At 72.1% G+C, this 56,510-nt stretch carries 52 protein-coding genes (2 of these 52 running past the window's edge); 22 read left to right on the top strand and 30 right to left on the bottom strand.

The annotated features are described in order from the left end of the window. Both ACZ63F_RS04905 and ACZ63F_RS04900 read right to left on the bottom strand, forming a co-directional pair. A protein-coding gene (locus ACZ63F_RS04905; RefSeq protein WP_469708750.1) for an HAD-IB family phosphatase crosses the window boundary here: on the bottom strand, positions 1–1,640 show its 5' portion. The gene continues 676 nt to the left of window position 1, outside the view; 1,640 of the gene's 2,316 nt are visible here — the first part of the coding sequence; the start codon lies at positions 1,638–1,640; the stop codon falls past the left edge of the window. Further along, positions 1,637–2,464: a hypothetical protein gene (locus tag ACZ63F_RS04900; RefSeq protein WP_469708748.1), complete on the bottom strand. Its 828-nt coding sequence runs from the start codon at positions 2,462–2,464 to the stop codon at positions 1,637–1,639. Before ACZ63F_RS04900 ends, ACZ63F_RS04905 begins: the two co-directional genes overlap by 4 nt. A 316-nt stretch (positions 2,465–2,780) precedes the next feature. Between ACZ63F_RS04900 and ACZ63F_RS04895 the strand changes: the two genes are divergently transcribed. From ACZ63F_RS04895 to ACZ63F_RS04860, 8 genes are all read left to right on the top strand, one after another. Beyond that, entirely contained in the window at positions 2,781–3,572 is a 792-nt protein-coding gene (locus ACZ63F_RS04895) for an SDR family NAD(P)-dependent oxidoreductase (RefSeq protein ID WP_469708746.1), read from the top strand. 39 nt (positions 3,573–3,611) lie between these two features. Next, positions 3,612–4,349, top strand: a complete 738-nt coding sequence (locus ACZ63F_RS04890) for a lysophospholipid acyltransferase family protein (protein ID WP_469708743.1) — start codon at positions 3,612–3,614, stop codon at positions 4,347–4,349. Then, complete coding sequence (locus ACZ63F_RS04885; RefSeq protein WP_469708741.1) at positions 4,346–6,049, top strand: FAD-binding oxidoreductase; 1,704 nt, start codon at positions 4,346–4,348, stop codon at positions 6,047–6,049. Before ACZ63F_RS04890 ends, ACZ63F_RS04885 begins: the two co-directional genes overlap by 4 nt. 77 nt (positions 6,050–6,126) lie before the next feature. Beyond that, positions 6,127–6,459: a WhiB family transcriptional regulator gene (locus ACZ63F_RS04880; RefSeq protein WP_469708738.1), complete on the top strand. Its 333-nt coding sequence runs from the start codon at positions 6,127–6,129 to the stop codon at positions 6,457–6,459. Between the two features lie 159 nt (positions 6,460–6,618). Next, positions 6,619–8,244 carry a cytochrome bc1 complex cytochrome b subunit gene (qcrB, locus tag ACZ63F_RS04875; protein WP_469708736.1) on the top strand — a complete coding sequence of 542 codons (1,626 nt, stop codon included), beginning with the start codon at positions 6,619–6,621 and terminating at the stop codon, positions 8,242–8,244. Between the two features lie 72 nt (positions 8,245–8,316). After that, on the top strand, positions 8,317–8,946 hold the full coding sequence (locus ACZ63F_RS04870) for an HAD family hydrolase (RefSeq protein WP_469708733.1): 630 nt from the start codon (positions 8,317–8,319) through the stop codon (positions 8,944–8,946). 91 nt (positions 8,947–9,037) lie between these two features. Then, positions 9,038–9,661 (top strand): DUF5134 domain-containing protein, encoded by a 624-nt coding sequence (locus ACZ63F_RS04865; protein ID WP_469708731.1) that lies wholly within the window; start codon positions 9,038–9,040, stop codon positions 9,659–9,661. A gap of 29 nt (positions 9,662–9,690) precedes the next feature. Next, positions 9,691–10,896: an acyl-CoA dehydrogenase family protein gene (locus tag ACZ63F_RS04860; protein WP_469708728.1), complete on the top strand. Its 1,206-nt coding sequence runs from the start codon at positions 9,691–9,693 to the stop codon at positions 10,894–10,896. A 49-nt stretch (positions 10,897–10,945) separates the two neighbouring features. Here ACZ63F_RS04860 and ACZ63F_RS04855 read toward each other — a convergent pair whose 3' ends face one another. The 3 genes from ACZ63F_RS04855 to ACZ63F_RS04845 all read right to left on the bottom strand — a co-directional run bounded on the left by ACZ63F_RS04855 (position 10,946) and on the right by ACZ63F_RS04845 (position 17,002). Continuing rightward, on the bottom strand, positions 10,946–13,798 hold the full coding sequence (locus ACZ63F_RS04855; RefSeq protein ID WP_469708726.1) for a helix-turn-helix transcriptional regulator: 2,853 nt from the start codon (positions 13,796–13,798) through the stop codon (positions 10,946–10,948). 88 nt (positions 13,799–13,886) lie between these two features. After that, positions 13,887–14,324 (bottom strand): cupin domain-containing protein, encoded by a 438-nt coding sequence (locus ACZ63F_RS04850; protein WP_469708724.1) that lies wholly within the window; start codon positions 14,322–14,324, stop codon positions 13,887–13,889. Positions 14,325–14,440: 116 nt separating this feature from the next. After that, positions 14,441–17,002, bottom strand: coding sequence for a SpoIIE family protein phosphatase (locus ACZ63F_RS04845; protein WP_469708721.1), 2,562 nt, complete (start codon positions 17,000–17,002; stop codon positions 14,441–14,443). A gap of 340 nt (positions 17,003–17,342) precedes the next feature. On the opposite strand from ACZ63F_RS04845, the gene ACZ63F_RS04840 reads away from it, so the two are divergent. Further along, positions 17,343–18,611: a PAS domain-containing protein gene (locus tag ACZ63F_RS04840; protein ID WP_469708719.1), complete on the top strand. Its 1,269-nt coding sequence runs from the start codon at positions 17,343–17,345 to the stop codon at positions 18,609–18,611. Here ACZ63F_RS04840 and ACZ63F_RS04835 read toward each other — a convergent pair. From ACZ63F_RS04835 to ACZ63F_RS04825, 3 genes are all read right to left on the bottom strand, one after another. After that, a complete protein-coding gene (locus ACZ63F_RS04835) occupies positions 18,529–19,464 on the bottom strand; it encodes an RNA polymerase sigma-70 factor (protein WP_469708717.1) in 936 nt (311 codons plus the stop codon). The genes ACZ63F_RS04840 and ACZ63F_RS04835 overlap by 83 nt on opposite strands. Positions 19,465–20,060: 596 nt before the next feature. After that, positions 20,061–20,402, bottom strand: a complete 342-nt coding sequence (locus ACZ63F_RS04830; protein ID WP_469708715.1) for a hypothetical protein — start codon at positions 20,400–20,402, stop codon at positions 20,061–20,063. Between the two features lie 14 nt (positions 20,403–20,416). Then, the gene (locus ACZ63F_RS04825) at positions 20,417–21,772 is read right to left on the bottom strand and encodes an NAD(P)/FAD-dependent oxidoreductase (RefSeq protein ID WP_469708713.1); all 1,356 of its coding nucleotides are present in this window, start codon (positions 21,770–21,772) and stop codon (positions 20,417–20,419) included. 283 nt (positions 21,773–22,055) lie between these two features. Here ACZ63F_RS04825 and ACZ63F_RS04820 point away from each other — a divergent pair, with 283 nt between their 5' ends. From ACZ63F_RS04820 to ACZ63F_RS04785, 8 genes are all read left to right on the top strand, one after another. Next, positions 22,056–22,664, top strand: coding sequence for a flavin reductase family protein (locus ACZ63F_RS04820; protein ID WP_469708711.1), 609 nt, complete (start codon positions 22,056–22,058; stop codon positions 22,662–22,664). A gap of 148 nt (positions 22,665–22,812) precedes the next feature. Continuing rightward, on the top strand, positions 22,813–23,244 hold the full coding sequence (locus ACZ63F_RS04815; protein ID WP_469708709.1) for a GntR family transcriptional regulator: 432 nt from the start codon (positions 22,813–22,815) through the stop codon (positions 23,242–23,244). Continuing rightward, positions 23,241–24,155 (top strand): ATP-binding cassette domain-containing protein, encoded by a 915-nt coding sequence (locus tag ACZ63F_RS04810; RefSeq protein WP_469708707.1) that lies wholly within the window; start codon positions 23,241–23,243, stop codon positions 24,153–24,155. The genes ACZ63F_RS04815 and ACZ63F_RS04810 overlap by 4 nt, the downstream gene beginning before the upstream one ends. Further along, on the top strand, positions 24,152–25,108 hold the full coding sequence (locus ACZ63F_RS04805) for a transporter (protein ID WP_469708705.1): 957 nt from the start codon (positions 24,152–24,154) through the stop codon (positions 25,106–25,108). The genes ACZ63F_RS04810 and ACZ63F_RS04805 overlap by 4 nt, the downstream gene beginning before the upstream one ends. A gap of 196 nt (positions 25,109–25,304) precedes the next feature. After that, positions 25,305–26,441, top strand: coding sequence for an acyltransferase family protein (locus ACZ63F_RS04800; RefSeq protein ID WP_469708704.1), 1,137 nt, complete (start codon positions 25,305–25,307; stop codon positions 26,439–26,441). A 30-nt stretch (positions 26,442–26,471) separates the two neighbouring features. Next, the gene (locus tag ACZ63F_RS04795; protein WP_469708702.1) at positions 26,472–27,251 is read left to right on the top strand and encodes a polysaccharide deacetylase family protein; all 780 of its coding nucleotides are present in this window, start codon (positions 26,472–26,474) and stop codon (positions 27,249–27,251) included. A gap of 130 nt (positions 27,252–27,381) precedes the next feature. Continuing rightward, a complete protein-coding gene (locus ACZ63F_RS04790; RefSeq protein ID WP_469708700.1) occupies positions 27,382–28,170 on the top strand; it encodes an SDR family NAD(P)-dependent oxidoreductase in 789 nt (262 codons plus the stop codon). A gap of 21 nt (positions 28,171–28,191) precedes the next feature. Beyond that, positions 28,192–28,944 carry an SDR family NAD(P)-dependent oxidoreductase gene (locus ACZ63F_RS04785; protein WP_469708697.1) on the top strand — a complete coding sequence of 251 codons (753 nt, stop codon included), beginning with the start codon at positions 28,192–28,194 and terminating at the stop codon, positions 28,942–28,944. A 110-nt stretch (positions 28,945–29,054) separates the two neighbouring features. Here ACZ63F_RS04785 and ACZ63F_RS04780 read toward each other — a convergent pair whose 3' ends face one another. From ACZ63F_RS04780 to ACZ63F_RS04700, 17 genes are all read right to left on the bottom strand, one after another. Next, positions 29,055–30,134, bottom strand: coding sequence for an MBL fold metallo-hydrolase (locus ACZ63F_RS04780; protein WP_469708695.1), 1,080 nt, complete (start codon positions 30,132–30,134; stop codon positions 29,055–29,057). Continuing rightward, the gene (locus ACZ63F_RS04775) at positions 30,131–31,705 is read right to left on the bottom strand and encodes a class I adenylate-forming enzyme family protein (protein WP_469708693.1); all 1,575 of its coding nucleotides are present in this window, start codon (positions 31,703–31,705) and stop codon (positions 30,131–30,133) included. Before ACZ63F_RS04775 ends, ACZ63F_RS04780 begins: the two co-directional genes overlap by 4 nt. A gap of 63 nt (positions 31,706–31,768) precedes the next feature. Continuing rightward, positions 31,769–32,089 (bottom strand): EthD family reductase, encoded by a 321-nt coding sequence (locus ACZ63F_RS04770; protein WP_469708692.1) that lies wholly within the window; start codon positions 32,087–32,089, stop codon positions 31,769–31,771. 18 nt (positions 32,090–32,107) lie between these two features. Beyond that, positions 32,108–32,491, bottom strand: coding sequence for a nuclear transport factor 2 family protein (locus ACZ63F_RS04765; RefSeq protein WP_469708690.1), 384 nt, complete (start codon positions 32,489–32,491; stop codon positions 32,108–32,110). After that, positions 32,488–32,820 (bottom strand): nuclear transport factor 2 family protein, encoded by a 333-nt coding sequence (locus tag ACZ63F_RS04760; protein WP_469708688.1) that lies wholly within the window; start codon positions 32,818–32,820, stop codon positions 32,488–32,490. The genes ACZ63F_RS04765 and ACZ63F_RS04760 overlap by 4 nt, the downstream gene beginning before the upstream one ends. 132 nt (positions 32,821–32,952) lie before the next feature. Continuing rightward, positions 32,953–33,579, bottom strand: a complete 627-nt coding sequence (locus tag ACZ63F_RS04755; protein ID WP_469708686.1) for a TetR/AcrR family transcriptional regulator — start codon at positions 33,577–33,579, stop codon at positions 32,953–32,955. A gap of 116 nt (positions 33,580–33,695) precedes the next feature. Beyond that, on the bottom strand, positions 33,696–34,484 hold the full coding sequence (locus ACZ63F_RS04750) for an enoyl-CoA hydratase/isomerase family protein (RefSeq protein ID WP_469708683.1): 789 nt from the start codon (positions 34,482–34,484) through the stop codon (positions 33,696–33,698). Beyond that, complete coding sequence (locus tag ACZ63F_RS04745) at positions 34,481–35,251, bottom strand: SDR family NAD(P)-dependent oxidoreductase (protein ID WP_469708681.1); 771 nt, start codon at positions 35,249–35,251, stop codon at positions 34,481–34,483. The genes ACZ63F_RS04750 and ACZ63F_RS04745 overlap by 4 nt, the downstream gene beginning before the upstream one ends. Then, positions 35,248–36,024 (bottom strand): SDR family oxidoreductase, encoded by a 777-nt coding sequence (locus ACZ63F_RS04740; protein ID WP_469708679.1) that lies wholly within the window; start codon positions 36,022–36,024, stop codon positions 35,248–35,250. Before ACZ63F_RS04740 ends, ACZ63F_RS04745 begins: the two co-directional genes overlap by 4 nt. Then, on the bottom strand, positions 36,021–37,235 hold the full coding sequence (locus tag ACZ63F_RS04735; protein WP_469708676.1) for an acyl-CoA dehydrogenase family protein: 1,215 nt from the start codon (positions 37,233–37,235) through the stop codon (positions 36,021–36,023). Before ACZ63F_RS04735 ends, ACZ63F_RS04740 begins: the two co-directional genes overlap by 4 nt. A 12-nt stretch (positions 37,236–37,247) precedes the next feature. Beyond that, positions 37,248–38,228 (bottom strand): phosphotransferase family protein, encoded by a 981-nt coding sequence (locus ACZ63F_RS04730; protein WP_469708674.1) that lies wholly within the window; start codon positions 38,226–38,228, stop codon positions 37,248–37,250. After that, positions 38,225–39,436, bottom strand: a complete 1,212-nt coding sequence (locus ACZ63F_RS04725) for an acyl-CoA dehydrogenase family protein (RefSeq protein ID WP_469708672.1) — start codon at positions 39,434–39,436, stop codon at positions 38,225–38,227. Before ACZ63F_RS04725 ends, ACZ63F_RS04730 begins: the two co-directional genes overlap by 4 nt. Before the next feature lie 34 nt (positions 39,437–39,470). Further along, entirely contained in the window at positions 39,471–40,619 is a 1,149-nt protein-coding gene (locus ACZ63F_RS04720) for a thiolase family protein (RefSeq protein WP_469708669.1), read from the bottom strand. Beyond that, positions 40,616–40,987: a Zn-ribbon domain-containing OB-fold protein gene (locus tag ACZ63F_RS04715; protein WP_469708667.1), complete on the bottom strand. Its 372-nt coding sequence runs from the start codon at positions 40,985–40,987 to the stop codon at positions 40,616–40,618. The genes ACZ63F_RS04720 and ACZ63F_RS04715 overlap by 4 nt, the downstream gene beginning before the upstream one ends. Beyond that, the gene (locus ACZ63F_RS04710; RefSeq protein ID WP_469708665.1) at positions 40,972–41,760 is read right to left on the bottom strand and encodes an enoyl-CoA hydratase/isomerase family protein; all 789 of its coding nucleotides are present in this window, start codon (positions 41,758–41,760) and stop codon (positions 40,972–40,974) included. Before ACZ63F_RS04710 ends, ACZ63F_RS04715 begins: the two co-directional genes overlap by 16 nt. Positions 41,761–41,851: 91 nt before the next feature. Next, positions 41,852–42,985, bottom strand: a complete 1,134-nt coding sequence (locus ACZ63F_RS04705; RefSeq protein ID WP_469708662.1) for an acyl-CoA dehydrogenase family protein — start codon at positions 42,983–42,985, stop codon at positions 41,852–41,854. Positions 42,986–42,996: 11 nt separating this feature from the next. Beyond that, positions 42,997–43,803, bottom strand: coding sequence for an SDR family NAD(P)-dependent oxidoreductase (locus ACZ63F_RS04700; RefSeq protein ID WP_469708660.1), 807 nt, complete (start codon positions 43,801–43,803; stop codon positions 42,997–42,999). Between the two features lie 69 nt (positions 43,804–43,872). On the opposite strand from ACZ63F_RS04700, the gene ACZ63F_RS04695 reads away from it, so the two are divergent. The 5 genes from ACZ63F_RS04695 to ACZ63F_RS04675 all read left to right on the top strand — a co-directional run bounded on the left by ACZ63F_RS04695 (position 43,873) and on the right by ACZ63F_RS04675 (position 51,400). Then, entirely contained in the window at positions 43,873–44,940 is a 1,068-nt protein-coding gene (locus ACZ63F_RS04695) for an alcohol dehydrogenase catalytic domain-containing protein (protein ID WP_469708657.1), read from the top strand. A 154-nt stretch (positions 44,941–45,094) separates the two neighbouring features. Further along, positions 45,095–46,519, top strand: coding sequence for an FAD-dependent oxidoreductase (locus tag ACZ63F_RS04690; RefSeq protein WP_469708655.1), 1,425 nt, complete (start codon positions 45,095–45,097; stop codon positions 46,517–46,519). Positions 46,520–46,631: 112 nt separating this feature from the next. Next, the gene (locus ACZ63F_RS04685; RefSeq protein WP_469708653.1) at positions 46,632–47,501 is read left to right on the top strand and encodes a branched-chain amino acid ABC transporter permease; all 870 of its coding nucleotides are present in this window, start codon (positions 46,632–46,634) and stop codon (positions 47,499–47,501) included. Between the two features lie 12 nt (positions 47,502–47,513). Then, a complete protein-coding gene (locus ACZ63F_RS04680; protein ID WP_469708650.1) occupies positions 47,514–50,105 on the top strand; it encodes an ATP-binding cassette domain-containing protein in 2,592 nt (863 codons plus the stop codon). Positions 50,106–50,191: 86 nt separating this feature from the next. Next, positions 50,192–51,400, top strand: coding sequence for an ABC transporter substrate-binding protein (locus tag ACZ63F_RS04675; protein WP_469708647.1), 1,209 nt, complete (start codon positions 50,192–50,194; stop codon positions 51,398–51,400). 79 nt (positions 51,401–51,479) lie between these two features. Here ACZ63F_RS04675 and ACZ63F_RS04670 read toward each other — a convergent pair whose 3' ends face one another. From ACZ63F_RS04670 to ACZ63F_RS04650, 5 genes are all read right to left on the bottom strand, one after another. Then, on the bottom strand, positions 51,480–53,033 hold the full coding sequence (locus ACZ63F_RS04670; RefSeq protein WP_469708645.1) for a carboxylesterase/lipase family protein: 1,554 nt from the start codon (positions 53,031–53,033) through the stop codon (positions 51,480–51,482). 212 nt (positions 53,034–53,245) lie between these two features. Continuing rightward, on the bottom strand, positions 53,246–53,884 hold the full coding sequence (locus ACZ63F_RS04665; RefSeq protein WP_469708643.1) for a GOLPH3/VPS74 family protein: 639 nt from the start codon (positions 53,882–53,884) through the stop codon (positions 53,246–53,248). A gap of 123 nt (positions 53,885–54,007) precedes the next feature. Next, a complete protein-coding gene (locus ACZ63F_RS04660; protein WP_469708641.1) occupies positions 54,008–54,667 on the bottom strand; it encodes a response regulator in 660 nt (219 codons plus the stop codon). Continuing rightward, the gene (locus tag ACZ63F_RS04655; protein WP_469708638.1) at positions 54,664–55,833 is read right to left on the bottom strand and encodes a sensor histidine kinase; all 1,170 of its coding nucleotides are present in this window, start codon (positions 55,831–55,833) and stop codon (positions 54,664–54,666) included. Before ACZ63F_RS04655 ends, ACZ63F_RS04660 begins: the two co-directional genes overlap by 4 nt. A 194-nt stretch (positions 55,834–56,027) precedes the next feature. Then, on the bottom strand, positions 56,028–56,510 hold the end of the coding sequence (locus ACZ63F_RS04650; RefSeq protein ID WP_469708636.1) for a 2-dehydropantoate 2-reductase. The gene runs 522 nt beyond the window's last position; the window shows 483 of its 1,005 coding nt (coding positions 523–1,005); its start codon lies off the right edge, out of view; the stop codon is at positions 56,028–56,030.

Genomic DNA, 56,510 nt, shown 5'->3' with positions numbered 1-56,510 from the left:
TCGACGATGTTGGAGTCGACGACGGTCCGTTCGAGGTCGAAGACGGCGAGTACGTCGGTACGCCGCGGCAGTTCGCGTCTCGGACGGGCGCCCGACGGCCGGACGGCCGCGGCTCTCCGACGACGGTGGGCGGCCGTCAGCTCGGTGACGGCGGGGAGGTGCACCTTCTGCAGGTACTCCTCCCAGTCGATCCGCTCCACACCGAAGCCACGGTCCTCGCGCACCTCGGCCGGGAGGGCGTCGTTCAGCGCGCGGGCGTTGCGGTCGTCGAAGACGATCTCGGTCTGCGCATAGGCGCGGTAGAGGTCGACGAAGTTGCCGAGGGTGGCGATACCGGCGCGCACCTTGGCGTTCCCGGTCGCGAGAGCGCGCTTGCGCTCGTTGTTCGGCATCAGTCGCAGGGCAGCGTCCCACAGGTCGGCCTTCGTCCTCGCCAGCCGGAGTGCGCGGTTGAACCTGCGCTCGCCCGAGAACTTCCAGTCCGGCACTGCGACGAATCCGTCGTCCTTCGGAAGCGGGTGCTGCGTGTAGTAGTCGCGTACGTTCTCGTACATGCGGTGGAAGGGCAGCGGATTCGACGCGCCCGAGGCGATGTGGAAGTACCGCGGCTCGTCGACGGGCGCCGGGTTGGCCGCCACGGCCAGGATGGCGTTGACGACGAGGTCGACGGGGATGACGTCGAGGATCGAGTCGGGCAGCCCGGGGAAGTCGGGCAGCTGGCCGCGGCCGTAGGCGAAGATCAGCGGGTCGGCGACCTTGAAGCCGTCGATCCAGCCGGGGAACGGGTGCCGGAGCGCGCTCTCGATGATCGCGGGCCGGACCACCGAAAGCCGGTGTCCGGCCTCTCCCCAGAGGTCTTCCGCGGCACGTTCGGCGAGTGCCTTCGTCAGCGTGTACACGTCGGTCCACCCCAGGCTCTGGGCGCGCCGCCGACCGGCGGCGACGAGCTGGGAACGCACCCACTCGCGCCGCGCGTTCTCGCTCGCGCGGGCCGCCGCGATCGGGCCCTCCTTGCCGTGGTCGCCGCGGGCGCGGGACATGAACCGCTCGAGCATCGCCGGCTGCCGCGAGGTGAGTTCGGTCTGCTCGTGGGTCCGGGTCGCCAGGGTCCACTCGGTGTGCCAGAGGACATCGTGTTCGAGCCTGGCCTCGGGCACCACACCACGGCGGAGCCCTCCGACGTAACAGGTCGACACGTGGACGACGTGCGGGTCGGATCCGGAGGCCAGCAGGGCCTCGTAGAGGCCCACGGCGCCGTTGACGTTCGTGTCGAACGCCTCGTGGATGGGCGGGTCGAACGAGACGGTCGACGCCGAGTGGATGACGACGTCGAGGTCGGCGGGCAGCTCGGGGACCCGGGTCATGCTGCCGTCGAGCACGGTGATCCGTGCCCGGACGATGCGCTCGGCCTCTTCGGCGCCCACGGTGTCCCGCCAGCGCCGGAAGACGGGTTTGCGCAGCAGCTGCCGGAGCCGGTCCTGCCCTGTCTGACTGCCCTTGCGGCGCACGAGGAGCGAGATACGGGTGGCGGGGTGGTCGCTGAGCAGCCGCTCCAGCACGGCCTGCCCGACGAAGCCGGTGGCGCCGGTCAGCAGGACGTGCGCGTCGCCGAGTTCGGTGTTCGCGTAGTGCGGTGTCACGGAAGGAGCCTCGATTCCACGGTGGATGCGACACCGGGACGGATGCCGGGGAGCGCGGCGACCATCCCGCGGATACGGCGCGCCTCGGCCCGTCCACGCTGGTCGCCGAAGACATGGCGTTCGAAGAAGGTGCGCTCGTGCCCGGAGCGGTCGACCGAGCCGAGCGGCCAGGCGGCGTGCCGGAGAGCACGGCAGGTGATGCGCTGGGCGCGGGCGGAGCCGCGTAGCCGGCGCTCGGCCTCCTCGGCGAGGAAGCGGATGTGACGGTTCTTGATCTCCACCACCGGGTTGATGATCGATGCCGTGGCGGAGGACACGCCGGCCAGGCGCCGGTAGGCCGCCTGCGTGATCCATTCGTCCACGAGGCCCGTCGTCACATGTTCGGCGACGATCTGCGTACCGGTGATGCCGGCGACGAGGGAGCGACGGATCGGGCCACGGCGTGCGCGGCGCTCCGCGGGTACCCGCCGTGCCGGACCGGCGCTCGAAGGCAGGTCGCGGGCGGCAGGGGAGGCATCGAGGACGGCGTCGAGAGCGTCGGCTGTCCAGAACCTCTCGAACATCCACGTGGTGAGGAACGCGGTGACCCGGGCGTCCTTGTGTGTCGCCGTGACGAGGAGGTCACGTACGCGGTGCAGCGTCGTACGTTCCATGTCGCGCAGCGCGCGGACGAGTCGGACCGAGTCGGCGTCGAGCGGCTCTTCGGCGAGCGGCCCGAGGTCGAGCGTTCCGCGGTGGCTGCCATGTGCAGTGCGGGCGAACTCACGCACGTCGAAGCCCGCTGTCTCGGGCGGCAGGGTCGTCGTCTCGTTGTTCGAGTTCATGCACGGGCTTTCTGGGCGGGAGCGGGGGAAACTCTGCGGCACTCCCGAAGCCTGCGAGAAGCCGCCGGGGACCGACACGTGAGACCGCGCACCCGGCACATGTGTGACACCACGCGCCTCGGTCATGTGCGGAAGCTCGTGTCACAAGGCGGAGGCGTGCCCGGTCTAACGCGATGACCCCGGAAAGGAAGGGTGTGTCAGGCGCGTGGACTCAGCCATCTGCCGTTGTACGAGGCAAGTCACCCGGTGCGGCTCGTCGGAGCCGGTCGTCGGCCGAGCGGGGATCCCGGATGTCGAGTAGAGGGCGGGTGAGACCGTGCTGAGCCGTACCCGGGTCGCCCTGGTCACCGGTGCCACCTCCGGGATCGGGGCGGCGTTCGCGCGTGCCCTGGCAGACCGCGGATGGGACCTGGTCCTGGTGGCGCGCGACAGGGAGCGGCTCGCCCGGGTGGCCGCCCGGCTCGAATCCCGGGGCCGTGCCGTCGAGGTGCTGCCCGCCGACCTGGCCGAGCGTGCGGACGTCGCACGGGTCGCCGCCCGGCTGGCGGACCCCGCCCGTCCGGTGGACATGCTCGTGAACAACGCCGGTTTCGGCGTGCACGCACCGATGACCTCGGCCGACACCGCTCCGCACGACCGGGCGATCGAGGTCATGGGGCGTGCGGCGCTGGTGCTCGCCGGCGCCGCCGGGCGGGCCATGCGCGAACGCGGGCACGGCGCGGTCGTCAATGTGTCGAGCACGGCCGGGTTCGTCACGATGGGAAGTTATTCGGCGATCAAGGCCTTCGTGACCTCGCTCTCGGAGGGACTGGCGAACGAGCTCCACGGAACGGGCGTCACGGTGACGGCACTCTGCCCGGGCTGGGTCCGCACCGAATTCCACACGCGGGCCGGAATCCGCTCGTCGAGCATTCCGGACTTCCTCTGGCTCGACGCCCGGCGAGTCGTCGAGACGACTCTGCGCGACGTCCGCCGCGGACGGGTGATCTCCGTGCCGAGCTTCCGGTACCGGTTGCTCATCTGGTGCGCACGTCATCTGCCACGTCACACGGTGCGGTGGATCTCGCGACGGATCTCGTCCAGCCGCACGGACATTCTCACTGACTGAAGGAATCAGTGCGGGCGAACCCGCACGGGAAGGAAGCGGATGCCTGCGACGGTACGCGACCGTTTCACCTCACGCTCGCACGCCGCGGCGCGTTTCATCGCACAGCGGGGGCTGCTGAAGCCCCTCGTCTGGAGCGTGACCAGCGTCACGGTGCTCGGGCGCGAGCGGTTGGCGAACGTCGAGGACTCGTATGTCGTCGTCGCCAATCACACCTCGCATCTGGACACACCGCTCATCATGGGCGCGCTGCCGCGCCGGCTGGCGCGCTACCTCGCGGTGGGAGCCGCCGCCGACTACTTCTTCGACGTGTGGCGGCGGCGCGGCCTGACCGCCCTCTTCTTCAACGCCTTCCCGGTCGACCGCACCGGGGCGTACGCGCGCGCAGTGAGCACCCGCGCCGTGAGCGCCAAGGCCCTGCTGAACCGGGGAGTGCCGCTCCTGATCTTTCCTGAGGGCACCCGGTCGCGCGACGGTTCGCTCGGAACGTTCAAGCCGGGGGCGGCGGCACTCGCCTCGTCGGCCGAGGTGCCGGTGCTCCCCGTCGCGGTCATCGGCGCGCATGCGGCGCATCCTCGCGGCTCGAACTGGCCGAAACCCGGCCGGCTGCCGGTCGGGGTCGTCTTCGGCGAACCACTCACCGCTCTTCCCGGGGAGTTGAGGAGCGAGTTCACCGCACGTATCCGCTCGGCGATCCTCACCCTCACCGAGGAGAACTCCGAACGCATCCTCGGCGTGAGTGCGATCTCACGTCGTGTTCCCGAAGGAGACCGCTCGTGACCGAACCTGCCGGCCGCACCGACGCGACGCGCACCGCTGATGTGAAACACATGAAGTGGTGGGGCTGGGGCGTGGAAGGTGTCGGCTTCCGACACGAGGACAAGCCTGGTTTCGCGCCGTTCGTACAGCGGGCCATCGGCCTCGATCTCCGGGCGGGCGAACACACCACCGACGGGCCGGACTTCGCGCAGTTGAAGGTGCCGCCCTCGACGGCGCCGGAGGCATTCGTCACGCTGCTGACGGACATCGTCGGAGCCGGCAACGCGGCCGTGGACGACCTGTCCCGCGTCGTCCACACCTACGGCAAGAGCCTGCGTGACCTGGTCCGCATCCGGGCCGGCGAGGTGGGGCGCAGTCCCGATGTGGTCGTCTACCCGGCCGACGAGGCGGAGGTGCGGAGAGTCGTCGACGCGGCCGTCGAAGCGGACGCCGTGATCATTCCCTTCGGGGGTGGCAGCAATATCGCGGGCAGCCTGGAGCCGCACGTGGACGAGGACCGGGTGGTCGTCTCGCTCGACCTCGGCCGCCTCGACCGGGTGCTGGAGATCGACCCCGACTCCGGCCTGGCACGCGTCCAGGCCGGGGCGCCGGGTCCTGATCTCGAGGCCCAACTCAACCGGCACGGCTGGACGATGGGGCACTTCCCCGACTCGTTCACCCACTCGACGCTGGGCGGGTGGGTCGCCACGCGCTCGTCCGGCATGCAGTCGGACAAGTACGGCGACATAGCGGACATCGTCAAGGGGCTGCGCGTCGTGCGGGCCGACGGGGTCCTCGTGATCCGTGCCGTGCCGAGCGCGTCGACCGGGCCGAGCGTCCGGGAGATGGTGCTGGGCTCCGAGGGGCGGCTCGGCGTCATCACCGAGGTCACGGTGCAGGTGCACCGGCTCCCCGCGAAGCGGGCGATCCACGCCTACTTCTTCAGGAATCTCGACCACGGCCTCGCGGCGATGCAGGAGATCGCGGAGAGCGACGTGTCGCCCTCGGTCACCCGTGTCTCGGACGCGCACGAGACGGGCTTCTCCCTGGCGACGAGCAAGGAGGCGAAGGGCATTCGGAAGGCGGCCCAGGCCGGCCTCATGGCGTACCTCAGGCGGCGTGGCTGGAACCTGGACGAGATGTGCCTCTCCTTCATCGGCTTCGAGGGCGACACGGCACACGTGAAACGGCAGAAGTCGCTCGTCGACCGGATCGTGCGCAGGCATCACGGCATCGGCGTCGGCAGGGGACCCGGTGCGCTCTACGACCAGAAGAAGTTCGACACGCCCTACATCCGCGACTTCCTGCTCGACCGCGGTGCCGCCGGCGACGTGAGCGAGACCGCCGGCCCGTGGTCGAAGCTCCGCGGCATCCACGCGGCGGTCTACGAGGCGGCCGACGTCGCCTACGAGAGGATCGGCCGCACCGGCTGGACCATGTCGCACATGTCGCACTCCTATCACTCCGGAGCCTGCCTCTACTTCACGTTCGCCTTCGTCTTCGGCGACGACCCGCTCGGCGAGTACGACACCGTCAAGCGCGCGATCCAGCAGGCGTTCGTCGACGCCGGCGGCACGATCTCGCACCACCACGGGGTGGGTCTGGAGCACGCGCCCTGGCTGGCGGAGGACATCTCCCCCCAGGGGGTCGCGATCATGTCGGGCCTCTTCGGCGCCGCCGACCCGGGGGGCAACTTCAACCCGCGCAAGATCGTGGTCTGAGCGGGTGCGCGCCGCCTTGTCACACACCGGGCAGGTGCCCCGTCTCAGATGACAACCCCTTGGAGGTCTTCTCTGTCATGGCTACAGCACAACAACGCGACCACGCAACGCACTGGCGTGAACGGGGATCCTGCCTGCGCGTCGACCCCGATCTGTTCTTCCCCATCGGCGACGGCGGCCTGACCCAGGTTCAGGTCACCGAGGCCAAGGCCGTCTGCCGTCGATGTCCGGTCATGGAGCAGTGTCTCGGCTGGGCCATGCGGGTCGAGCGGGTGGAAGGCATCTGGGGCGGGACGACGGAAGGCGAGCGCCGCCTGATGAGGCGGCGCGACGACGCTGACGACCGCCTCGGGCCGAGCCGTGTCACATCCACGCGTCCTGCACGGTCATATGGGTGGAAGCAGTCATGAGCTGCTCGCCCAGGGAACGCGGACCAGGTGGCCCGCTGACTCGGTTCCGCCCACGACAAGCGACCGACCTGCCGTATCCGTTCCCTGTCCGGCACCGAGACGGGCTCATGGCATCGCGAGCGTCCCTTTTCGGGCCGGGTGAGGAATGGTTGCCGGGGCATGGATGATCCGAGCCAGAAGGAAGAAGCGGCCGAAGGAGGCGACGGGGAGCGCATCGCCCGCTGGGCGGACGGACGCCTCGGCCCGTACAGCGTGCTGCGGGCCAAAGCACGCAAGGCGTTCCCCGACCACTGGTCCTTCTTGTTGGGCGAGATCTGTCTCTACAGTTTCCTCGTCATTGTCGTGACCGGGGTCTATCTGAGTCTGTACTTCCATCCGTCGATGAAAGAGGTGCGGTACAACGGCAGTTACCTGCCGTTGCGGGGACAGACGGTGTCGGAGGCGTACGACTCCACCCTGCACGTCTCCTTCGACGTCCGGGGCGGCCTGCTGATCCGGCAGGCGCATCACTGGGCGGCCCTGGTGTTCATCGGGGCCATGCTCGTCCACATGCTGCGCGTGTTCTTCACCGGGGCCTTCCGCAAACCCCGTGAATTCCAGTGGCTGTTCGGCTTCCTGTTGCTGGTCCTCGGTATGTTCGGAGGACTGACCGGATACGACCTGCCGGACGACCTTCTTTCGGGCACCGGGCTCGCCGTCGTGAACGGGACAATACTTTCCATACCCGTCGCCGGAACCTACCTTTCGATGTTTCTCTTCGGAGGCGGGTTCCCGGGCGGTGAACTGGTGGCGCGTTTCAACGCGATCCATGTCCTGGTCATCCCGGCCATCATGGTGGGACTGCTGGTGGCCCATCTGATCCTGCTGCTCCACCACAGGCACACGCAGTATCCGGGCCCGGGCCGCAGCAACAGGAACCTGGTGGGCCTGCCGCTCAAGGTGCGGGCGGTGAAGTCCGCGGGTGTCCTCTTCCTGGTCTGCGGTGTCATCTTCGCGATCGCGGCCCTCGCGCAGATCAACCCCATCTGGCTGTACGGCCCCTACCGCGTCGACCAGGTCTCGGCCGGCTCGCAGCCCGACTGGTACATGGGCGTGGCGGACGGACTGCTGCGCGTCATGCCGGGCTGGGAGATCGCCCTGTGGGGCCACACCCTGGCTCTGGACAACCTGATCCCGCTGGTGGCGGGCGTCGGCTTCTTCCTGGCCATGGGCGCATATCCGTTCATCGAGTCCTGGGTGACCGGGGACGACCGTGAGCAGCACCTTCTCGACAGACCGCGCAACCGCCCCGTGCGCACGGCCCTCGGTGTGGCCTGGATCGGCTTCTATCTGGTGTCGCTCATCGGCGCCGCGAACGACATCATCGCCACCCGGTTCCACCTCTCGGTCGAATCAGTCACGTGGGCGGTCCGCATCGGCCTGTTCGTCGTGCCTGTCGCGGCCTACGCCGTGGCGAAGCGGTGGGCCCTCGGTCTGCAACGCGGGGATCGCGACAAGGTGCTGCACGGTCGCGAGACGGGCGTCGTCAAGCGCCTGCCGCACGGCGAGTTCGTCGAGGTGCACGAGCCTCTCGGCCAGGCGGAACTCCACCTTTTGACACAGCATGAGCAGTACACACCGATCGCACCCGGCGCGAACGGCGGCACGGGCGAACGGGGTGCCGGCACCCGCCTCGCCCGGCGCCTGCGGGTCGGGGCCAGCCGTGCCCTCTACGGCGAAGGCTCGCAGATCCCCAAGCCGACCGTGCCGGAGTACCGGGAGATCACCGACAACCACCGTGCGTGACAGTGCGGCCCGGGTGCCGGCCGACGGTGTGGGAGAGAGGTTCGGAAAACTGTGCCGAGAACATGTCTCATAGTGGACTTCGGCGGTGTTCTCACGACATCGCTCGACGACGCGGTGCGCGGCTTCGAGGCCCGCGAAGGCCTGCCCGAGGGGGCGGTGGAGCACGGCTGGTACCGGAACCCGGCGATGGTCGCGCTCACTCACGACCTCGAACGCGGCAGGGCCACTCAGTCCGACTGGAACCGCCGCATGGGCAGGGCGCTGGGCATCGACAGCACCGACCTGCTGGGCCGGATCTTCGCGGACTCCCGTCTCGACGATGCCATGGTGGCGGTGCTGGCCCGGGCCCGCGCCTGCGGCCTGAAGACGGGTCTGCTGTCCAACAGCATGGGCTTGGCGCCGTGGAACATGTACCGGGGCTTCGACATCGACACGGCCTTCGACGCGGCGTTCGTCTCCGGGCGGCACGGACTGCGCAAACCGGAGCCGGCTGCGTATCGGCTGCTCCTCACGATGCTCGAAGTGCCCGGCGGGGACTGCGTCTTCGTCGACGACAACGCGGAGAACCTGCCGCCCGCCGGGGCCCTGGGAATGGCCACGGTTCTGCATCGCGGCGCAGAGCAGTCCACGACGCGGCTCGGGGAACTGCTGGGCGTCGCCCTCACGCCGGAGCCCGGTCCGGCGTTCGCGCCGGTGTTGTGACATCCCGGCGCAGCCTGCTGTGTCACGGAGGCACCGTGCGTCCGGTCATCACTGCGGATCCCGACCGCTCCATGGGAGGGTGCGACTCGGCATGAGTGCCACCGACGTTGTCCACTCCATGCTGACCGCCCTGTTCGCGGCGGCCGCAGTCCGAGCGCTCCGGCAGAGTGTCGTGGCCCGGACCGGTGGCTGCCGCAGCCGCGTCGACCATCTGCTGCACGCCGCCATGGCGCTGACCATGGCAGTGATGCCGTGGAGCCGGGGCGGCGCCCTGCCCGCGCTGCCGCAGTCGGTCTTCTTCGCCGCCGCCGCACTGTGGTTCCCGCTGACCGCCGTCAGGAACGGCCAGGAGGGACAGCTGTCGGCAACGGTGCGGAGACTGCCCTACGCGGTGGGCATGGCGGCGATGACCTGGATGTCGTACCGCACGGTGGGGCATGGGCACCGGACCATGGCCGACGGCGTTCCGACGGCACACCAGGCCATGCAGGTCAGCCACTCCATGGGCGAGTCGAAGGCCGACAGCGTCGTCACCGGAGTGTTGGCGCTGTACCTGCTCACCTGTGCTCTGCAGGCGCTGACCCGCGACATGCCCGCGCTGCGCGCAACCACCGGCGCGGTGGCCGACTCGACCAGCCTGAGCGGTGTGTGCAACCGCTTCTGGGACGGAGCGACGGCCATGGGAACGCTGGTCATGCTTCTGATGCCCCATTGACCGAAACGAAGACCTTCCAGGAGAACGACATGACCACCACTCCCCCCGCGCTGTCGAACGACCTGCTCGCCGCCGACTTCTACCTCTACGAGGCGCTTCTCCCGGACGAGGAACGCGCAATACTGCGCAAGGCCCGCGCCTTCCTGCGTGACGAGGTGAAGCCGTTGGTCAACGGGTACTGGGACAAGGGCGAGTTCCCCGTGGAGCTGATCGAGAGGTTCCGCGGGAGCGGCCTGACCGCCCTGTCGTACGAGGGTTACGGTGACCACCTGCCCGCCGCGAGCCACCTGCTCGGCGGCATGCTCGCGATGGAGATGAGCCGGGTCGACGCCTCGGTCGCCACCTTCTTCGGTGTCCACAACGGCCTCAGCTTCTACTCCATCCTCACCGGTGGCGACCAGGAGCAGCGGGAGAGATGGCTGCCCGCCATGGCCTCCATGGAGAAGATCGGCGCCTTCGCCATGACCGAACCGCTGGGTGGCTCCGACGTCTCCGGCGGCATGCGCACCACCGCCGAGCGCCGGGGCGGCACCTGGGTGCTCAACGGCGCGAAGAGGTGGATCGGCAACGCCACCTTCGCCGACCACGTCGTGGTGTGGGCGCGGGACGTGGACGACAACCAGGTCAAGGGCTTCGTCGTCGAGAAGGGCACCCCCGGGTTCGTGCCGGTGAAGATCGAGGGCAAGATCGCGCTCCGGATCGTGGAGAACGCCGAGATCACCCTGACCGACGTACGGGTCCCGGAGGCCGACCGGCTCCACAACATCAACTCCTTCAGGGACGTCGCGGAGATCCTGCGCTTCACCCGCAGCGGTGTCGCCTGGCAGGCTCTGGGCGTCATGATCGGCGCCTACGAGCTCGCACTCGGCTACGCCAAGGAGCGGCGGCAGTTCGGGCGTCCGATCGCCGGATTCCAGATGGTGCAGGACCTGCTGGTGAAGAGCCTGGGCGACATCACCGCGTCCTGGGGCATGCTGGTGCAGCTCGCCCGGCTGCAGGACCAGGGCGTCTTCCGCGACGACCACTCGGCGCTGGCCAAGGGGTTCACCACGTCCCGGATGCGCGAGGTCGTCGCGGCCGGCCGCGAGATCTTCGGCGGCAACGGCATCGTCCTCGACCACGACATCGCACGCTTCTTCGCCGACGCCGAGGCCCTCTACTCCTACGAGGGCACCCGCCAGATGCAGACCCTGATCGTCGGCAAGTCCATCACCGGGCAGAGCGCCTTCGTCTGAGGTGCGGCCTTCGGCGCCGCAGCCCGCGCCTCCTGAGCCGGGGCACCGCTCACCCGGTCCCGTCGGCGACATCGCCCCGCTCGACGGCCAGCCGGGTCAGTTCGACACGGGTGTTGATGTCGAGCTTGGTGAAGATGTGTCTCATGTGCGTGTTGACGGTGTGCACGGACACGTGGAGCCGGTCGGCGATCGCCCGGTTGGTGAGCCCGGCCACGACGAGCGGGATCAGTTTCCGCTCGGACTCGGTCAGACTCCCCCACCCCGGGGAGCCGACCGTGTCCAGCCGGGGGGCGCCCGCGCGCACGCCCAGCTGCCGTAGCCGGCGCCTCAGCCGTTCGGCGTCGCCCCGGGCACCCGAGGCCGACACCAGCTCACCCGCTTCTTCGAAGTACGCGACCGCCTGCGCCGTCTCGGCCGAGGCGGCCATGAGCTCGCCGAGGTCCTCGCACGCCGCGGCCAGAGCCAGTCGCCTGCCGGTGCTCCGGTAGCCGGCGACGGCGGACATGAGGGCACGCGGGTCGCTGTTGAGCAGGCCGTCCACATGGGCACGGACGGCCGCGCCGATCCGCTGACTGTCGTCCCGCGCGGTCAGGGTGCCCAGTGCGCCGGACACGGCCCGCGCGACCGACGGCTCGGCGCCGCGCAACGCGATCCGCACGATCGAGGGCCAGTGGGACGGCGGAAGGGTGAGCAGCCGCGCCGGCTCGCTGTCCTCGAAGCTGCCCGTGAGTGCCGCCGCCGCTGCCTGGTGCCTGCCCTCCGCGTCCGCCAGGCAGGCGCGCGCGAGCGACACCCACAGGGCGTACCGCCGCGCGTTCGTGCCGGGACCGGCTTCGGCCGCGCGGAGCTGGTCCCTCGCCCCGGCGAGGGCACCGCGCCTGGTCTCCACCAGTGCCAGCACGGCGCGGGCCTGCGGATTCGGCTGGGTGATCTCGAGTTCGTCCGCCACGGCCAGGCCGGCCTCGGCCTCCACGGCCGCGTCGTCCAGCGCGCCCTGTTCGAGCAGGGCGCAGGCACGCCGGGCATGCCAGTGCGGCAGTGACCAGCCGAGGCCCAGCGCCTCCGCTTCGTGCCGGCCCTCACGCAGCACCCGCTCGGTGTCCCCGAGCCGGTCGGTGCTGGTCAGTACCGTGGCCAGCCACAGCGCCGGAATTCTGGGGGGCCGCAGGTAGGGCACGATCGGCTCGGCGTAGGCACGGGCGGTGGCGGCCTCGGCGAGCTCCAGCGCTCGGCCGAGGCGGCCACGGTAGAAGGACGTCTGCGACTGGAACACCATGACGCTGACGGCGACGGCTGGATCGTGGCTCCGGTAGGCGTCGGCGACCAGGCCGGTGTCCGTCTGCTCGGCAGCGGTGATGTTCCCGAGGTACACGTGGCCCGTCCCCTGGGTCTTCAGCAGCAGGACCCGCAGGTCGTGCGGCAGCGCGGGGAGGTCCAGGGCCTGCTGCAGGTGGGTCATGGCCGCGTCGTCGTCGCCCGCGGCCTGGTGAATCTCGGCGGCCACCAGGCGCAGGTTCGCCTCCTGCGTCGGCTCCAGACCGTCCGACAGGGTCGCGTCGACCAGGTCGAGCGCCTCGTGAACGCGGCGGGTCCGGCCGAGGTACTCGGCGGCGTCGGTCAGCAGTCCGACGCGGCGCCGGTCGCGCGGGGGCAGCAGGCCGGCGATCCGCTGGGCCAGGTCCGCGGCCGCGTCGGGGGCCGTCGACGACAGTTCCCGTACGGCGGTGTGCAGCATGGTCACGGCGTCGTCGTCGAGCGGGCCGCCCGCCATGACGACATGCCAGGCCACCTCCGCCGACCGTGCCCCGTCGGCGCGCAGGTTCTCGGCGGCCTCCCGGTGCAGCGCGGTCCGTACGGCCGGCGGCAGGTTCTCGTGGACGGCCTGGCGCAGGAGGTCGTGGCGGAAGGCGAGCCGTGGGCCGTCCGCCGAGAGCAGATCGCTGTTCAGGGCGGCTTCCACGCCGGACAGCAGGCTGCCGACCTGCCTCCCGAGCATGCGGGCCGCCGTGCCGAGGTCGAATTCGCGGCCGAGGACGGAGCCGATCTGGAGAAGACGTGCGGCGTCCTCCGGGAGCCGGCGCAGACGCGCGGCGACACCCTGCCGGAAGCCGACGGGTATGTCGCGGTACAAGCGGCCCGCCGCGCCCGTCCCTGCTGCGCCGGCCTCGGTGTCAGGGAAAGAGCGCACCAGTTCGATCGCAAGGAACGGGTTGCCCGCGGCGCCTCGCAGCATCCTGGCCAGACCGGGTGAGGGTTCCGCCCCGAGCACGTCGGCCGCGATGTGCTCCAGTTCCCCCTGGGGCAGCGGGCCGAGGGTCAGCCATCGGGCGCCGAGGCGTTCGAGGTCCTCCCGCACCCTGGCCACGGTCGGGCGCTCGGTCTCCGACCGTACCGCCAGCACCCACAGGATCCGCGAGGCGGCCAGTCGTCCGGGCAGCGTGCGCAGCGCGAAGAGCGTGGCCGGATCCGACCATTGCGCGTCGTCCACGAGCACGAGTACCGGCGCGCGCTGAGCCCGGTCCTCCAGGGCGTCCGAGATGCTGTCCAGCAACCGGAGCCGCTGGTCGTCCAGGCCCGCGGCGGCTCGGGCGGAACCGCCGTGGGCCCGCAGGACGGACTGCAGGGCGGCTCCTGCGGCATATTGATCGAACTCGTCGGCCCGTACGGAGACCACGTCGAACCCGCACCGCCGCGCGCGGCCGTCCAGCTCCGCGAGGAGCCGGCTCTTGCCGACGCCGGGTGCGCCTTCCACGACGACGCAGGCGCCTCGTCCGCCATGCACCGCCACCAGAGCCTCGCGGACGGCCGCGATCTCACGGTCCCGTCCTCGCAGGCGCAGTCCGGTCCCGGCCTGGCCTTCGCGCCCGGGGTCCAGGTGGCCCGTGGAGTCTGTGCTGCGCATGGGGCCAGCATGCCGCAGGCCATATGCGCCCTCAAACGCCGGTCGCCCTGCCCCTGTCGGCCGGAGCCCTTCTCGCGAGCCCGGCGGATCACCCGCCGGGGCGTGGGGCGCGCAAGTGGGCCCGTTTCTCCAGCTCCTCGTCGTCGACCAGGGTGAGCATCGGCTGGCCCGGCGCGCACATCATGAACACGATGTACCTGGCCGGCAGCTCCGACGAGGCGTTGCCGTTCTGGTAGTGGATCACCTCACCGCCCGGCTCCCAGAACGTCTCACCGGCCTTGATCACACGTTCTGGCTCGCCCTCGAGCTCCCACCGGACCGCACCTTCGAGGACGTAGCCGAAACACGGCCCGGAGTGGCGGTGCGGAGGAGTCCCGGGGTCGCCGGGCGGCCAGTCGACGAGAACGGTCATGCCCGAGGCACCCTCGGGAACGAAGGGCGGCTTGACGTCCGCCAGCATCCTGGGGCCGAACGCCGACCCGTTGTCCTGTCCGGCGGTCTCGGCCGCCGGGTCCTTTACCGACATCGCTGCACCTCCGTCGGGTTGCGCGGAGCGGCTGGTCCGGCACTGCCGCTCCAGGAACCACCCTGCCTCCGGACGGCGGCCCTCACAAACCAGGAGCGCGGGGCATGGCGAACCCGCTACCAGGGCAAGAGGCCGCTTACCGCGACGACACCGGAGTCCGCGGCCGTCGCGGAGACGAGGACGGGTCGTTCCACGGGCTCGGGAGGAGCCCCGGGGGCCGGCGGGTGTGCCGATGCGGGGCCAAGATCCTCTTCGGCCCAGACCACTTTGCCGCCCGGCACGGTGCGGGCGCCCCATCGGCGGGACAACTGGGCGACCAGAAAGAGGCCGCGGCCGTTCTCGTCATGGGTGCAGGCGCTGCGCAGACGTGGGGCGCAGGCGCTCGAGTCGAACACTTCGCAGGTCAGGACCTGGTGCCGGATCAGGCGCAGGCAGATCCGGCCGCTGCCGTGGCGGACGGCGTTGGTGACCAGTTCGCTGACGATCAGTTTCGTGGCGTCCGCAACGCCGTCCAGGCCCCATTCGGTCAGCTGACGGGCCGCCATGTTCCGGGCGCTGCGGGCCGCGGTCTGGTCGCTGGGCAGCGTCCAGGAAGCCACCTGGGTGGGGCTGAGCGTACGGGTGCGGACGAGGAGCAGCGTGGCGTCGTCGGAGGGCGCCTGCCCCGGGAAGGTCTCCATCGCGCTGCCGCAGAGTTCTTCGAGGGGGCGGCCCGGTTGGGCCAGGGCGCTGCCGAGGCGGTGCATTCCCACGTCGATGTCCTGGTCGCGGGTCTCGACGAGTCCGTCGGTGTACAGGCCGAGGAGACTTCCCTCGGGCAGTTCCAGCTCCGCGGCCTCGAAGGGGACGCCCAGGCCCATGCCCAGCGGGGTTCCGACGGGCAGGTCGGGGAAGGCGACCCGCCCCTGCGGGTCGACGATCACGGGCGGCGGGTGCCCGGCCCGCGCCATGGCACACCGGCGGGTGACCGGGTCGTAGACCGCGTACAGACAGGTGGCACCGACGGCCGGGGAGTACTGCTCCGGAGCGTCGGCATCGTCCTCGGCCAGACGCTGGACGGTGTCGTCGAGGTGCGTGAGGAGTTCGTCGGGGGGCAGCTCCATGTCGGCGAGGGTGCGTACGGCGGTGCGGAGCCGGCCCATGGTCGCGGCGGCGTCGATCCCGTGTCCGACCACGTCGCCCACGACGAGGGCCACCCGCGCGCCGGACAGCGGGATCACGTCGAACCAGTCACCCCCGACGCCGTGATCCATGTCGGCGGGGAGGTAACGCGACGCCGTGTCGACCGCCGAGCCGCCCTTCAGACGGTGCGGGAGCAGGTTCCGCTGGAGGGCGAGGGCGGCGGTGTGCTCGCGGACGTACTGGCGGGCGTTGTCCAACGCCAGCGCGGCGCGGCCCACGAGTTCCTCGGCGAGGAGCACGTCGACCTCCTGGAACGGCCCCGGGTCCGAGGTGCGGATGAACAGCACCACGCCCAGCAGGACGCGCCGCGCACGGATGGGTATGAGCATCAGCGAGTGGATACCGTTCTCGTGGATCGTCCGCGCCCGTTCCGGGTCCTCGTCGATCCAGGTGCCCGAAGCGGTGTCCAGGACCGGTTCCAGGTGGGGCAGCCCGGTGCGCAGGACGTCGGTGAAGGGTGAGGCGGGCGGCCAGGGGACCACCTCGCCGTGCGCCCACGGGGACTCCGGGACCCCGTCGTGGATCGACGCCAGACCGGCGCGCCGGAAAACGGGGAGGCGCCGGCCCGTGGCGCCGATGTGGACCGGGGGTCCTTCGCCGAACGGGACCGACTGTTCGAGGTCCACGGCGACGTAGTCGGCGAGCAGCGGCACGGCCAGGTCGGCCAGTTCCTGGCTGGTCCGCATCACGTCCAGGCTGCCGCCGAGGCGGGTACTGCCCTCGCTGAGGATGGCCAGGCGATCGCGTGCCCGCCGGCTCTCGGTGAGGTCGACGCTGATGACGCACACGCCGAGCACCTGACCGTCGGCGTCCTGGAGGCAGAAGACCGAAGCCGCGTACCTGTGCTCCCGGTGCGGGCTCGACGGCAGCCACGTCCGGTGGTCGTGGACCTTCACGGGCCCGCCCCGCATCACCTCTCGCATCGCCGCCTCGAGTCTCTCGGCCTCGGCACCCGGCCGCACGTCACTGAACCGCCGTCCGAGCCGACGGTCGCGGCAGATGCCGTCGTGGCTCTCCATCGTGTCGTTCACCCAGGTGCACCGCAGGTGCGGGTCCCGCACGACGACGCCCATGGGGACGCGTGCGAGCAGCGATTCCCGCACCAGTTCGTTCGTCGTTTCCCCGGAGGCCTCGCCGATGTCGGTCACGGAGACGAGCCACCGGACCGTTTCGCCGCGCCCCCACAGCATCGAGACCCGCAGGCTCACGTCGAGCAGGTGCCCGTCGCGGTGCCGTACCGTCGTCGTGCCCGACCAACCGCGCCGGGCCCGGCACCGGTCGACGAACTCCGCGGTCGTCGGCGCTTCTTCGGAGTACGGCAGTACGGCCGACGCCGACCGGCCCACCACGTCGCCGGCGGAGTACCCCACCAGCCGCTCGGCGGCCCGCGTCCATCCGACCACCGTCCCCTGCTCGTCGAGCATCGCGATCGCCGACTCCGAGGGCTCGCGGATGTCCGGCTGCCTGCGGGTGGTTGCTGTGTCTGTGCTGATCATCGAATCGTCGTCCTCGGATAGGCGGCGGCGAGGCAGGCACCTGTGGCACGCCGTGCTTCGTCACCGTGCTCGATTCCGCTGTCGGACATGAGCGCGACTGCGCCCCTACTTGTCCCTTTTCAGGGCATTGACCGGACGGCGCTTGGATCTGTGACAGGGGCCACTGCCGCGACGGCGGTCCCGGTGGCTCTCCCGCGCGGGGCCGGCCGGTGCGGACGTACGGTGCTGGTATGTGCGCCACGTGGGAAGACGGCGCGGTACAGCCCTACCGGACTCGGCCGTCCTCCGCCGCCTCCGGGTCGACGCGCCGAGCGGCGCTGGACGGCTGCTGGAGTTCGCCGTGCGCGACACGGGGGTGCTCGTGGGTGCGGTCTTCCTGCTGGCGTCCGACGGGCAGACGCTGCGGCTGGAGGTGACCACGGGGCTGCCGGCGGAGTACCTGACGCCCCGGTCCCGGGTGGCGCTGTCGAGCCCTGCCGCGGTGGCGGAGGCGCTCCGCCTGCGACGGCCGGTCCGGCTGAGCGATCCCGAGGAGTTCACCCGGCGCCATCCGCGTACGGCGATCGCACGTCGCCACCACTGCGCGGCAGCCGCGGCACCGATCGTCACCGGCACAACGGCCTGGCGCACGCTGCTGCTCCTGTGGCCCGGGGCCGACACCGCCAGGCCCGCCGGGCCCGGCGGGGCCGCCGGTCCGGGACCCGACCGGGTTGCCGCCGCCTGCCGCCGCCTGGGGCGGTTCCTGCGCGAGACCGCCGACGCCGGTGACGCCATACGTCCGGGACCGGCACCGCGCACCCTGATGCGGCCGCCGGCCCGCAGCCGGGACCCGGCCGAGGCGCTGGCCGCGGTGGGCCTCGTCGAACGGATGCCGGAGGGCGACTGCTCACTCGACCTCAAGGGCACGTTCACCTACGTCAGCCACACCGCCGCGACTCTGCTGGGAGGCAGCGTCCCCGAGCCGACCGGCACACGTCCCTGGCAGTCCCTGCCCTGGTGCGCCGGCTCACCCCTCGAGGACCGCTTCCGCGACGCCCTGGTCAGTGGCGGCCGGGCCCTGGCCGTCCAGGCCCGGTGGACGCCCCCCCGCACCGCACCCGGATGCTTCGCCCGGATCGTGCTGCGCCGGGCCGGTCTCGATCCCGACCGCGACCTGCACACCGTCGTCCGTGCGCCCGGCGACTCCGGCCCGGACCTGCGCGGGCTGCGCGAGGGCGGCATCGACGCCGCCTACGTGGGCAGCACCATGGCGCCGGAGGCGGTGGCCGCCGAGCACGGCCGGCAGGTGCCGGCCTGGGTGGGCGACCCCTTCCAGATCCCCACCTGGGCGTGGCCGTGGACCCCACCCACCTCCCGCGAGGTTCGTCGAGCCGTACTTCACCGACGACGGCCGGGCCGATCTCGAGGTCGGCGAGAACGCGATCAGGGCGGTCGCGGCCGAACTCGGCGTGCCCGCCTCCGGCACCGCAGCCGAGACGTACCGCGCCGCGACTGCCGAGCCCGGCCGAAGAAGCCGGGAGTGCGGCTCATCCGTCAACCGCCGCAGGGCCGGGCACGGTTGCGCCTCGGGTGCCGGATTCCAGAAACGCGGCGATCTTGCCGGGGTTGAACACCCACATCACCCTGCGGATGCCTGCACGGGAAGCGGCGATCGTCAGGATCGTGGTGGGGGAACCGTCGCGGTAGATCATCAGGCCCGTACGGCCGTTGGCCTCGACCGGTCGCAGGTCCGTGCCCTGCCAGAACCGGCGGGTCGCGGTGGCCAGGTTGGCCACGCGCGCAGGCCCCACCACAGGTACCCGGGCGGCCCCCCGCAGACCGTTGCCGTCGGACAGGCTGACGACGTCCGGGGCGAGGACGGCTTCCAGCGAGGCCACGTCGCCGGTGCGAGCCGCTGACACGAAGGCGTCCAGCAGGCGCCGATGCTCCAGCGCGTCCACACTCGAGCGCGGCTCGCCGGCCAGGCGTTTGCGCGAACGGCTCACGATCTGGCGGACGTTGACGACGCTGAGCTGCAGGATCTCGGCAATCTCCGGATAGGAGTAGTCGAAGGCCTCCCGCAGGACGTACGCGGCCCGCTCGGTGGGACTCAGCTTCTCCAGCACGAGCAACAGGGCCAGCTCAAGAGCCTCCGCCCGCTGCGCGCCCACCTCCGGATCACAACCGGTGTCGACGGGCTCGGGCAACCAGGGCCCGATGTAGGTCTCCCGGCGCACCCGCGCCGACTGCGCCACGTTGATGGCCAGGCGCGTCGTCGCGCTGGACAGGAAGGCCACGGGGCTCAGCACCACGGAGCGGTCGGTCTTCTGCCAGCGCAGCCACACCTCCTGGACCACGTCCTCGGCCTCGGCGACGCTGCCGAGCACACGGTAGGCGATCCCGAAGAGGCGCGCCCGGTACTGCACGAAGGCAGAGACAGCCTCGTCAAGGTCACTCGTCGCAGGGGACGACTCTAGATACATGATCGTGTGGTCCTCGTTCCTCCGGATACGGCAGTCGCGTGGCGGGACCACATCGCTACCGCGGACAGGCGGACGGCTTCGGCAAGCGGTCCAGGGGAAAAGCGGCAACCGGACGTCACGACTGGTCCCCTCGCAGCTGAACCAGAGACCCGGATCGGCCCCGCTCCTCTGGCGGAGCAACGGCGGTCGGGCGGAGACATCGTGGTCTCCCGACCCGGCCCTCGGCTGACCTCAGGACTCTGTTCAGGTAGTGCATGCATTCTTCGCCAACCACGCCAGACTGGGTCATAGCGACGTCCGGGCGCATCGCATGATCGAGTGATTCGGCCGGCCCTGGGACGGGCGGCGGATCGCGCGGCCCGCGGGCATCTCCCTCCGCCTGACGTGTCTCACCATTGACCGGCGGGGATCGGAAAATGTGACACCGTGCCCGACACACCATGAGCGGCCGTCACAGCAGCACGCGGCCCCGCGTCAGAGCAGCTCCGGGCGGCCGCAGTGGCTCGGTGCACTCCCGGGGCGCATCGCATGATCTAGTGATTCGGCCCGGCCGGCCGCCGGCAGCGGAAGCATCGACGCGGTTCGAAACCGGTGTTTCAGCTCAACGATTTCAGGAGCACGGCGAAGCACAGGGCCATGGCCACGCTGGTCAGGATCATCGCGGTGAGCGTTCCTCGCAGCCAGCGCGTGAAGCGGACCCGGTGCCGCTGCTGAACCTCGGTGACGTGTGCCGCGATGTGTTCCGTCACCATGCGCGCGACGTATGTCTGTTCCTTGAGGTACCAGGTCTCGATGTCCACCTTCTGCTCCCGGGTCAGCCCCGGTACCCGCTTGGTGAAGACCGTGACGCGCTGCCGCGCCGCTTCCAGATGGGCGTGCCGGTACAGGAAGGTCTCGATGTCGGTCAGGCCGCGCGCGGCCTCCTTGCTCGTGTTCATGGTGTGCTCCACGGTCATGCGGCCGTACGACCGCTCGTCGCACTCTCGCCGGCGCGCTGCGGATCGCCGCTCGTGACGAACGCGTCGCGTGGATGCTGGACGGAGGCGAGGGAGACGAGATCCCGGCCGAAGACCGCGGCCGTGAGCCAGACCGTGAGGACGCGGATCTTGCGCTCCCACGAGGGCACGGCCAGCACGTGGTAACCCCGGTGCATCAGCCAGGCAGGAAGCCCCTTGATGACGATCCTCTTGTACTGGAAGATCCCCCGTCCCAGCCCGAGCGTGGCCACCACCCCCAGGCTGCTGTGCCGGTAGTTCTTGATGCGCCTCCCGCGCAGGTCGGCCACGATGTTCTTCGCGAGGCGTCTGCCCTGCCGTACGGCGTGCTGGGCGTTCGGCACCGTGTGAGCCCCCGGCACCGTGGAGGCCAGGTCGGGCACGGCCGCGTCGTCCCCGGCCGCCCATGCGTCCGGGACGGGTTCGCTGCCGGTGCCCACGCGCAGGTCGGGGCGGACCACGAGCAGGCCCCGCTCGTCGATCGGAAGATCCGAGTGGTTGTGCACGACCGGATTGGAGGCGTTGCCGGCGGTCCACACGACCAGCGCGGAATCGAACTCCTCCCCGTCGGAGAGCACTACACGGCCGTCGGCGAGGGAGCGGATCTGTGTGTCGAGGTGAACGTGCGCGCCACGGCGCTCCAGGGAGCGCACCACCCAGGCGCCCGGCTTGTCCCCCACCTCGGGGAGGATGCGGCCCCTGGCCTCGACCAGGTGGAAGGAGAGTTCGTCAGCGCTCAGCTCCGGGTACGACTTGAGCATCGCCGTCGCGAGCGACAGCAGCTCCCCGAAGCCCTCGACCCCGGAGAACCCGCCGCCCACGAACGTGACGGTCAACAGCCGTCGCCGCTCGGCGCCGGGAGGCAGGGAGGCCGCCTGGTCGAACGCGGTCATCAGCCGGTCGCGGATGGCCACCGCCTCTTCGACGTGCTTCAGACCGATCGCGTGCTGGGCGAGCCCCGGGATGGGGAAGGTACGGGTCACGGCACCGGCGGTCACGACGAGGGTGTCGTACCGCAGTTCGTACTCCGCTCCGTCGGCGGGTCGTACCGTGACCGTCCGGTCCGCGTGGCTGATCGCGGTCACGGCTCCCGCGATCAGCCGGGCGCGGCGCAGGTGCCGCCGCAGCGACACGGCGGCGTGCCGGGCCTCGACCGATCCGGCCGTCACTTCCGGCAGAAACGGTTGGTACGTCATGTACGGGCGGGGGTCGACGACCGTGACCCGCGCCTCTGCCGCACTGAGCCTCTTCTCCAGGCCCCATGCGGCGTAGAAGCCTGCATAGCCGCCACCGACGATCACAATTTCGCGCATCAGACCCTCTGTTTGTTGTTCGACACCCCTTAGACAAGACAGGGCCGGACCGTGTGACAGGGGGCCGAACGACGCGTGGAAGACCGACAGGCCGCGGCTGTCCCCGGACGCAAGGGGAAGGAGGCCGGTCACGGGCATCTTGTGACCCGCCGCCCGGCAGCCGGAGCCGCACAGCGTACCGAGGGGTGCCGGGCCGCACCGACGAGACGCACGGCGCGTGAGCCGGCACGACACACCCGACGGGCTGCGGAGGACCCAGGTGTGCCGGTCCGATACTCGGTCCATGCGTGTGGAATACGCCCCCGAGGCGATGAGCAGCACGGACTTCTACAGGTTTCTGACGTCGGTGGTCATTCCCCGGCCGATCGCATGGGTCTCCACGATCACCCCCGACGGAGGGACCGAGAACCTCGCCCCGCATTCCTTCTTCAGCATCGCCAGTACCGATCCCCCGATCGTCCAGTTCACCTCGATCGGCCGGAAGGACTCGCTGCGGAACGTCGAGGCGACCGGGGAGTTCGTCGTCAACTTCTCGTCCGAACCGCTCCTGCGGCTTATCAACGCCACGGCCACCGACTTCCCGCGCTCGGTGAGCGAGTTCGACACCGCGGGCATCGAGCGGGAGGCCAGCCGTAGCGTCCGCCCGCCCAGGGTGGCGGCCGCCCATGTGGCTCTGGAGTGCCGTTCGCACACCACCCTGCGCATGGGCAACTGCACCCTGGTCTTCGGGCGGGTGCTGCATGCCGCGGTCGACGAGGACTGTCTCGCGGACGGCCGCCCCAGCAGCAAGCTGCTGCGCCCCCTGACCAAGCTCGGCGGCGACGAATGGGGCACCCTGGGCGAGGTGCTGCACCTGAACCGCATCCCGTACGAGGAACCCGGCACCGCCTGATGCGCCGCCGGTCCCGCCCGGGCGACGCGGCCCCCGGCGGCACCCCTCCCCCGCTCACGCGCTCACAGGAATTTGACAGTGCGGGCGGACATCCACCATGCTTCCATTAATTCATTAACACAAGCATGGTGGAACCGAGGAAGGCGACGTGATCGACTACCGGATCGACCGCGGCAGCGGCGTACCGGCCTATGTACAGATCGTCGAGCAGACCGAACGAGCGCTCCGGATGGGGTTCCTCACGGTCGGGGACAAGCTGCCCACGGCCAGGGAGGTGGTGGCGGCGACCGCCATCAACCCCAACACCGTGCTCCGCGCCTACCGCGACCTGGAGCAGGCCGGCCTGGTCGAACTCCGCCGCGGCCTCGGAACCTTCGTGACGCGATCACTCGCCCGGCCCGCCGCGGAGGGCGACTCCCCGCTGCGCCGGGAGGTCACCGACTGGGTCGCCCGCGCCCGGGCCGAAGGCCTGGAGCGGGCCGATGTCCTCGCCATGGTCACAGCGGCCCTGGACGCACACGACGACGAACGCGACAGCCATACCCCGGGCGACCGGGAACGTACGAAGGAGGACGCATGACCGGGCCTGACGCGCCGGCCGCGGTGCGCGCCACGGGACTCGGATTCCGGTACCGAAGGCGGGGCGGCTGGGCCCTGCGGGACTGCGAGTTCACCGTGCCCGGCGGCCGGATAGCCGCCCTCGTCGGGCGCAACGGCGCCGGCAAGAGCACCTTGCTGCACCTGGCCGGCGGCCTCCTGCGAGCCGGTACCGGGGAGCTGCGGGTGCTGGGCGCCGCGCCCGGCACCGCCGAGGCCCGCACCCGGGTCGCCCTGCTCACCCAGGACAAGCCGCTCTACCCGCGCTTCACCGTGGCGGACACCCTGCTGATGGGCGAGAAGCTGAACTCCTCGTGGGACCGGACGGCCGCCGAGCGGATCGTCCACGAGGGCGGCATCCCGCTCCATGCCCGCGTCGGCGAACTCTCGCCCGGCCGGCGCACCCGCGTCGCGCTCGCCCTTGCCCTCGGCAAGCGGCCCGAACTCCTGCTGCTCGACGAGCCGTTGGCCGACCTCGACCCGGTGGCGCGGGGCGAGATCATGGCGGCGCTGATGTCCGAGGCCGCCGAGCGCGGCACGAGCATCGTGCTCTCCTCGCACGTCCTGCCCGAACTGGAGGAGACCTGCGACTGGGTGCTGATGCTCCGCGACGGCCGCGCCGAGCTGAGCGAGGACGCCGGGGCGCTGCGCGAGAGCCACGCCGTACTGACCGGCCCCGCCGAGCGGGCCGACGCCCTGGCCGCACAGCACACCGTCCTACAGCGCCGCATCGCCGGCCGGCAACTGACCGCCCTGGTAAGGCAGCGCGGACCGCTGCGCGGCGACTGGCACACGGCACGGCCGCGACTGGAGGACATCCTGATCGGCTATCTCCAGGCCGGCGAGGAGCCGGACCGGACCGCCGCGGGCGAGCGGACGGAGGCGGCGGCGTGAAAGGCTCCCTCTGGCTGGCCTGGCGCCAGCAGCGCGTCCCGGCCGGCATCGGCGCGGCCGCCCTGCTCCTCATCGCGGTGATCGCCGCGTACTACCGCTCGGGCATGCTGGACGCCCTGCACAGCGGGCTGTTCGACCACTGCGCCACCGGACCTCTGTACTGCACGCAGTCCGGCACCGGCCTGCCGCTCCTGCTGGACGTCGTGCCGCTGAAGTACCTCGGGGCGCTGAACATCCTGCTGCCCGTCGTCATCGGCGTCTTCTGGGGCGCCCCGCTGCTGGGCCGCGACCGGGAACTGGGCACACATCGCATGGTCCTCGCCCAGGGCCCGAGCCGCGGGCAGTGGTTCGCCTCCCGGTTCGCCCTGGCCGCGGTGACCACGACCGCCCTCTCCGGCCTGCTCGCGGGGGTGTTCGCCTGGTGGTGGCATCCGGCCGCCGACCGCAGCTACGGCCTGTTCTGGTACGACACCACAGCGCTGAGCGGCTCGGGCCCCCGCGTCGTCGCGGCCGCCCTGTTCGGCCTGGCGGCCGGCACCCTGCTGGGTTTGCTGGCCCGCCGGGTCCTGGCGGCGATGGGCCTGACCCTGCTGGTGACGGGGGCGACGACCCTCCTGCTGGAGTGGACGCACTGGACCCGGCTCCTGGTACCGCCGCACACCTATGTCAGCGCCGGCAGCGCCCCCAAGGCGCCGATGGGCGAGAAGTGGTCGACCGGGAACTACGGCCTGATCACGGCCTCCGGACGCCACGACTCCGTGTTCAACTGTGCCTTCCCGTCAGGGGCCCAGCTGAAGGAGTGCATGACGGCACACGGGTACGTGGCCCGTTTCTACGAGGCCAACCCGGCCGGTGACTACTGGACCTTCCAGTGGACCGACACCGCGGTCCTCGGCGGCCTGGCCGTCCTGCTCACGGTCGTCACCGTGCTCCTGCTGCGCCGCCGCGTCTGAGTCGCCGCCGCACCCGCACCACCCGCCCCGCACCACCCACCCCTGACCGGGACTCCCCCAACTTTCCCCGCACGGAGGTCGCTTCGCCATGCCCGCCGACGCCAAGTCGCCCACATATCCGCTCCCGCACGTACGGTCCGGGATACGCGTCAGCCGCTCGCCGGCCACCGTCTGCTGACCCGGCCCCGGTTCCGACATGCCGTCTTCCGAACCGTACGGCGGGCCGTCGCGCCTCGTCGCGATCGACGGGCTTCGCCTGGTGGCCGCGCTGATGGTCGCCGCGTACCACTTCCTGGGCACGCCCACCCCGCACTTCTGGGGCAGAACCGAACTCCGGGACTCCGCCCCGCTCCTGCACGAGATCAGTGGCTACGGCTGGCTCGGCGTCGAGTTCTTCTTCCTCATCAGCGGCTTCGTGATCTGCATGAGCTGCTGGGGGCGGACCCCGGCGCAGTTCACCGTCTCCCGCGTCGCGCGGCTCTTCCCGGCCTACTGGTGCGCGGTGCTCCTGGTCGTCCTGCTCGTCCTGGTCTCCCGGCTGGTCCGGTGGCCCGCCGCCACCCGCATCGACCCGCGTACGGTGCTGGGGAACCTGACGATGGCGCCGGGGCCGCTGGGACTCGATCCGGTCGACGGAGTCAGCTGGACCCTCTGGGTGGAGGCACGCTTCTACCTGCTGATGGCCGCGCTCCTCGTCCTCGGGCTGACCTACCGGCGGGTGGTGGCCTGCTGCGGAGCCTGGCTGCTGGCCGGTGTCATCGCCCGTGAACTGCACTCACCGCTGCTCGACGAATTCGTCCTGACCCGGTACACCGGGCTGTTCGTCGCCGGGATCGTGCTCTACCTCATGCACAGGTTCGGGCAGAGCCTGCTGCTCTGGCTGCTGCTCGGCTTCGCCTGGTGCTACCAGCTCACCGTGCTCGACCTGAGGGTGACCGACCACGCCGCCCTCCCCCCTGGCGAGGGCCGGCCCTCCTGGGCCGTCTGCGCGGTGGTGCTCACTCTCTGCCTCGGGCTGCTGGCCCTCGCCGGAACCGGCCCGCTGACCGGACTGCGATGGCGCTGGCCGGTCACCGCCGGGGCGCTCACCTACCCCTTCTACCTCGTCCACCAGAGCCTCGGAGTCCCCCTGGCCAAGGGCCTGGTCCGGGCGTTCCCGGGGCTGGGGCCGCTGCCCGCGACGGCGCTGTCGGTCGTCTGCATGCTCGGGCTCTCCCTGCTGGTCCACAGGCTGGTGGAACGCCGGCTCGGAGGCCGGCTGAGACAACGCCTGACGCTCGACATGCGGCCGCGGGACCTCTCCGCGCGGCCCGCCCTCACCCGCACGCGCTGACCGCGCAACTCCACCGAAGAAAGGGCTCCCATGCTCTTCAGAGCACGCACCAGACGGTCCCGCATACTCATCGCCGTCGCGACGGCGGCCGCCGTCGTCGTGGCCGTCGCCGTGACCCTGGCCCTCACGGTGACGACCTACGAGCACACCTCGCCGCGCGCCGCCCGGGACAAGGCATCGGGATCGGTGACCGGAGACGTCGACTGCCGCAGGGCGAAGTGCGTGGCCCTCAGCTTCGACGGCGGCCCCAGCCCCACGACCCCGAAGCTGCTGGACATCCTCAAGCAGCACCATCTGCACGCCACGTTCTTCGTGCAGGGCAGGGGCCACATCTCGAAGTACCCCGACATCCTGCGCCGGATCGCGCAGGAAGGGGACGAGATCGGCAACCACACCTGGACCCACCCGAGGCTTACGGATCTCGACGAGGCCGGCGCCCGTGCGGAGCTGACCCGGACCCAGAACGCCATCCAGAGGATCACCGGCACCAGGCCCGTCCTGATGCGTCCGCCGGAGGGCCGTACGGACCGCAAGGTGGCCAAGGTCTGCCGGGAGCTCGGGCTGGCGCAGGTGCTGTGGAGCGTCACCGCCAAGGACTACGAGACGACGGACTCGGCGCTGATCACCAAGCGGGTTCTCGAACAGACCCACCGCGACGGCATCATCCTGCTGCACGACCTGCACAAGGGGACCGTGCCCGCCGTCCCCGGGATTCTCAAGGCGCTCAAAGAGCGTGGCTACACCGTCGTCACGGTGTCGCAACTGCTCGCCCCCGCCAAGCCCGAGCCCGGGATGGTCTACCGGCCCTGAGGCGCCTCGACGGCGGTCCCACCCCTTGTCGCTCTGTCCCGCAGGAACCTAGACTCCCCGAGTGAACTGAAGTTGGTTCAGTTCTGGATCCGCCGCGGACGGAAGGGAGCCGACGATGGATGGTGCCCTCTTGGACAGGGTCGCTCTCGTCACCGGCGCCGGCCAGGGCATCGGCCGGGCCGTCGCGGTGGAGCTGGCCCGGCAGGGCGCGTCGGCCGTGGCCGTCGCCGACCTTGCCGGGACGGCCGTCGGCGAGACCGCCGAAATGGTGCGGGCCGAGGGGGCGAAGGCCGAGGCGATCGTGTGCGATCTGCGGGTGCGCGACGACATCGAGGCCATGGTGACGCGGTGTGCCGAGCGCTTCGGGGGCCTCGACGTGCTGGTCAACAACGCCGGAGTGATCGACACCGCGTTCACGACCGGCCAGGACCACGGTGTCGCCTCGCTCCCCGAGGAGGTCTGGGATGTCGTCTACGAGGTCAATCTCAAGGCCGTCTGGCTGACGACCAAGTTCGCGGCACCCCATCTGCGGCGGTCCATGCGCGGCCCGGCCGTCGTCAACACCGCCTCCGTCTCGGGCCTCGTCGGCTTCCCCAACTGCCCCGCCTACGGCGTCACCAAGGCCGGTGTCATCCACCTGACCAAGGTCACCGCGGTCGACCTGGCCCCGGTGCGCTGCAACTGCCTCTGCCCCGGCGTCATCGACACACGGCTGACGCAGGACCACTTCGCCGCCGCCGGGGATCGCGAGGCGACGGAACGGGCGCTGCTGGCCCCGCAGTTGGTAAACCGGCTGGGGCGACCGGCGGAAGTGGCCCGGCTGGCCTGCTTCCTGGCCTCGGACAGCGCGGCGTTCATCACGGGCGCCTCCTATGTGATCGACGGCGGCGCGCTGGCCTGGCGCGGTGTCAGGGACTGACGGACCGAGGAAGGGACGGGCGTGAAGGAGACGAGGCTGGGCGGCCGGGTTGCCGTGGTGACCGGCGCGACCGGAGGCATCGGCGACGCCGTCGTACGGCGGTTCGCGGCCGAAGGCGCCACCGTGGTGGTGACGGACGTAGACGCGGAGCGCTGCGAGAAGCTCGCCGAGGAGGTCGGGGGCGGTGCCGTCGGACTCGCGCTGGACGTGACCGACGAGTCGGCCTGGGAGGACCTCGTGGACCGGGTGACCGGCCGGCTCGGGTCCCTGTCCGTGCTGGTGAACAACGCGGGGATCGCGGCGATGCGCACCGTCGAGACGGAGACCCTGGAGTCCTGGGACCAGGTCATCGCGGTCACCCAGACCGGTGTCTGGCTGGGCATGAAGCACGCCGGCGCGGCCATCGAGCGGTCGGGGGGCGGCTCGGTCGTCAACGTCGCGTCGATCTTCGGTACGGTCGGCGGCTTCGGCTCCCAGTTCTCGTACCACGCGGCCAAGGGCGCCGTACGGCTCATGACGAAGAACGCCGCGCTGCACTGGGCGCGGCGCGGCGTCCGGGTCAACTCCCTGCATCCCGGTTTCATCGAGACGCCCCGGTCCCGTGATCTGTGGCGGGGCACACCGCGGTTGGCCGCGATGCTCGACGGCACGCCCCTCGGCCGGCTCGGCACGCCCGATGAGGTCGCGGCGGCCGTGGCGTTCCTGGCCTCCGACGACGCGAGCTTCATGACCGGCTCGGAGCTGTACGTCGACGGCGGCTGGACGGCGCGCTAGGCGCTCCGCCGGCAGTGCCTCATCGGGTCGTCCGGCGTCCGCGGCGCCGAAGTGGCCGGCCGCGCAGTTCCCCGCGCCTCCCCGCGGCGCCCGCGGAACCGCAGTTGACTTCACCCGGCCTGTTGTTCGGCGTTGATGCGAGGGTGCGCGGCGTAGCGGTCGACGCCGTCGCCGGACCGGGTGCGCCGGACGTGGCCGCGGGCCGCCAGCACGTCGAGGTGGGCCGCGGTCTCGTTGACCGCGAGCATCTGGTTGAAGGCGTTCAGCTCGGCGAAGGCGACCTTGCGCCGCGTCCACCCCAACTCCCCCGCCACGTCGTGGGCGTTGAGCGTACGGTCGCCGAGGACCGCCAGGGTCTGCGCGAGCCGGTCGTCGTGATGGGCCAGCAACTCGCCGACCCGGGCGTGCACACTGTCGCCCACCGGGCCGTGCGCGGGCAGCAGCCGGGCGTCCGCGAGCGTCGTCATCCTGCGCAGCGAGTCGAGATAGTCCCCCAACGGCAGCCCTGCCGGGCCGAGTTCGAAGCCGATGGACGGGGTGATGTGCGGCAGGACGTGGTCCCCGGAGAACAGCAGGCCGCGGGCCTGGTCCAGGTAGACGACGTGCCCGCGGGTGTGGCCCGGGGTCGGGACGACGTGCAGCCTCGCGTCGCCGAACCGGAGTTCCTCCGCCTCCAGCCAGCGGTCGGGGGCCTCCCACACGTCCGGGTCGAAGTCGCCGTGGTCCATCGCGGCCACCCGCTCGGCGAGTTCGCCCGCACCGGACCGCGTCAGCGTCTCCAGCGAACCGGCCGGCTGCGTCGTACGGAGTGCTCCGAGCAGCTCCAGGCCCGGGCGTTCGCCGGCGCCCAGGTAGACCCGGGAGCCGAGCAGCCGGCGCAGCGCGACGGCCTGGGTGTAGTGGTCGCGGTGGATGTGGGTGACCAGGATGTGGCTGATGTCGCCGAGGTCGTGGCCGAGGCCGGCGAGCGCGTCCTCCAGCGCCTTGCGGGACTCGGGGACCGACCAGCCTCCGTCGATCAGGACCAGCCCCTCCGCCAGGCCTTCCAGCGCGTACACGTTGACCGCGCGCAGCCCGTCGTCCGGCAGCGGCAGCGGGATGCGGTGGACGCCGGGCCGTACGGTCTCGGCGCCCGCCTCCGCCCACCGGCCGCGGTCGAAGCGAGGGGTGCGGGTCGTGGGGGAGGTCATGCGTCTCCTTGCCGGTGCGATGGGCCGTGCGGTGGGCGGAGCGACGGCCGGTGAGGGTGCGGGGCCGGTTCCGGGGAGAGCCGGGTGTGCAGGTCGTGTGCGAGCCTGCGGGCTCCGGGGCGGTCGAGCTTGCCCACCGTGGTCTGCGGCAACTCCGCCACGGTGAAGGCGAATTCGGGCCACTTGGCCTTGGACAGGCCGGTGCGGTCGAGGTGTGCGGTGAGGTCGTCGAGGTCGATGCCGTCGTGGCCGTCCTCCGTGACCACGAGCACGGCCGCCCGTTCGCCGAGCAGCGGGTCCGGCACCGGCACCACGCACGCCCGGGCGACACCCGGGTGGGCGGCGACGGCACGTTCGATCTCGGTGATGTCGAGGTTGCGGCCGCCCCGGATGATGACGTCCTTCTCCCGGCCCATGATGGTGACCGTCCCGTCGTCACCGGTCACCAGCAGGTCCCCGGTGGGGAAGAAGCCGTCCGGGGTGAGGGCGGGCGGCTCCACCTTGCCGTCGCGGGCGTACCCAAGGAACAGCGAGGGTCCGCGGACCTCGGCCCGGCCGGTCGTTCCCGGGCCGAGGACGGAGCCGTCGGCGGCGACCGCGCGCAACTCGGTGCCGGGGAACGGGCGTCCGTCCCGGCCCAGCCGGATCTCCTCGGGGTCGTCGGGCCGTGGGGAGGTGTGCCCCAGGCATTCGGACATGCCGAAGACGCGCAGGATCCGGGTCCCGAGCGAGCGTTCGGCACGGGCGAGGGCGCCGCGGTCCATGGGACCACCGCCGACGGTGACGGAGCGGACCCCTTCGAGGACCCGCGATCCGGCGGCCGCCGAGCCCATCTGCAGGGCCATGGTCGGAACGCACATGGTCCACCGGACGTCGTTCGCGGACATCCGCGCCAGTGCCTCCTCGCGGTCCCAACGGCCGCTCAGGACCAGCGGGCCGCCGAGCGTCAGCGCCATGCCCACGCCGAAGCAGTACGCGGCGGTCGAGGAGAGGGGCACGACGGCGGCCACCGCGTCGCCGTCGCGCAGCCCGTTGATCTCCGCGGTGCGGGCGCACGCGTAGCGCAGTGCGCTCTCGGACTGGACCACTCCCTTGGGCCGTCCGGTGGAGCCGGACGTGAGGCCGATGAGCGCGCCGCCGGACCAGCGGGAGGCATCGCGCGGCCCGTGGCCGACGAGGGCCTGCCAGCCGTCGAGCACCTCGGCGGTCCGCGCACCCGCCATGCCCTCCCGCGCCTGCCATCCCCCGGCCGCGGACGGCTCGGCGACGACGGTGTCGGGGCGGATGTCCTCCAGGGCAGCCGCGAACTCGGCCCGTGTCGTGTGACGGTTGACCAGGGCCAGGACGCCACCGGTCATGCCCACGGCGAGGGTGGCGGCGACGGTGCGCCAGGAGTTGTCCGCCTGGAGCAGGACGGTCCCGCCGGGCGAACCGCCCGGGGCCATGGCGTCGGCCAGTTCGGCCGCGCGCGCCAGCAGGTCGCGTGCGCCGTGCCGGCCCGTGTCGTCGACGAGGGCTGTGAAGTCGGCCTTCTCCGCGCGTTGCTGGAACTCCCGCACTGTCTGTCGCATCCGCTGCTTCCTCGCCTCTTCGCGCGAAAGGTGGTGGTGGCTGTCCGGCTCCGAGGGGCGTGCTCAGCCCGGGTACCTCTCCGTTTCGCCGCCCATGACGGCGATCCTCCGGCCCCGCATGTCCCCGACCTGGGCGACCGCGGCCGCCCACTCAGGACTGTCCAGTGCCTTGCGCGCGTCCTCGGCAGTGTCGAAGCCCAGGACGGAGACCCCGTCCCAGCCCTCGGAGCGTGGTTCGAGGGCCGTGTCGATGTCGGTGTGCCGCCAGGACCGCAGGCCGGGCAGGGCCAAAGCGAGTTCGGCGTGTTCGCCGCGCCACCAGGCGATGAACCGCTCGTGCGTCCACTCGGGCGGCCGGGCGGCCAGCAGGACCAGGTTGTACATCGCGCCTCCTCGGGCTTCTCAGGTGAACAGCACCTCGGGCGAGCGCCCGATCATCAGCCGCCGCAGCCGGCCGGTCTCGTCCAGCCGCGCGCCGGCCACGAAGGTCGCCTCCGGCTCTCCGGAGCGCCGCACCTCGCCGAGGAACAGCTCGTCCCGGCCGACGGTGCCCGCCGTGAGCAGGTGGTGGGTGCGGACGCCCACCTCGCGCTGGGCGAGGTAGCCGGTCAGCTCGGCCCGGCCGCCGTGGAAGTCGGTCGCGCCGCCGTCACCGGTCGAGAAGAGAATGGAGAACGAGAAGTCGTCGCTGATCAGATCCAGGATGCGGTCCGCGTCCGCACTGTCGAGGATGGCGAACCAGCGGGTCAGAAACGCTGCCGTGGACTGCGCGGCCGGGGCGGTCACGGCCGGTCCACCAGGTCGAACTCGGTGGTGAAGAAGGACTGGTAGCGTGCCATCAGCCCGGCGGGCGAGACCTGCACGGCGGAGAGGAACGCCCCCGTGGTCACGCCCTTCTCAACGACGAAGCCGTACGCGGTCTCGACGTCGCCGTCGACCGCGTACCTCTTGATCTCATGGGTCCGGTCCACGGCCCGGCGCCCGGCTATGTACGCGGCGAACTCCTCGCGCGAGGTTCCGCTGCGCTCACCGCTGGGCAGGGCGATGAGGAAGCGGAATCCGGGCTCCACCAGCTCCAGGGCCTTCTCCGGATCCTGACCGTCCATTCGGGCCATGTATTCGCGAAGCACCATTGCCGATCGCTCTCCCTACGGACATCTCGCTACCCATATCTTGCAACGATCTGAGTTCAGTTCAGTTTGATCCCAGGACGGCCGCCCCGGCAAGAGGCGGGACGCACCCGGAGGTTATTCGGCGACCATGCGCACCACGCATCCCTCGATCATCTCGCTGATCTCGGAGAGCGGGATCGCCCCGGTCGGGCGGTACCAGCGCCAGACGCTGACGATCATGCCGAGCACGGCCAGGCCGAGGGTGTGGGCGTCACGGAGCGGGAAGGCCCCCTTGGACATGCCGCGCATCAGCAGGTTGGTCCAGTCCCGCTCGACCATCTGCACGAGCTGGCGGGCCGCGACCCGCTCGGTCTCCTCCCGCTTGGACTTGCGGGGGTTGGCCAGCAGGGACATGTTCGCCTGCAGGATGCGCATCTGGCGGATCTCCTGTTCGGTGACCGCGAACGCGGAGCGCACCGCCGCGCGCACCTCCTCGACCGGCTCCGTCACGTCCTTCGTGGCATCGACGAACTGGTCGTGGGAGCGCTGGAGCTCCAGGCGCATGATGGTGAGCAGGCAGTGGGCCTTCGACTCGAAGTAGTGGTAGAGCGCCGTCTGCCCGATGCCGACCCGGTCGGCGACCTCGGACCACTTGGTGCTCTCGTAGCCGTCCTCCCCGAACCGCTCCACGGCGGCCACCAGGATGGCCGCCCGCTTCGACCTGGGCCCCTCCTCCGGATCCACGATCCGCGCCCTTGCCATCGTCTCTCCCTCTGCTCCACGGCCGGTTCCGATCACCGTCCGGTCGTCCGAGAGTAGACCCAAGTTCAGGTTGGCTTCGAATCGACGGGACGCGGGGGTGCGGGCGGCCCCGCCCGTCACCGCGCTGCCGCACGCGTGAAGTCCGGCCGCCGCCGGCCGAGGAACGCGGCCATGCCCTCCCGCCCCTCCCCGGACACGGCGGCCGCGGCCAGCCGACGGGCCTCCGCGTCGAGTTGTTCGTCCAGCCTGGCCGAGAACGCGCCGGCGACCAGCCGCCGGGTCACGCCGTAGGCCTCGGTGGCCCCGCGCGCCAGTGTTCTCGCGGCACCCTCGGCCTCCTCCCGGAGCCGCTCCGGCGCGACCACCCTGCTCACGAGCCCGATCTCCAGGGCCTCCGCGGCGGACACCCTCCGGTTGGTCAGCAGGAGGTCCAGCGCCCGCTTGGGGCCGACGAGCCGGGGCAGCAGCCAGCTCACCCCGGCGTCCGGCGAGAACCCGATCGCGGTGTACGCCGCCGTGAAGTGCGCGTCCGCGGCGGCGAACCCGACGTCGGCGGCCATGGCCAGCCCGAGACCGGCCCCGGCGACCGCCCCCTGCACGGCCGCCACCAGCGGAGCGTCGAGGCCGGCGAGGATCCGCAGCGCCCCGTGCAGTGCGCCGGTGACGTCGGTGAGGTGCCCGGCCAGCCGCTCCCCGGACACGGTGGCGAACTCCTTCAGGTCGCCGCCCACACAGAAAGAGGACCCCTGACCGGTGAGCAGCACCGCCCGCACCCGGGCCGCCTCGCACTCCTGTGCCGCCTCCAGCAGTCCCCGGGCCGTCGCGAGGTCGATCGCGTTGCCCGAACCCCGGCACATCTCGACGCGAGCCAGCCCGTCGTCGTCGATCTCGACAGTGACCCTCATCTCGCCGTCCACCCCCCGTCCACGGTGAGCACCTGGCCCGTGCAGTACGAGGACGCCTCCGAAGCCAGGTACAGCAGCGCTCCGTCCAGCTCGCCCGGTGCGCCGCCGCGCCCGAGCATCGTGCCGCGCTCGACCCAGCGCCGGGAGCGTTCGTCGGCGAAGAGACCGTCGGTCATCTCGGAGCGGAACCATCCGGGTGCGAGGGCGTTCACCCGCACCCCCGCCTGTCCCCACTGCCCGGCCAGTTCGCGCGTCAGCCCGAGGAGCCCTGCCTTGGAGGCGGCGTAGGCGGCCCCGCCGAGCGGTGCACCTGCCACCAGCCCGAGGACGGAGGAGACGTTGACGACCGATCCCGTACGGTCATGATCTCTCCGTGCCTCGGCGAGCAGCCGGGCGAGGTGGAACGGTGCCACGAGGTTGACGGCCAGGACGTCCGCGAAGTCGCCGGGGCTCTCGTCCTCGGCGCGAACGGCGCCGGCTGCACCCGCGTTGTTGACCAGGACGTCGAGCCGGCCGCCGTGCTCGAAGGCGATCTCCGCCAGCCGGACGCGGTCCGCCTCGCTCGCCACGTCGCAGACGACCGGGTGGATGCGCGGGTCGCCGTCGGCCAGTTCCTTCAGCCGGTCCGGCCGCCTGGCCGCCGCGAACACCGTGGCCCCGGCGGCGGCCAGCACCGTGGCGAAGCGCGCGCCCAGCCCCGACGAGGCCCCGGTGACCACGGCCGTCCGGCCTTCCAGCGAGAACAGGTCCACGCCCGCGCCGGTCACCCTTCCACTCCGATCGGCAGTGCGGTCGCCCCGCCGTCCAGGACGAGCGTCTGGCCGGTCATCCAGGACGAGGCCCCGGACGCGAGGAACACCGCCGCGTTCGCCACGTCCTCGACCGTTCCCAGCCTGCGCAGGGGCAGCTTCGCGGTGAGGATCGGCTCCCTCGGCTCCCATACGGCCCGCGCCAGTTCGGTCTTGATCAGGCCGGGCGCGATCGCGTTGACCCTGGCGTGCGGCCCGAGTTCGTAGGCGAGCTGCCGGGTCAGGTGGAGCATCGCCGCCTTGGTGGCGTTGTACCAGCCGATGTGCGGATCGACGACCAGCCCGCCGACGGAGGCGATGTTGACGACGGCTCCCCCGTGCTCGCGCATCCAGGCCTGCCAGGCGTGCCGGGTCCAGACGACCATGCCGTACTGGTTGACCTCGACGGTCTTCTGCGCGCGCGGTGGGTCGAGGTCGAGGAGGGGGCCCATGTAGGGATTGGTGGCCGCGTTGTTGACCAGGATGTCGAGCCGGCCGAACCGGCCCGTGGTCTGCTCGACACACCGCTCGGCGTCCTTCGGCCGGCCCGCGTGGGCGACGACCTCGTGCACCTCGCCGTCGCCCTTGACCCTCAGCAACTCCTCGCGGGCGGCCGCCAGCCCGTCCGGCTTGCGGGCGGCGATCACCACATGGGCACCCGCCTCCCGGTACGCCTTCGCGATGCCGAGCCCGATCCCCCGGGAGCCGCCGGTGATCACGGCCACCCGCCCGTCCAGTGCCTGTGGGTTCATGCGGACTCCTCGTGATAGCGGGCCAGTTCGCGGCGCGCGACGGTGCGCAGGTGCACCTCGTCCGGGCCGTCCGCGATCCGCAGCGCCCGCGTGATGGCGTACAGCCGGGCCAGCACGGTGTCGTCGCTGACCCCGGCCGCCCCGTGCGCCTGGACCGCCCGGTCGACCACCCGGTGGGCCACCTCCAGCGCGGCCACCTTGATCGCGGCGACCTCGGTGCGGGCGGCCGCGTTGCCCGAGCTGTCCATCAGCCAGGCCGACTTCAGGACCAGCAGGCGCAGTTGCTCGATCTCGATCCGGCTGCGGGCGATCCACTCACGTACGACGCCCTGCTCGGCGAGCGGGCCGCCGAAGGCGGTACGGGTCAGGGTCCGGCGGCACATCAGCTCCAGGGCGCGTTCGGCGAATCCGACCGCCCGCATGGCGTAGTGCATACGGCCGGGCCCCAGCCGCCCCTGGGCCAGCGCGAACCCCTCGCCCTCGCCGCCGAGCAGCGCGGACGCCCGCACCCGTACGTCCTCGAAGAGCACGTCCCCGTGACCGCAGCGGTCGGTGTAGCCGAACATGGGCAGATCGCGCAGGACGGTGATGCCCGGGGTGTCGCGCGGGACCAGCAGCATGCTCTGCTGCCGGTAGGTCGGTGCGTCCGGATCGGTGACCCCCATCAGGACGATCAGCCGGCAGTCCGGGTCCAGGATCCCGGAGGTGTACCACTTGTGGCCGTTGACGACGTACTCGTCGCCGTCCCGGGTGATCCGGGTACGGATGTTGCGTGCGTCGGAGCTGGCCACCTCGGGCTCGGTCATGGCGAAGCAGGAGCGGATCTCGGCGGACAGGAGTGGCCGCAGCCACTGGTCCTGTTGTTCCGGCGTGCCGTAGAGGGCGAGGAGTTCCATGTTGCCGGTGTCGGGGGCCGAGCAGTTGAACACCTCGGGTCCGATGACGGAGCGTCCGGCCAGTTCGGCGAGCGGGGCGTATTCGAGGTTGGTGAGGCCCGCGCCCCAGTCGCCGTGGGCGAGGAAGAGGTTCCACAGCCCCTCGGCGCGCGCTTTCTCCTGCAACTCCCGCATGATCGGGGGCAGCCGGTGCGGGTCGTCCGCTTCGGCGAGCTGGCGGTCGTGGACGGGTTCGGCGGGCAGGACGTACTCCGCCATGAACGCCGCCATGCGCGAGCGGAGTTGCTCGGCTCTCGGCGAGAGTCCGAAATCCATGGTGCGGCTCCTTCAGGACCGTGGGGAGCGTTGGACGAGGATGTCGGCGGCCGTACGGATCATCGCCGCGATGGTCGGGGGCAGCCGCTCCTGGTCGGGGTCGTGGTGTTTGCCCTCGCGGTGCCTGCGCAGGTTGTGCCCCATGATCGCGGCCATCTTGGTGCGGGCCAGGGCGCGGAACCAGTCGAGGGCGGGCGGTTCGGGACGGCCGTCGAGGTAGGCGGTGAGCAGTTCTTCCTCGGTGGGCAGACCGGGGACGGCGCTGCCGAGGTGGGGGAAGTTGCGGTGGTCGGTGAAGAGCAGGAACCACGCGAGGTCGATCCGCGGATCGCCGTACCCCCAGATCTCCCAGTCGACGACGGCCACCGGACGCCGGCCCCGGCACAGGACGTTGCCGAGACGGAAGTCGCCGTGGGTGAGGGTGCGGGCCGTGCTGTCGGGAATGCCCGCGGCCAGTGCGCCCAGGACTTCCTCGGAGCCGGGGCGGAGTCCGTCCGGAACCGCTCGCATCGTGCGACTCCACCGCTCCAACTCACCTGCTGCGTCGAGTGGTTCGGCGACACCGGGGCCCGCCGTCCCATGCAGGTCCCGGAGCACGCCGGCCAGGGCGAGCATGCGGGTCCGGCACAATCCGGGGTCCAGGCGATGTTCGTCGAGGACCGGTTCGACGGCCTCGCCGTCCACGAACTCCATGGCGAACCAGGCCGGTTCGGTCTCGTCCACGGCCACGACGACCGGGACGGGGACCGGCGACCAGGCGAGCGCGCGCAGGATCCGGGCCTGTCGCAGTACGTCGTTGCGGCCGACGGCGCGCTGTCCCGCCGGCACCGCCTTCACGACGTACGACACTTCTCCCGCCGTGACGGAGTAGGTGAGGCCCGAGTGCCCGCCGGGGAGGGTCTGCAGGTCACCCGGCGGCTCGTGCGGGTGCCGGGGGGTGAGCCGTTCGCGGACCCGCCGCCCGAGTTCGGCCACTTCCGTCGTCGTACTCAACTTCCTGTCCCCTTCGGCTCTTTGGGCAGCCGCAGCACGCGCTCGGCCAGGATGTTGCGCTGGATCTCGTCGCTGCCGCCCGCGATGCGATAGCCAGGGGCGCCGAGCAGGTGCTCGGTCCAGGCGAAGGTGCCCCACTCCCCCGTGTCGGCGGCCAGCCGTGGACCCAGGAGCTGCTGGACGAGGTCGGTGGTGGCGCGCATGGTCGCGGTGGCGTGCAGCTTGCCGACCGATGCCTCGGCGCCCGGTTCCCTACCGGCCGCCAGCGCCGCCGTCACCCGCAGTCCGGTGAGCCGCTGGACGAGCGTGCGGACGTAGAGATCGGCCGCCCGCAGCTGTTCTCCGCCGGTGAGCGGGCGGGGCAGCTGCCGGGCGAGATCCAGGGCGCGCTCGGCGTTGTCCAGGCCGAGGCCGCCGGAGTCGAGGCGTTCGGCGGCGAGCACGGTGAGGGTGACCCGCCAGCCCTCGCCGACCGGGCCGAGCCGGTCGGTGTCGGGCACGAAGACGTCGTCCAGGTAGACCTCGTTGAAGCTGGAGCCGCCGGTCATCTGCCGGATCGGCCGTACGGTCACGCCCGGCGCGTCCATCCGCACCAGGAGCACCGTGATGCCCGCGTGCTTGGGGGCGTCGGGGTCGGTGCGGCAGACGGCGACGCCCCAGGTGGCGACCCGGGCGCCGGACGTCCAGACCTTGTGTCCGCGCACCACCCAGCCGTCGCCCTCCCGCACGGCCCGGGTACGGACGCCGGCCAGGTCGGAACCGGCCTCGGTCTCGGAGAAGAGCTGGCAGGCGAGTTCGTCGGTGCGGAGCATGGGGCGCAGCCAGCGCCGCCGCTGTTCGTCCGAGCCCCAGATGCGGACGGCCGGCGCGACGAGTTGCCGGGTGACCGGGAAGATTTCGGTGCGTCGCGGCACGTCGAAGGCCGCTTCCTCGGCTCGGTACAACTGTTCGTAGTACGCGGGAAGTTCGCGGCCTCCGTACTCCGCCGGCCAGTCGAGCGCACCCCAGCCCTGGTCGTACCGGGTGCGCTCCCACCGCCGGATCAGGTCGGTGTGGGCACGCTCTTCCGCTTCGGTCCGGTTCTCGAAGACCGCCACCGAGTCGTCGCCGTGCCCCCACTCCTGGTGCGCGATGCGCTCTTTCGCCACGCCGGCAAGCCAGTTCCGGGCCTCGGCGCGGAACTCCGCAGGCTCGGGAATGCCGCTCATGCTCCTCCGACCTCCCTTCCTCTCCTCGATGCGCTCAGCGGGTCAGCACGGTGCAGGCGCTGACGCCCGGTGCTCCGTACACGTGGGTGAAGCCGGCCGCCGGATCACCGGGCACCTGGCGCTCGCCCGCCCGGCCGCGCAACTGCTGGACGACCTCGTGTACTTGGCGCAGCCCGGAGGCCCCGATGGGTTCTCCGTTGGCGATGCAGCCGCCGTCGGTGTTGACGGGCAGTGAGCCGCCGATCCCGGTCGCCCCGAAGGGGATGAGCGACTCCTGTTCGCCGTGTGCGCAGAAGCCGCACTCGGCCAGGTGCATCACCTCGGCGCCGCTCTCGGTGTCCTGGAGCTGGCACACGTCGATGTCCCCGGGGCCCAGCCCGGCCTCCTCGAAGGCGTGTTGTGCGGCGTCCGCACTCACGCTGGCCGGGGTCCCGGGCGGCGTCCAGGGGCTGAACACCTCGAAGGAGCCGAAGCGGCGGGTCCGTACGACGGCCGCCCGCAGCGTGACCGGGGTACCGCCGAGCTCACGGGCCACGGCGCGGCTGCACAGGACCAGCGCGACCGCGCCCTGGCCGGGCGAGCAGAACATGTACCGGGTCAACGGGTCGTTGACCATGCCGGACGCGAGGACCTCGTCGGCGTCGAGCGGCTTGCGCCGCCAGGCGAGCGGGTTGAGCGCACCGTTCGCGTACGCCTTCTCGGCGACCAGGGCGAGGGTGCGGTGGCTGATGCCGTGGTCGTGCATGTACCGCTGGATCTTCATCGCGAAGAACTGCGTGGTGACCATCAGCCCGTCGCGGCCGTAGGCCTCGTCCAGCCCCCAGTCGGCGGGCCGTGGGTCGAAGGCGCCGCGCGGGTGCTTGTCGAAGCCGACCGCGAGGGCGACGTCCGCCGCCCCCGACCGGATCGCGTTGACCGCCGACACCAGCGCGCTGCCACCGGTGGCGCAGCCGTTGCGGACGTTGGTGAACGGCACGCCGGTCAGGCCGAGTTCGGAGACCAGTGTGTCGGCGTTGCCGGCGGCGTCGCTGCCGCCGTACGCGGCCCGCACCCGCGACCACGGAAGTCCGGCGTCCTGGAGAGCGGCACGCACGGCCTGCACGGCCAGTTCCCGGCCGCTCGCCTCCGTCCGGGCGAAGGGGGTGATCCCGGCACCGCAGACGAGCACGTCCTCGGCGCTCATACGACGGCTCCCGTGGCCCTCGGCACACCGTCCCCCGCGGTGACGGTGACCGGCATGCCGATCTCCGCGTCCTCGGGCCGGATGTCCAGGGTGGCCAGCACCCTCACGCCCTCCGGAAGTTCGACGTATCCGACGGTGAACGGCGTGAACCCGGCGGCCGGCGGGACGTACGGCGGCGACTTGGGCGCGTACCGCTGCACGGTCCAGGTCCACAGCGTGCCGGTGGCGGAGAGCACCACCGGCTCGGCGGTGCCCCCGCAGCGGGGGCACCCCGGGCGGGCCGGGTAGGCGGCCACCGCGCAGTCGGCGCACCGGGAGCCGCGCAGCCGGCTCCCGGTCTCCGCCGGGGCGTTCAGCGGCCCTTCCACTGCGGTTCCCGCTTCTCCAGGAAGGCCGCCACGCCCTCCGCCGCGTCCTCGGAGTTGAGCATCACGCCGACGGCGAGGTGTTCCATGACCATCAGGGACTGGATGTCCGCGTCGAGACTCCGGTCGATGGTCATCTTGGTGATCCACATGGTGAACGGGCTCTTGTCGACGAGCTGGTCGGCGAACTCCTCGACGGTGGCGTCGAGCTTGTCGGCGGGCGCCGAGGAATTGATGAGGCCGAACTCCGCGGCCTCGACCCCGGTGAGCAGCTTGCCGGTGAGCATGAGCTCCTTGGTCTTGCGGACGCCGATCATGCGGGGCACCCGGTAGATCGGCCCCGCTCCGCCGAACAGGGCGCGGCGGATGTGGAAGTCGCCGATCAGGGCGTCGTCCGCGGCGATCGCGAAGTCGCAGGAGATCATCAGCTCGAAGCCGCCGGCGGTGACATGCCCTTCGAGGACGGCGATCGACGGGGTCTTCATCGAGTACAGCCGGTCACAGACCTTGGCCGACAGTACGGCGACGTCGATCGCGTTGGACCGGCCGACGAAGTCGGCCTTGAGACTGTCCAGGTCGAACCCGGAGCAGAAGGTGTTGCCGCGCCCGCGCAGCACCAGCACCCGCAGGTCGGGGTCCGCGTCCACCTCGGTGATGATCTCGTCGAGGCGGTTGAGGATCGGCACGGTCACGCAGTTCTTCTTGTGCGGGCGGTTCAGCCAGACCCGTGCCACCTGCCCGTCCCGCTCGAACTGGATCTCGTCTTCGACTGCCATGAGCCCCTCCAAACTGAACTGAATTGAGTTCGATTCTGGGGGCGATGAATGCCCCTGTCAATGGTCCGGAAGATCGGCGGCCGACGAGTGGTCAGTCGCCCCGGCCGGCGAGGCCGAGCAGCCCGGCCAGGCGCAGGCCGTGGTCGTCCCCCGTGCCGAACAGCGCCTCGTCGGCTCTGGCGCGGCGCACGTAGAGGTGGGCCGGATGCTCCCAGGTGAAGCCGATTCCACCGTGGAGCTGGACGTATTCGGTGGCGGCCAGGCGATAGGCATCGGTACAGGCGACCGCCGCGGCAGCCGCGGCCACGGGTAGGTCCGGCCGCCGCGCGGCCAGGCAGGCACGCGCGTACGACGACACGGAGCGGGCACCCTCGACCGCGACGAGGAGGTCGGCCAGCCGGTGCTTGACCGCCTGGAAGGATCCCACGGCCCGACCGAACTGAGTTCGGTGGGACACGTAGTCCAGGGTCGCGTCCAGCGCGTGGGCGCTGGCTCCCACGTGCTCGGCGGCCAGTGCCACCCGTCCGGCGTCCAGCACCGCGGCGGCGATCACCGGAACCTGCCCCGGCTCGCCGACCGGCTCGGCCGCGGCTCCCGTGAAGCGGACCTGCGCCTGGCGCCGGGTGGGGTCGAGGACGCGACGCGCCATGCGACGGCAGGTCGCGGCCTCGGGCGCGCAGGCGAACAGCCGTTCCCCGTCCGGGGCGCGGGCGGCGACCAGCAGCAGATCGGCGCCCTCGCCGTCGGGCACGAAATCCGCCTCGCCCCGCAGCACCCAGCCGGCCGGGCCGCGCTCGGCCGTGACGTCAGCCGGGTGCAGGAGTCCCGCGACGGTGGCCGTGCGGTCTCCGGAGGCGATGCCCGGCAGCCAGCGTTCGCAGGCCCTCGGGTCCCCGCCGGCCAGCAGGGCCTCCCCGGCCAGCACAACGGTAGGCAGCAGCGGCGCGGGGCAGAGCACGCGCCCCGTCTCCTCCAGGGCGACGGCGAGTTCGGAACAGGTGTAGCCGGCGCCGCCGTACTCCTCGGGAACGGCGAGGCCGTGCACGCCGATCTCGCCGGCGAGCCTGTCCCACAGCGCCCGGTCGAATCCGCGCGGGCTCGCGACCTGTTCGCGCACCTGCCCGGGCCCGCAGGAATCGGTGAGCACATCCCTCAGCACCATGCGTAGTTGGCGCTGCTCCTCGGTCTCCAGCAGCAGCGCGGGATCGATATCGAGCCGGACCATCCGAACCTCCCTCACACCGTGAACCGTCCGCCGTTGGCAAGCAGCACCGCGCCCACGAGATTCGCCGCCTCTTCGCTCGCCAGGAACAGGGCGACGTCGGCGATCTCCTCGGGCGTGGCGTAGGGCCGGCCCCGTGGACCGGCGAAGCCTTGCCTGAGCGCCGCGGGCGTGCGCGCCGCCATGCCCGTCTCCGTCGGCCCCGGCGCCACCGTGTTGACGCGGACGCCGAACGCGATCGCCTCCTTGGCGACGGCCTGGCTCAGCGCGTGCGCCCCGGCCTTCGACGCGGCGTAGTGCGGATAACCGGCCAGGGTGTCGAAGGCCGAGGAGGAGCCGACGGTGACTACCGCACCGGACCTGCGGGGCACCATGACGCGCAGTGCGGCGCGCAGCACGTGGAAGGTGCCGTCGAGGTTGACCCGCAGCACGCGCCGCCACGCGTCGTCGCCCAGCCGCGTGGTCACCTCGGGCGGCCGTTGGCCGAGCAGCGCCTCGGCGATCCACTCCTTGACGGCGGGGTCGTCCACACCGGCCGCGTGCACCACCACGTCCAGACCCCCGCGCGCCGCGGTCGCTTCCGTGAAGGCCCGGTCGACCTGTGCGGGATCCGCCACGTCCATGGCCAGCGCATGGGCACCGGGCAGTTCCCCGGCCACGGCAGCGACGGCGGCGCCGTGGACGTCCGCGGCGAAGACCTCCGCGCCCTGCTCCGCGAGTCGCCGGGCGACCGCCGCCCCGATACCGGAACCCGCACCGGTGACCAGAGCGACGCGTCCACCGAAACGGCCCGCCCTCCCGTCACCGCTTTCGTCACCCATCGCGGCCACCTCTCCCTCCGTCCTCTTCCGCCCTACTGAACTGACTTCATTTTTGTTACCGTCTCGGCCATGTCAACAGACAGAACAAGAGCGCTCCGGCTGCCGCGCTGGGGCGGGCCGCCCGTCCTCACCGAGCTGGCGCGGCCGGTACCCACGGGCGAGGAAGTGCTGGTGCGGGTCGAGGCGGCCGGGCTGTGCCGGTCGGACCTCCACGTCGTCGACGCCGCTCCGGGCGGCCTCCCCTACCGGATTCCGTTCACCCTCGGTCACGAGGTCGCCGGCCGGGTGCTGGAGCGGGGCCCGCGGGCCGTGGGTCCGGCCGTCGGCGAGCGTGTCGTCGTGTACGGGCCGTGGGGCTGCGGGCGGTGTGCGAACTGCGGTGCGGGCGCGGAGAACTACTGCGACCGGCGACCGGAGCTCGACCGGGAGCTGGCCGGCACCGGGGCGGGACTGGGCCGCGACGGCGGGATGGCCGACACGGTGCTCGTGCCGTCCGGGCGGCTGCTGGTCCCGGTGGGCGACCTGGACGCGGTCCAGGCGGCGCCTCTGACCGACGCCGGGCTCACCGCGTACCACGCCGTCACCGCCACAGGGCGCCCCCTCCCCGACGGCGCGAGCGTGGTCGTTCTCGGCGTCGGCGGGCTGGGCCACCTCGCGGTCCAGATCCTGCGGGCCACGACGACCGCCCAGGTGCTGGCCGTGGACGTACGAGAGGAGGCGCTGGCCCTGGCCGCCGCCTGCGGCGCGCACGTCGCGACGCCGCTGCGACCCGACACCGCCCGGGTCCTGCGGGCCCGGACCGGGGGGACCGGAGCGGTGGCCGTGCTCGACTTCGTCGGCAGCCGCTCCAGCCTGGAACTCGCCGTCGCCGTACTGCGGGCCGGCGGGGAACTGGTCGTCGTGGGCAGCGGGGGCGGCGAACTGACGGTCCGCAAGCCCGGCGCGCTCCCCCCCGGAACCAGGATCTCGCTGCCCTTCTGGGGAACCGTGCCCGAGCTCGAACGGGTGGTCGCCCTGGCCCGCGAGGGCACCCTGCACGTGGAGGTCGAGCGGTACCCGCTGTCCAGCGCTCCGGAAGCGTTCGAAAGGCTGCGCGCGGGCGCGGTCCGGGGGCGCGCCGTCGTCGTTCCCGACTGAGCCGACGGCCGACTCCCGGGCCGAGCTCCCGGCCGCGGCACCACCCCGGCCGAAACCGCACCGCCGCAGCACCCCCGTACCGACCCCTCGACTACAGAAGTGAGTTCAATTAGCGTCATGACCCACTCGGCGACACGGAGGCGGAGGACTGCCCATGGGCGCGGACACGGTGGACCTGCTGGTGATCGGGGGCGGTATGGCGGGGCTTTCGGCCGCCGCCCGGGTGGCGGCCGGGGGCGGCTCGGTGGTGCTGGTGGAGAAGGCGGAACGCGTGGGCGGTTCCGCCCGCTTCGCCGGCTTCATCTGGACCGCCCCGACGGTCGAGGAGTTGTGCCGGGTCAATCCGGACGGCGATCCGGAGCTGGCCGCGGCTCTGGTCGACGGATTTGCCGGCGGAGTGGCCTGGGTGCGGTCGCTCGGCGTGGACTGCAGGCCACCGGTGCCGGTTCTCGGCTTCGGCCGCGGGCACCAGGTCGACACCAACCACTACCTCGACACCTGCGAACGACTCGTCCGGGACCGGGGCCAGGAGGTGCTGACCGGCACCTGGACCCGCACCCTCCTGACGGAGGACGGCCGGGTGACGGGGGCGGAGTGCCTCCTGCCGGACGGCTCGGCACGCCGTATCGAGGCCACCTGGACGCTGCTCGCGACCGGCGGCTTCCAGGGCGACCCCGAGTTGCGCGCCCAGCACCTCCACCCGCAGGCCGCGGACGTCGCGCTGCGGGCCAACCCGCACAGCCGCGGCGACGGGCTGGCGCTGGGCCGGGCCGCGGGGGCGGAGTTCGGCGCGCAGGACGCCGGTTTCTACGGCCACCTGATGCCGGCGGGCGTCTCCCTGGCCGACCCCGCGCGCTTCGTCGACCTGGCGCTCTACTACAGCGAACACGCCCTGCTGTTCGACACCACGGGCGAGCGCTTCACCGACGAGACGGCCGGTGACCATCTCACCGCCATGGCCCTGCTGAACCGGCCGCAGGCCCGCGGGCTGCTGGTCGCCGACGCCCGCGTGCACCGGAAGTGGATCAGCGCCTCGTACGTCGAGGGCATCGCGGGCGTCGACAAGTTCCAGCTGTGCCATCGCGCGGGGGCCCGCTGCGCGGTGGCGGAGGATCTGGCGGACTTCGCCTCGATGCCCGAGGAGTGGGGCTATCCCGGCGCCGTGATCGGCGACCGCGTCAGGGAGTTCAACGCCACCGCGGCTGCGGGCGGGACCCCGGCGCCCGGACGCCTGCTGGATTCCCGGCCGCTGGACGAACCACCCTTCTACGTCGTCGAAGCGGCCCCCGCGGTCACGTTCACCTTCGGCGGCCTGCTGATCGACTCGGCAACCCGGGTCCGGTCCGGGCCCGGCGACACGGGCACCGACGGATGCCGGCCGGTCCCCGGGCTGCTCGCGGCCGGCGCGGACGCGGGCGGGCTGTACCGGCGCGCCTACGCGGGCGGCCTCGCCCCCGCCCTGGTCTTCGGGCTGGCGGCGGCCCGTACCGCGCTCGCCGGGCGACCCCCGGCCGACGACCGCCGAGACCGCCCCCAGGGCGGCCCGCACAAATCCCGTGCACGAGTCTTGCCCGCCTGACATCCCAGTGCCTAGCTTACTGAAGTGAGTTCACTTTGATTTGGTGCCGACCACGGTGCCCGTACGTCCCGCACGCGTGGCGCGAAAAGCGCTCTTCCCCGAGGGAGGGACTGTGAGTCAGTTCCTGCTTGTCCTGGTCAGCGGTGTGGCGAGTGGAGCCGTGTACGGCCTCATGGGCCTCGGGCTGGTCATCATCTACCGGGCCACGGACGTCGTGAACTTCGCGATGGCGTCGCTCGCGACCCTGGGCCTGTACGTGGCGGTCTCGCTCCACGACCGCGGCGTGGCGACGGTGCTCGGCCTCCTCGCCGCCGTCGCGGTCACCGTCGCGGCGGGCCTGCTGGTGCGCGAGACCGTGATCCGGCCACTGGGCCAGGGACAGCTGTTCTCCGCGCTCGTCGTGACCATGGGGGTCTCGCTGATCGCCGAGAACCTGGCCGGGTCGGTCTGGGGCGAGCAGCCCAGGGACTTCCCCAACCTGGTGGACGGCACCGTGCGGTGGTCGGGCGCGGCGCTGCCGGTGCAGAGCCTGGTGACGATCGGGGTCGCCGCGGTGGCGATGGCGCTGGTGGGCTTCCTGTTCTCGCGCACCACGCTCGGCTCGGCCATGCGTGCCGTGGCCGAGTCGGCCGAGACGGCCCGGGTCGTCGGCCTGGGCGCCCAGCGTCTCGCCCGGATCTCCTGGGTGCTCGGCCTCGGTCTCGCCGCGCTGGCCGCGTGCCTGTACGCGCCGCGCTCGGGCCTTGCCACCACCGCGCTCACCGCGCCGCTGTTCCGGGCCTTCGCCGGGATCTTCCTGGGCGGCCTGACCAGCATGTACGGCGCTGTCGTCGGCGGGCTGGCCATCGGTGTCCTGGACAACCTGGCGGCGAACTACGTCTCCGCCAGCTTCCGCGACACGTTCGTGTTCTCGTTCACCGTGCTGGTGCTGCTGATCCGCCCCCAGGGCTTGTTCGGCACCCGCACCTTCCAGCGCGTCTGAAGGGTCGCATCCATGGTCTTCAACCGTTCGGCCCTGGCGAGGGCCGCCCTGGGACCGGCCGTCGGCGCGGTGCTCATGGTGTTCATGGCGGCCGGCGCGATCCCGGCGTACCAGATGTACTCGGTGGCGCTGGCTGCTGTGTACACGATCGTCGTCCTGTCGGTCGGCCTGCTCGCCGGCTGGTCCGGCATCTGGTCGGTCGGCCACCCCGCGTTCTTCGCCATCGGCGCCTACTTCGCGGCGTACGGCAGCGCGCACGGCTGGGCGCTGGAGACGGCGGTGCTGGGCGCGGTCGCCGTCGGTGCCGCCCTGGGCGCCTTCCTCGGATACGCGGGCGCCCGGTTCTCGGTCCTCTACATCGCCCTGCTGACCCTCGCCTTCACCACGGTGACGCTGGAACTGGTCAACAGGTGGAGCAGCGTGACGGGCGGCGACCAGGGCGTACCGGTGCTCCAACTGCGCAGCGCCCTGGGCCTCGGCACGTTCGCGGGCGGTGGCACCCAGGCCCAGTACCTCGCGGTGGGCGCGGCGGCCGTGGTCCTCGCCCTGGCCGTGCCCGCCCGCGCCTCGGCGCTGCGGATGCGCCTGGTGGCGGCCAAGTCGCATCCGATGGCCGCCCGTACGGTCGGTATCGCGCCGGAGGCCCAGTCGTCGCTGTCGTTCGCGGTCAGCGGGGCGTGCACGAGCTTCGCGGGCGTGCTGCTCGGGCTGATCACCGGGTTCGTCAGCCCGGACCCGTTCTCGCTCGCCTTCGGCATCTCGCTGATCGCGGCGTGCGTGCTCGGCGGGGTCGGCTCGGTCCTCGGCGCGGTGGCCGGCGGCATCTATCTGACCTGGAGCCCCTCGCTCTCGTCCACCGTGGGGATGCCCCAGCCGGTGGTGCAGGGCGTCGTCCTCATCGTGATCCTCCTCTTCCTGCCCGCGGGAGTCGTACCGTCCCTCGCCGCGCCCGCGCGGGGCATCCTGCGGTTCGTACGGCGACGGCCGGAGAGCGGGCGACCGCCGTCCACCGGGCCCTCGGCCGGACGGCCGGAGACCTGGCCGGCGCCGTCCTTCGAGTCCTCCGCACCCCTCCCGCCCGCCGGCGGCTCGTCGGGGACGGGCGGCGAATCCCCCGCCCTTCTCCGCCTGGAGCACGTGTCCGTCGCGTACGGCGGCCTGAAGGCACTGGAGGACGCCTCGCTGTCCGTGCGGCAGGACGAGATCCTGGCCGTCATCGGACCCAACGGGGCCGGAAAGACGACCCTGTTGAACGTGCTGTCCGGGCTGACCGGCAACGGACGCGTCAGCGGCACGGCCGACTTCGCGGGACGGCCGCTGCTGACGGCCAGGGCGATCACGCGCCGCCGGCTGGGGATCGGCCGTACCTTCCAGCACGCGGAGGTGTTCTCCGAACTCACCGTCGCCGAGAACGTGTTGTGCACCCGCCGACGCGTCACGGCCCGCGACCGGGACGCCGTCGCCCGGCTCCTGCGCTCCGTGGGCCTCGCGGACGTGGCGGACCGGCGCCCCGCGGAACTGCCCTTCGGCCTGCAGAAGCGGCTCGACCTCGCGCGGGCGATGGCCGAGAGGCCCCGGCTGCTGATCCTGGACGAGCCCTTCGGCGGCCTCGACACCGGCGAACGGACGCTGCTGGCCCAGCACATCAGGCGGCTCAACGCCGAGGGCACCGCCGTGGTCGTCATCGACCACGTCCTCGACGACCTCTTCTCCGTCGCCCACCGGGTGCTCGCCTTCGACTTCGGCCGTACCATCGGCGACGGCACCCCGGACACCGTGCTCCAGGATCCGAAGGTGCGGTCGTCCTACCTGGGCACCGTCGGCGACCGGGCCCAACTGCCGGACACCGTCGGCGAACGGAGCCTGATCCGGCTGCGCGGGACAGGTCACTCGTACGGCGGGGTGGCCGCCCTGCGGGACGTCGACCTCGACGTCCGCGAAGGAAGCGTGCTCGGTGTCGCGGGGGCCAACGGCGCGGGCAAGAGCACCCTCGCCGGCATCCTGCACGGCTCGCTCCGGCCTGCCCACGGCGTACGGGAGTCGGGCGGCTCCGTACGCACGAGCCTGGCTCCCGAGGGCCGCGGGCTGTTCAGGACGCTGTCGCTGCGCGAGAACCTGGAGGTCGCGGCGTACGCGGCCGGTATCACCGGCTCGGAGCTGCGCGAGCGGCTGGCGGAGACCGTCCAGTGGCTGCCGGCCCGGCTGCGCGACCGGATGTCCGCACCGGCCGCCGGGTTGTCCGGCGGCGAGCAGCAGATGCTCGCCATCGCCCGCGCGCTGATCGCCCGGCCGGACGTCCTGATCGTCGACGAACCGGCCCTCGGGCTGGCCCCCGCCCTGGTGGACGAGGTCTACGACCGGCTGATCGGGCTGACTCACGACGGCCTGACGGTGGTGCTGCTGGAGCAGTCGCTCAGCCGGGCCATGTCCGTCTGCCACGAGGTGGCCGTCCTGCACGAGGGCGTCGTCGCCGCCCAAGGACGGCCAGGCGAACCGGAGTTCGCCGCTGTGGCGGAATCGGCGTACTTCAGCGGCGCCACTGGGCCCGCCACGACCGCGGCGGCCACCGCCCGGACCTCCCCCCGGACCTCCCCGGTGCAGTGACGTCCCGTTGCACCCCTTGCGCCCTTACGCCCTTACGCCCCCTGCGTCCGTAGTAACCGTTGTGATCGTTGTGAACGAGGTGGACCGTGTTCCGGACAATCAGCAGATCCCGCCGTACGGCGGGAGCGACAGCCGTTCTCGCCGTCCTGGCACTGACCGCAAGCGCATGCGCCGGTCAGGACTCGGCGTCGGCGGGCAGCAGCTCCTCCGAGATCCACATCGGCGCGTGGCTGCCCCTCACGGGCTCCACCGCCACGTACGGCGTGGCCGAGAAGGCGGGCGCCGACGCGTACTTCAAGATGCTCAACGCCCAGGGCGGCGTGAACGGCCGCAAGGTCGAGTGGACCGTCAAGGACAACGCGGCCGATCCGCAGCAGACCGTGCAGATCGCGCGTGAACTGGTCGGCCAGGACAAGGTCGTGGCCATCGTCAACGCGAACGGCACCTCCCAGGCGGAGGCGGCCTTCCCGTTCGTCCTCACCCAGTCCAAGGTGCCGGTCCTCAACGAGGTGGGCGGCGCCGAGAACTGGTACAAGCCGCCGCGCGCCGGCCTGTTCGGCACCCAGACCCTCTACGAGGACCAGGCCGCGGCGGTCGGCGCGTGGGCGGTGCAGGACGGCGCGAAGAAGATCCTCGTCGTGCACAGCGACCCGGCCGCGTTCGTGAACGTGGCCGAGCAGGTGGCACCCGTCGCGAAGAAGCTGGACCCCTCGGTCGACGTCGAGCGGCTGCCGGTCAAGTACCAGACCACCGACTACACACCGGTCATCAGCAAGGTGAAGTCGGCGAAGCCGCAGGCGGTCATCCTGATCCTCACCTCTCCCGAGGCGGCCGCCTTCCTCAAGGAGGCCAAGCTGCAGGGCCTTTCGCTGCCCACGTACGCCTACGCCCCGGTGGCGGCCGAGTCGACGATCGCCCTGGCCAAGGACGCCGCCGAGGGACTCAAGGCCGTCCAGCTGGTCAGGGCGCCCTCGGACGACGACCCCGCGGTGAAGGAGTTCCGGACCGCGATGGCCACGTACGAGCCCGGCCAGACCGCGGGCTTCCTCGCCCTGTGGGGCTGGAGCAACGCCAAGGTGTTCGCCGAGATCGCGAAGACCGTGAAGGGGCCCGTCACGGCCCAGTCCCTCACCGCCGCCTACCAGAATGCGGCCAAGGTGGACCCGGGGGTGTCGCCGGTCATGAGCTTCGGCGCGAGCAGCCACCTGGGGACGCGCAGCGTGCAGAAGGTGGAGGTCAAGAACGGCGTCTGGACCTCCGTGGGCGACTTCTACACTCCCCCGGCACGCGACTGACCGACGAGGGCCGGCCCATGGACCCGTGCCGTGGGCCGGCCGTCCGGGCGGGCGGACCGCGCGATGTTCTTCGCCCCGGCTACTCGAGCGCGCTCCAGAACGCGCAGTGGTGGCGGAGCCCCACCCTCCGGGTGGGCACGACGTGGTCCGGTGCCAGGGAGAGCACCGTGTGCCGGGACCAGGCCGGTGCCGACGGGCCGTTCGGGTCGGCGGTGCGGGCGAAGCGGCTCCAGTAGTCGATCATGATGTCGGCCAGCCGGTGCTGTGCCGCGCTCAGTTCGCGGGGCCGGCCGCCCAGGTCGAAGAGGTAGGGCAGTTCACTCGCGTGCGGTGCGCCGAGCGGGAACGGCGGTGTGCCCGGGGTGAGGGGCGGAGCGTGCTCGTCGGCGAACTCGTACCGCCAGACCGGCACCCGGGCCGCGAGCAGGCCGCCGGTGCGCGCCGTCGGGCAGGCGAAGTTCGCGTCGCCGATGACCGCGCCGAACACCGGACCGCCGTCGGCGCCGTGCACCGGGTACTCGCGGACGACCGCCTCCGCCTGCCCCGGGGAGGTAAAGAAGGCGGCGGCGACGTCGGGCCAGGTGGCGGGGGTGACGGGGTTGCCGGCCTGGATGATGCCGGCGGCCCAGCCGTTGCCCTCGTCGTGGTTGTTCCCGATGAGCACGGGGACCTGGTGGAAGCGGCCGTCGGCGATCGCCGCCGCGGGATCACCCGGCAGCAACGGGGTGCCGTAGGCGGGCTGTTCGTCCGTGTCCTGGGCCGCGAGCAGCCGGGAGACGGGCACCCGCCGCAGGCAGGCGAGGGCGTCGCGGGAGGATCCGCAGCCGACTTTCGCCGCGAGGTCCGCGCCCGCGCCGCGTGCCGTGGACAGGGGAACGGCGAACGGTGCGAAGGGGCGGTCGGGACCGCCGGTGCAGGGGCCGCTCTCGATGATCGCCCGGTCGAAGAGACCGGCCGCTGCAGGGGAGGCGAGTTGGGCGCAGACGCCGTAGCCGCCCGCGGACTCGCCGGCCAGCGTCACGTCGTGCGGGTCGCCGCCGAACGCACCGATGCCGCCACGGACCCAGCGCAGCGCCGCCTGCTGGTCGGCCAGCCCGAAGGTGCCGGAACCGGGCAGCCCGGCATGCGCGAGGAAACCGAGCGCCCCCAGGCGGTAGTTGACGGTGACGACCACGACGTCGCCCCGGACCGCCATGCGGTGGGCGTCGTACGAGCTGCCCGCCCCGGTGGTGAAGCCGCCGCCGTGCAGCCACACGATCACCGGCCTGGGGTGCGCCGGGCTCGCGCCGCCGGGTGTCGTGACGTTCAGGTGGAGGCAGTCCTCGTCGGTGCTGCCACCGGGCACCTCGCCGGCCTGCTGTGGGCAGGCGCTCGCAGGGCGGGTCGCGTCCCGCACCCCTGTCCAGGCGTCCGGTCGGCGCGGGGCCGCCCAGCGCAGCGCGCCGACCGGCGGGGCCGCGTAGGGGATGCCCTCGAAGGTGCGGTATCCGTCGTGGGCGGATCCCCGCACCAGCCCGTCGCGGGTGTGCACCGTCGTCGCGACGGCGGGCCGGGCGGGTGGCGCCGGAGACCAGGCCGTCACGAGCACGGCGGTCAGGGCGCAGGCCAGGGTGGTGGTCAAGGTCCGGTGCATGGTCGTCGTCTCCCCCTTGCGGTCGGTTCTCCCGCCGTGCGGTCGGTCATCCCGCCCTGCGGTCTGCGATCGGTCGGTCGTCCCGGGCTGCGGTCCGCGGTCGGTCGGTCCTCCCGGCCTGCGGTCTGCGGTCTGCGGTCGGTCATCCCGCCCTGCGGTCTGCGGTCGGTTGTCCCGGCCTGCGGTCTGCGGTCGGTCCTCCCGCCCCGCGGTCAGCTGCCGCCCATGCCGCCCTGCGCGGCGACCATGGTCGTCGGCAGCGCGCGTACGGCGTGCTCCAGGCCGGGGGCGAGGGCGCCGAGGCGCCTCGTGCAGGCGTCGATACGGGCCCGGTGCGTCTTCTGATCCTGCCGTGACACGACCGCGCGGACCCGGCCCGCCGCGGCCAGCGCCACCAGCACAGCGTCGGCGGCGGGAACCTCCCGCACGGGGCCGTCGCCGTGCAGTGCCGCGGACACCCTGGCGCGCAGTGCCGCGGCCACGGCGTGGTCCGTCACGGTCGACCGCCGGGCGCCGACGTGGAAGCGGGGCGCCCGCAGCGTGAGGAGTCCGGCTGCGGCGAGCCGGTCCTCGACCTCCGTCAGGCTTCGCCTGCGGTGCCGGCGCACGAGCTGCTTCCAGCCGTGCCCGCCGACGGCGTCGCGCAGCACCCCGTCCAGGACGGGGTCGCCGGTCGGGTCCGTGCCGGACACGGTGACCGTGCCGCGGTCCTCTTTGAGCCGGCCGCGCAGTGCGAGGTCGGTGAGGGCGGCGGCACGGACCAGCAGCTCGGCCCGGGAACGGTCGTACGGGCCTTCGGCCGCGTCGTCGTGGGCGAGCAGGTACATGAGGCAGGCCAGGTCATCGGTCACATCTCGACGCTAGGGCCGGTCACCCGGGCCGCGGATCGGCCGCCGGGACGGACCGCGACCGGGAGCAGGGGAGGACAGCGGCCCGGTCTCCTCCCTGAGGAGGAGAGGCCGGTGCTGGTGACGTCAGGCGCGGCGCGGTCGTACGAGGCCGTGGTCGTAGGCGGCGACGACGGCCTGGACGCGGTCGCGCAGGCCCAGTTTGCGCAGCACCGCCGTGACGTGGTTCTTCACGGTGGCCTCCGACAGACGCAGCCGCCCGGCGATCTCCGCGTTCGACAGTGCCTGCCCGATCAGGGTGAGCACCTCCCGCTCGCGGGCGGAGAGGTCCCGCAGCGACGGCGGCGGCGCCGGGTCGGGCGTGGTGCGCAGGAACCGGTCGAGGACGCGGCGCAGCACGGTGGGCGCCAGCAGCGCGTCACCGCGCGCGGTGACGCGGATGGCGTCGACGAGTTCGGGGGCGCGGATGTCCTTCAGCAGGAATCCGCTCGCTCCGGCCCGCAGCGCGTCGACCACGTGCGCGTCCACGTCCCAGGTGGTCAGCACGAGCACCCGGGCCCGGCCGCCGTCCGCCACGATCCGGCGGGTCGCCTCGATGCCGTCCACGACGGGCATGCGGATGTCCATCAGCACCACGTCGGGCGCCAGCTCCCGCGTCAGCCGCACCGCTTCGCCGCCGTCGGACGCCTCACCGACCACCTCCAGGTCGTCCCGGGCGTCGATGATCATGCGGAAGCCGGTACGGACCAGGGCCTGGTCGTCGGCCAGGACCACACGCAGCGTCATGACACACCCTCCACCGGCAGCCGCGCCGCCACCTCGAACCCGCCGCCGGGCAGGGGGCCCGCACGCAGGCTGCCGCCCACGAGCCGGACCCGCTCCCGCATTCCCACGAGCCCGCGCCCCGCTCCTGTCGTACCCGAACGCCCCTGCGCGTTACGCCCGTTGTCGACCACGGTGACCTCCACACATGTCCCTTCCAGCAGCACGCGCACGCTCACCTCGTCGGCGTCCGCCGCATGGCGCAGGGTGTTGGTCAGGGCTTCCTGCACGATCCGGTACGCCGTCAGGTCCACCGCGGCCGGCAGTGCGTCGGTGGCGCCGTCGCGGTCCACGTGCACGGCCAGTCCGGTCGCCCGTACGCTGTCGGCCAGTTCGTCCAGACGCGCCAGCGAGGGCCCCGGCCGGCGCAGCTCCCCAGTCTCCCCCGCGCGCTCGTCGGGCCCGAACGCCCGTAGCAGCAGGCGCAGTTCGCCGAGTGCCGAGCGGGCACCCGACTCGATGGCCCGCAGCGCCTGGCGAGCCTGTTCGGGCTGCCGGGTGAAGACGTCGTCGGCGGCGCCCGCCTGGACGACCATCACGGACAGGGTGTGTGCCACGACGTCGTGCACCTCGCGTGCGATCCGCGCCCGCTCCTCGACCACGGCCCGGCGCGTCTCCGACCTCGTCCGGGCCCGCTGCGCCCTGCGCCACTGCCCGGCGGTCCACGCCAGGACGACCGTGAGCAGGTAGACCGCCAGGCCCGCGGGGCCGCCCGCGCCGAAGGACAGCGGCGCCGGCAGGCACATCGCCACGAGCGCCCGCGCGGACACCCGCCGCGGTTCGAGCGCCGACAGCACGCACAGGGCGACCTGTGCCCCGAGCAGGGCGCCGGTCAGGGTCACCGGCGGCAGCAGCGCCCACACCGCGAGCCCCGCCGCCGCGGTCACCGCCAGTACGGCGGCCGGGGCGCGCGCCACCCACCTCAGGGCGCAGACCTCGACGAGGACCAGCGCCACGGCCGCGGGCAGCAGCCCTGCGTGGTCCGCGCCGACGACGAGCACCGAGGTGCCGAGGACGGCGAGCACCAGCACGGCCGACCCCCACCACAGGGCCCGCGCCGACCGGGGCGACGGCTCCTCCCCCGCTGCCCCGGCGAGCACCTCGTCCGGCTGCCTGTCGCTGCGGTCCACGCCCCGACCCTATCCGTTCCGTGACGGGATCAACGGGATGCGCCGTTCTACGAGGTTTCGGTCGCCGACCTGGTCGTGACAGTGCGGTACGGCCGGATCGGCGCCGCCGGGCAGCCGACGGAGACGCCGCCTCCTCCGCCTGCTGCTTCGGCCGGACGGCACCCGGGTGCTCTGAGCCACAGGCGGCAAAGGATTCAGGACGCGGCGCGGAGTTCGGCGTACAGCTCCGCTCCGGTCCAGGCGCGCGGGGTGGTCTCCGCCTCGTGCACGAGGGCGGCGAGCCGGGCATTGGCGGCGGCGTCCTGTCCGTGGCTGCGGGCAAGGGCGACGATCTCCCCCTGGAGGGAGTCGATCTCCGTGGGGCGGCCGCGTTGCAGGTCCTCCCACATCGACGAGCGCGCGTGCGCGTCGATCCGCAGCGAGGCCGCGGCCACCCGGCGGAACACGGCGTCGGGCAGCCCGAGTATGTACGGGGTCAGCCGGGGCGAGGCCGGGCCGAGGCGGGCGGGGGTGATTCCGGCGGCGCGGTAGGCGGTGAGGGCTTCGCGCTGGCACAGGGCCAGGCAGCGGCGGTAGGCCCGTCGGCCGAGCTGGTCGCGCAGCGGCAGCCCGGACAGGGCGTTGATCGCGTTGTTGAGGTTCATCAGCAGTTTGGCGTGCTGCACGGCGGTCATGTC

The organism is Streptomyces sp. NPDC104761 (assembly GCF_055583445.1).
Note: the sequence above shows the minus strand (reverse complement) of the source record. Positions and strands in the feature narration are given on the sequence as shown.

Bases quoted from the DNA above. Each gene is read 5' to 3' on its own strand.
- ACZ63F_RS04810 (WP_469708707.1), top strand. From the start codon at position 23,241: ATGACCGGGCCTGACGCGCCGGCCGCGGTGCGCGCCACGGGACTCGGA.
- ACZ63F_RS04705 (WP_469708662.1), bottom strand. From the start codon at position 42,985: ATGGTCCGGCTCGATATCGATCCCGCGCTGCTGCTGGAGACCGAGGAG.
- ACZ63F_RS04880 (WP_469708738.1), top strand. From the start codon at position 6,127: ATGGCTACAGCACAACAACGCGACCACGCAACGCACTGGCGTGAACGG.
- ACZ63F_RS04755 (WP_469708686.1), bottom strand. From the start codon at position 33,579: ATGGCAAGGGCGCGGATCGTGGATCCGGAGGAGGGGCCCAGGTCGAAG.
- ACZ63F_RS04850 (WP_469708724.1), bottom strand. From the start codon at position 14,324: ATGTCGGTAAAGGACCCGGCGGCCGAGACCGCCGGACAGGACAACGGG.
- ACZ63F_RS04900 (WP_469708748.1), bottom strand. From the start codon at position 2,464: ATGAACTCGAACAACGAGACGACGACCCTGCCGCCCGAGACAGCGGGC.
- ACZ63F_RS04855 (WP_469708726.1), bottom strand. From the start codon at position 13,798: ATGCGCAGCACAGACTCCACGGGCCACCTGGACCCCGGGCGCGAAGGC.
- ACZ63F_RS04695 (WP_469708657.1), top strand. From the start codon at position 43,873: ATGTCAACAGACAGAACAAGAGCGCTCCGGCTGCCGCGCTGGGGCGGG.
- ACZ63F_RS04725 (WP_469708672.1), bottom strand. From the start codon at position 39,436: ATGAGCGGCATTCCCGAGCCTGCGGAGTTCCGCGCCGAGGCCCGGAAC.
- ACZ63F_RS04845 (WP_469708721.1), bottom strand. From the start codon at position 17,002: ATGATCAGCACAGACACAGCAACCACCCGCAGGCAGCCGGACATCCGC.
- ACZ63F_RS04770 (WP_469708692.1), bottom strand. From the start codon at position 32,089: ATGTACAACCTGGTCCTGCTGGCCGCCCGGCCGCCCGAGTGGACGCAC.
- ACZ63F_RS04760 (WP_469708688.1), bottom strand. From the start codon at position 32,820: ATGGCCCGAATGGACGGTCAGGATCCGGAGAAGGCCCTGGAGCTGGTG.
- ACZ63F_RS04700 (WP_469708660.1), bottom strand. From the start codon at position 43,803: ATGGGTGACGAAAGCGGTGACGGGAGGGCGGGCCGTTTCGGTGGACGC.
- ACZ63F_RS04800 (WP_469708704.1), top strand. From the start codon at position 25,305: ATGCCGTCTTCCGAACCGTACGGCGGGCCGTCGCGCCTCGTCGCGATC.
- ACZ63F_RS04890 (WP_469708743.1), top strand. From the start codon at position 3,612: ATGCCTGCGACGGTACGCGACCGTTTCACCTCACGCTCGCACGCCGCG.
- ACZ63F_RS04720 (WP_469708669.1), bottom strand. From the start codon at position 40,619: ATGAGCGCCGAGGACGTGCTCGTCTGCGGTGCCGGGATCACCCCCTTC.
- ACZ63F_RS04740 (WP_469708679.1), bottom strand. From the start codon at position 36,024: ATGAACCCACAGGCACTGGACGGGCGGGTGGCCGTGATCACCGGCGGC.
- ACZ63F_RS04750 (WP_469708683.1), bottom strand. From the start codon at position 34,484: ATGAGGGTCACTGTCGAGATCGACGACGACGGGCTGGCTCGCGTCGAG.
- qcrB (WP_469708736.1), top strand. From the start codon at position 6,619: ATGGATGATCCGAGCCAGAAGGAAGAAGCGGCCGAAGGAGGCGACGGG.
- ACZ63F_RS04860 (WP_469708728.1), top strand. From the start codon at position 9,691: ATGACCACCACTCCCCCCGCGCTGTCGAACGACCTGCTCGCCGCCGAC.
- ACZ63F_RS04670 (WP_469708645.1), bottom strand. From the start codon at position 53,033: ATGCACCGGACCTTGACCACCACCCTGGCCTGCGCCCTGACCGCCGTG.
- ACZ63F_RS04710 (WP_469708665.1), bottom strand. From the start codon at position 41,760: ATGGCAGTCGAAGACGAGATCCAGTTCGAGCGGGACGGGCAGGTGGCA.
- ACZ63F_RS04735 (WP_469708676.1), bottom strand. From the start codon at position 37,235: ATGGATTTCGGACTCTCGCCGAGAGCCGAGCAACTCCGCTCGCGCATG.
- ACZ63F_RS04680 (WP_469708650.1), top strand. From the start codon at position 47,514: ATGGTCTTCAACCGTTCGGCCCTGGCGAGGGCCGCCCTGGGACCGGCC.
- ACZ63F_RS04835 (WP_469708717.1), bottom strand. From the start codon at position 19,464: ATGTATCTAGAGTCGTCCCCTGCGACGAGTGACCTTGACGAGGCTGTC.
- ACZ63F_RS04795 (WP_469708702.1), top strand. From the start codon at position 26,472: ATGCTCTTCAGAGCACGCACCAGACGGTCCCGCATACTCATCGCCGTC.
- ACZ63F_RS04660 (WP_469708641.1), bottom strand. From the start codon at position 54,667: ATGACGCTGCGTGTGGTCCTGGCCGACGACCAGGCCCTGGTCCGTACC.
- ACZ63F_RS04865 (WP_469708731.1), top strand. From the start codon at position 9,038: ATGAGTGCCACCGACGTTGTCCACTCCATGCTGACCGCCCTGTTCGCG.
- ACZ63F_RS04780 (WP_469708695.1), bottom strand. From the start codon at position 30,134: ATGACCTCCCCCACGACCCGCACCCCTCGCTTCGACCGCGGCCGGTGG.
- ACZ63F_RS04830 (WP_469708715.1), bottom strand. From the start codon at position 20,402: ATGAACACGAGCAAGGAGGCCGCGCGCGGCCTGACCGACATCGAGACC.
- ACZ63F_RS04825 (WP_469708713.1), bottom strand. From the start codon at position 21,772: ATGCGCGAAATTGTGATCGTCGGTGGCGGCTATGCAGGCTTCTACGCC.
- ACZ63F_RS04690 (WP_469708655.1), top strand. From the start codon at position 45,095: ATGGGCGCGGACACGGTGGACCTGCTGGTGATCGGGGGCGGTATGGCG.
- ACZ63F_RS04775 (WP_469708693.1), bottom strand. From the start codon at position 31,705: ATGCGACAGACAGTGCGGGAGTTCCAGCAACGCGCGGAGAAGGCCGAC.
- ACZ63F_RS04820 (WP_469708711.1), top strand. From the start codon at position 22,056: ATGCGTGTGGAATACGCCCCCGAGGCGATGAGCAGCACGGACTTCTAC.